General features: G+C 42.9%; 47 protein-coding genes, 2 pseudogenes and 1 riboswitch. Of the genes and pseudogenes, 43 read left to right on the top strand and 6 right to left on the bottom strand.

Going from position 1 to position 54,795, the window contains the following annotated elements:
* The first annotated feature begins 200 nt into the window (after positions 1 to 200).
* The 16 genes and pseudogenes from fliD (at position 201) to KH400_RS18915 (ending at position 19,724) form a co-directional block, all read left to right on the top strand.
* The gene (gene fliD, locus KH400_RS18990; RefSeq protein ID WP_217227402.1) at positions 201 to 1,997 is read left to right on the top strand and encodes a flagellar filament capping protein FliD; all 1,797 of its coding nucleotides are present in this window, start codon (positions 201 to 203) and stop codon (positions 1,995 to 1,997) included.
* 419 nt (positions 1,998 to 2,416) lie between these two features.
* Positions 2,417 to 2,806 (top strand): annotated as a pseudogene (fliS, locus tag KH400_RS24205) (flagellar export chaperone FliS); the annotation flags it as partial.
* A complete protein-coding gene (fliT, locus tag KH400_RS18980; protein ID WP_217227400.1) occupies positions 2,806 to 3,159 on the top strand; it encodes a flagellar protein FliT in 354 nt (117 codons plus the stop codon). The pseudogene fliS and the gene fliT, both read left to right, overlap by 1 nt.
* A gap of 116 nt (positions 3,160 to 3,275) precedes the next feature.
* Positions 3,276 to 3,363: riboswitch (cyclic di-GMP riboswitch) on the top strand.
* A gap of 56 nt (positions 3,364 to 3,419) precedes the next feature.
* Positions 3,420 to 3,731, top strand: coding sequence for a hypothetical protein (locus KH400_RS18975; protein WP_217227398.1), 312 nt, complete (start codon positions 3,420 to 3,422; stop codon positions 3,729 to 3,731).
* Positions 3,732 to 4,618: 887 nt separating this feature from the next.
* Positions 4,619 to 6,043, top strand: a complete 1,425-nt coding sequence (locus KH400_RS18970; protein ID WP_312889276.1) for an NAD-dependent succinate-semialdehyde dehydrogenase — start codon at positions 4,619 to 4,621, stop codon at positions 6,041 to 6,043.
* A gap of 185 nt (positions 6,044 to 6,228) precedes the next feature.
* Entirely contained in the window at positions 6,229 to 6,426 is a 198-nt protein-coding gene (locus tag KH400_RS18965) for a cold shock domain-containing protein (RefSeq protein WP_217227396.1), read from the top strand.
* A gap of 197 nt (positions 6,427 to 6,623) precedes the next feature.
* A complete protein-coding gene (gene hpf, locus KH400_RS18960; RefSeq protein ID WP_217227394.1) occupies positions 6,624 to 7,172 on the top strand; it encodes a ribosome hibernation-promoting factor, HPF/YfiA family in 549 nt (182 codons plus the stop codon).
* Positions 7,173 to 7,525: 353 nt separating this feature from the next.
* Entirely contained in the window at positions 7,526 to 10,042 is a 2,517-nt protein-coding gene (gene secA / locus KH400_RS18955) for a preprotein translocase subunit SecA (RefSeq protein WP_217227392.1), read from the top strand.
* A gap of 253 nt (positions 10,043 to 10,295) precedes the next feature.
* Positions 10,296 to 11,400, top strand: a protein-coding gene (gene prfB, locus KH400_RS18950) for a peptide chain release factor 2 (protein ID WP_217227390.1) whose coding sequence is annotated in 2 segments (ribosomal slippage) — positions 10,296 to 10,367 and positions 10,369 to 11,400 — 1,104 coding nt in all. Because the reading frame shifts where the segments join, the coding sequence is not laid out codon by codon here.
* Positions 11,401 to 11,647: 247 nt separating this feature from the next.
* On the top strand, positions 11,648 to 12,517 hold the full coding sequence (locus tag KH400_RS18945; protein WP_217227388.1) for a YitT family protein: 870 nt from the start codon (positions 11,648 to 11,650) through the stop codon (positions 12,515 to 12,517).
* Between the two features lie 66 nt (positions 12,518 to 12,583).
* Positions 12,584 to 12,976, top strand: a complete 393-nt coding sequence (locus KH400_RS18940; protein ID WP_217227386.1) for a c-type cytochrome — start codon at positions 12,584 to 12,586, stop codon at positions 12,974 to 12,976.
* A gap of 524 nt (positions 12,977 to 13,500) precedes the next feature.
* Positions 13,501 to 14,187, top strand: a complete 687-nt coding sequence (ftsE, locus tag KH400_RS18935; RefSeq protein WP_217227384.1) for a cell division ATP-binding protein FtsE — start codon at positions 13,501 to 13,503, stop codon at positions 14,185 to 14,187.
* The gene (gene ftsX / locus KH400_RS18930) at positions 14,177 to 15,070 is read left to right on the top strand and encodes a permease-like cell division protein FtsX (protein WP_217227382.1); all 894 of its coding nucleotides are present in this window, start codon (positions 14,177 to 14,179) and stop codon (positions 15,068 to 15,070) included. Before ftsE ends, ftsX begins: the two co-directional genes overlap by 11 nt.
* 47 nt (positions 15,071 to 15,117) lie before the next feature.
* Positions 15,118 to 16,374, top strand: coding sequence for a peptidoglycan DD-metalloendopeptidase family protein (locus KH400_RS18925; protein ID WP_217227379.1), 1,257 nt, complete (start codon positions 15,118 to 15,120; stop codon positions 16,372 to 16,374).
* A 167-nt stretch (positions 16,375 to 16,541) separates the two neighbouring features.
* Complete coding sequence (locus KH400_RS18920) at positions 16,542 to 18,026, top strand: S41 family peptidase (RefSeq protein ID WP_217227378.1); 1,485 nt, start codon at positions 16,542 to 16,544, stop codon at positions 18,024 to 18,026.
* 501 nt (positions 18,027 to 18,527) lie between these two features.
* On the top strand, positions 18,528 to 19,724 hold the full coding sequence (locus tag KH400_RS18915) for a PDZ domain-containing protein (protein ID WP_217227376.1): 1,197 nt from the start codon (positions 18,528 to 18,530) through the stop codon (positions 19,722 to 19,724).
* Positions 19,725 to 19,933: 209 nt separating this feature from the next.
* Here the strand turns inward: KH400_RS18915 and KH400_RS18910 are convergent.
* The 3 genes and pseudogenes from KH400_RS18910 to KH400_RS18900 all read right to left on the bottom strand — a co-directional run.
* Positions 19,934 to 20,350 (bottom strand): annotated as a pseudogene (locus KH400_RS18910) (universal stress protein); the annotation flags it as partial.
* Positions 20,351 to 20,431: 81 nt separating this feature from the next.
* Positions 20,432 to 20,845, bottom strand: a complete 414-nt coding sequence (locus KH400_RS18905) for a universal stress protein (protein WP_217227372.1) — start codon at positions 20,843 to 20,845, stop codon at positions 20,432 to 20,434.
* Positions 20,846 to 20,857: 12 nt separating this feature from the next.
* Entirely contained in the window at positions 20,858 to 22,306 is a 1,449-nt protein-coding gene (locus tag KH400_RS18900; RefSeq protein ID WP_217227370.1) for a SulP family inorganic anion transporter, read from the bottom strand.
* Positions 22,307 to 22,491: 185 nt separating this feature from the next.
* On the opposite strand from KH400_RS18900, the gene KH400_RS18895 reads away from it, so the two are divergent.
* From KH400_RS18895 to fdhD, 6 genes are all read left to right on the top strand, one after another.
* Positions 22,492 to 23,748 (top strand): L-lactate MFS transporter, encoded by a 1,257-nt coding sequence (locus KH400_RS18895; RefSeq protein ID WP_217227368.1) that lies wholly within the window; start codon positions 22,492 to 22,494, stop codon positions 23,746 to 23,748.
* Positions 23,749 to 23,839: 91 nt separating this feature from the next.
* Complete coding sequence (gene fdhF / locus KH400_RS18890; RefSeq protein WP_217227367.1) at positions 23,840 to 26,830, top strand: formate dehydrogenase subunit alpha; 2,991 nt, start codon at positions 23,840 to 23,842, stop codon at positions 26,828 to 26,830.
* Positions 26,805 to 27,296 (top strand): helical membrane plugin domain-containing protein, encoded by a 492-nt coding sequence (locus KH400_RS18885; protein WP_217227366.1) that lies wholly within the window; start codon positions 26,805 to 26,807, stop codon positions 27,294 to 27,296. The genes fdhF and KH400_RS18885 overlap by 26 nt, the downstream gene beginning before the upstream one ends.
* Positions 27,297 to 27,329: 33 nt before the next feature.
* A complete protein-coding gene (locus KH400_RS18880; RefSeq protein ID WP_217227365.1) occupies positions 27,330 to 27,569 on the top strand; it encodes a heavy-metal-associated domain-containing protein in 240 nt (79 codons plus the stop codon).
* Positions 27,570 to 27,581: 12 nt separating this feature from the next.
* The gene (locus tag KH400_RS25370; protein WP_281418750.1) at positions 27,582 to 27,716 is read left to right on the top strand and encodes a hypothetical protein; all 135 of its coding nucleotides are present in this window, start codon (positions 27,582 to 27,584) and stop codon (positions 27,714 to 27,716) included.
* A gap of 70 nt (positions 27,717 to 27,786) precedes the next feature.
* Positions 27,787 to 28,581: a formate dehydrogenase accessory sulfurtransferase FdhD gene (fdhD, locus tag KH400_RS18875; RefSeq protein WP_217227364.1), complete on the top strand. Its 795-nt coding sequence runs from the start codon at positions 27,787 to 27,789 to the stop codon at positions 28,579 to 28,581.
* Between the two features lie 182 nt (positions 28,582 to 28,763).
* Here fdhD and KH400_RS18870 read toward each other — a convergent pair whose 3' ends face one another.
* The gene (locus tag KH400_RS18870; RefSeq protein ID WP_217227363.1) at positions 28,764 to 29,201 is read right to left on the bottom strand and encodes a CBS domain-containing protein; all 438 of its coding nucleotides are present in this window, start codon (positions 29,199 to 29,201) and stop codon (positions 28,764 to 28,766) included.
* 431 nt (positions 29,202 to 29,632) lie between these two features.
* Here KH400_RS18870 and KH400_RS18865 point away from each other — a divergent pair, with 431 nt between their 5' ends.
* The gene (locus KH400_RS18865; RefSeq protein WP_217227362.1) at positions 29,633 to 31,090 is read left to right on the top strand and encodes a SulP family inorganic anion transporter; all 1,458 of its coding nucleotides are present in this window, start codon (positions 29,633 to 29,635) and stop codon (positions 31,088 to 31,090) included.
* A gap of 169 nt (positions 31,091 to 31,259) precedes the next feature.
* Complete coding sequence (locus KH400_RS18860) at positions 31,260 to 31,676, top strand: universal stress protein (RefSeq protein WP_312889270.1); 417 nt, start codon at positions 31,260 to 31,262, stop codon at positions 31,674 to 31,676.
* A gap of 80 nt (positions 31,677 to 31,756) precedes the next feature.
* Here KH400_RS18860 and KH400_RS18855 read toward each other — a convergent pair whose 3' ends face one another.
* Positions 31,757 to 32,368, bottom strand: a complete 612-nt coding sequence (locus KH400_RS18855) for a class I SAM-dependent methyltransferase (protein WP_217227361.1) — start codon at positions 32,366 to 32,368, stop codon at positions 31,757 to 31,759.
* Positions 32,369 to 32,653: 285 nt separating this feature from the next.
* Here KH400_RS18855 and KH400_RS18850 point away from each other — a divergent pair, with 285 nt between their 5' ends.
* From KH400_RS18850 to KH400_RS18825, 6 genes are all read left to right on the top strand, one after another.
* Complete coding sequence (locus KH400_RS18850; RefSeq protein WP_217227360.1) at positions 32,654 to 32,818, top strand: hypothetical protein; 165 nt, start codon at positions 32,654 to 32,656, stop codon at positions 32,816 to 32,818.
* A gap of 376 nt (positions 32,819 to 33,194) precedes the next feature.
* Positions 33,195 to 33,752 carry an HPP family protein gene (locus tag KH400_RS18845; RefSeq protein WP_217227359.1) on the top strand — a complete coding sequence of 186 codons (558 nt, stop codon included), beginning with the start codon at positions 33,195 to 33,197 and terminating at the stop codon, positions 33,750 to 33,752.
* 766 nt (positions 33,753 to 34,518) lie between these two features.
* The gene (locus KH400_RS18840) at positions 34,519 to 35,349 is read left to right on the top strand and encodes a formate/nitrite transporter family protein (protein ID WP_217227358.1); all 831 of its coding nucleotides are present in this window, start codon (positions 34,519 to 34,521) and stop codon (positions 35,347 to 35,349) included.
* Between the two features lie 28 nt (positions 35,350 to 35,377).
* Positions 35,378 to 37,804: a nitrite reductase large subunit NirB gene (gene nirB / locus KH400_RS18835; RefSeq protein WP_312889275.1), complete on the top strand. Its 2,427-nt coding sequence runs from the start codon at positions 35,378 to 35,380 to the stop codon at positions 37,802 to 37,804.
* 17 nt (positions 37,805 to 37,821) lie between these two features.
* Positions 37,822 to 38,145 carry a nitrite reductase small subunit NirD gene (gene nirD / locus KH400_RS18830; protein ID WP_246589856.1) on the top strand — a complete coding sequence of 108 codons (324 nt, stop codon included), beginning with the start codon at positions 37,822 to 37,824 and terminating at the stop codon, positions 38,143 to 38,145.
* A 111-nt stretch (positions 38,146 to 38,256) separates the two neighbouring features.
* A complete protein-coding gene (locus KH400_RS18825) occupies positions 38,257 to 39,366 on the top strand; it encodes a GerAB/ArcD/ProY family transporter (RefSeq protein WP_217227355.1) in 1,110 nt (369 codons plus the stop codon).
* Between the two features lie 12 nt (positions 39,367 to 39,378).
* Here KH400_RS18825 and KH400_RS18820 read toward each other — a convergent pair whose 3' ends face one another.
* The gene (locus tag KH400_RS18820) at positions 39,379 to 40,434 is read right to left on the bottom strand and encodes a hypothetical protein (RefSeq protein ID WP_217227352.1); all 1,056 of its coding nucleotides are present in this window, start codon (positions 40,432 to 40,434) and stop codon (positions 39,379 to 39,381) included.
* 493 nt (positions 40,435 to 40,927) lie between these two features.
* On the opposite strand from KH400_RS18820, the gene KH400_RS18815 reads away from it, so the two are divergent.
* The 13 genes from KH400_RS18815 to KH400_RS18755 all read left to right on the top strand — a co-directional run bounded on the left by KH400_RS18815 (position 40,928) and on the right by KH400_RS18755 (position 54,676).
* Positions 40,928 to 41,464: a nitroreductase family protein gene (locus KH400_RS18815; RefSeq protein WP_246589853.1), complete on the top strand. Its 537-nt coding sequence runs from the start codon at positions 40,928 to 40,930 to the stop codon at positions 41,462 to 41,464.
* A 15-nt stretch (positions 41,465 to 41,479) separates the two neighbouring features.
* Positions 41,480 to 41,620 (top strand): hypothetical protein, encoded by a 141-nt coding sequence (locus tag KH400_RS18810; protein ID WP_217227348.1) that lies wholly within the window; start codon positions 41,480 to 41,482, stop codon positions 41,618 to 41,620.
* A gap of 175 nt (positions 41,621 to 41,795) precedes the next feature.
* A complete protein-coding gene (locus KH400_RS18805; protein WP_217227346.1) occupies positions 41,796 to 42,020 on the top strand; it encodes a DUF2198 family protein in 225 nt (74 codons plus the stop codon).
* A 210-nt stretch (positions 42,021 to 42,230) separates the two neighbouring features.
* Positions 42,231 to 44,207, top strand: coding sequence for an excinuclease ABC subunit UvrB (gene uvrB, locus KH400_RS18800; RefSeq protein WP_217227344.1), 1,977 nt, complete (start codon positions 42,231 to 42,233; stop codon positions 44,205 to 44,207).
* A gap of 7 nt (positions 44,208 to 44,214) precedes the next feature.
* A complete protein-coding gene (gene uvrA, locus KH400_RS18795) occupies positions 44,215 to 47,094 on the top strand; it encodes an excinuclease ABC subunit UvrA (RefSeq protein WP_217227342.1) in 2,880 nt (959 codons plus the stop codon).
* A 12-nt stretch (positions 47,095 to 47,106) separates the two neighbouring features.
* Entirely contained in the window at positions 47,107 to 48,258 is a 1,152-nt protein-coding gene (locus KH400_RS18790) for a DUF4097 family beta strand repeat-containing protein (RefSeq protein WP_246589849.1), read from the top strand.
* Positions 48,259 to 48,286: 28 nt separating this feature from the next.
* Positions 48,287 to 48,484 carry a PspC domain-containing protein gene (locus tag KH400_RS18785; RefSeq protein ID WP_217227340.1) on the top strand — a complete coding sequence of 66 codons (198 nt, stop codon included), beginning with the start codon at positions 48,287 to 48,289 and terminating at the stop codon, positions 48,482 to 48,484.
* A 2-nt stretch (positions 48,485 to 48,486) separates the two neighbouring features.
* Entirely contained in the window at positions 48,487 to 48,843 is a 357-nt protein-coding gene (locus tag KH400_RS18780; RefSeq protein ID WP_217227338.1) for a phage holin family protein, read from the top strand.
* A 1,854-nt stretch (positions 48,844 to 50,697) separates the two neighbouring features.
* Positions 50,698 to 51,633, top strand: a complete 936-nt coding sequence (gene hprK, locus KH400_RS18775) for an HPr(Ser) kinase/phosphatase (RefSeq protein ID WP_217227336.1) — start codon at positions 50,698 to 50,700, stop codon at positions 51,631 to 51,633.
* 38 nt (positions 51,634 to 51,671) lie between these two features.
* Positions 51,672 to 52,529, top strand: coding sequence for a prolipoprotein diacylglyceryl transferase (gene lgt / locus KH400_RS18770; RefSeq protein ID WP_217227334.1), 858 nt, complete (start codon positions 51,672 to 51,674; stop codon positions 52,527 to 52,529).
* 29 nt (positions 52,530 to 52,558) lie between these two features.
* Positions 52,559 to 53,512: a nucleoside recognition domain-containing protein gene (locus KH400_RS18765; protein WP_217227332.1), complete on the top strand. Its 954-nt coding sequence runs from the start codon at positions 52,559 to 52,561 to the stop codon at positions 53,510 to 53,512.
* Entirely contained in the window at positions 53,502 to 54,149 is a 648-nt protein-coding gene (gene ppaX / locus KH400_RS18760; RefSeq protein WP_217227330.1) for a pyrophosphatase PpaX, read from the top strand. Before KH400_RS18765 ends, ppaX begins: the two co-directional genes overlap by 11 nt.
* The gene (locus KH400_RS18755; protein ID WP_217227328.1) at positions 54,146 to 54,676 is read left to right on the top strand and encodes an acyltransferase; all 531 of its coding nucleotides are present in this window, start codon (positions 54,146 to 54,148) and stop codon (positions 54,674 to 54,676) included. Before ppaX ends, KH400_RS18755 begins: the two co-directional genes overlap by 4 nt.
* Positions 54,677 to 54,795 lie beyond the last annotated feature (119 nt).

Below are 54,795 nucleotides of genomic sequence, written 5' to 3'. Positions count from 1 at the left end.
ATAGAATATAGAGCTAAAGCCGCTTAGGTCATTTTTATTATTTCCACTGTCTACTTGACAGGGGGCAGTTCAAAAGGAAAAAACAACCTTTTGTCCTAGCCTCATTTTTCTATTAAAAAAGTGATCACACCTGCCGATATATAGAATACATACAAAATTTAATCTGACAACAGTATATCGGAAAGGTAAGGTGGGGTGGCATGAGAATTGGAGGGCTTGCGACAGGAATGGATACGCAGCAAATCATTGATGATTTAATGCGCGCAGAGCGGATGCCATTAGATAAATTAACACAACAACGTCAAACGTTAGAGTGGAAACGTGATGACTATCGAGAAATGAATCGATTGTTGAAGAAATTTGATGATTTTATTTTTAATAACATGTTTATGAGAAGTACATTTATGCCAAAGACAGTTATGAGCTCAGATACTTCTAAAGTATCAGCTACAGCGACTGCTTCAGCGGGAGGTACATCTTATACGATTACTAGTGTAGATCGTTTGGCCACAAGTGCATCGAACATAAGTGAGGCAGCAATTTCTGCTGACGAAAATAATAAAATTGATCCGTCGAAAAGTATATGGAGTCAAAGAGATAAGTTTCAAAATCAGATCACTTGGCAACAAGATACTCAACAAGATGAAATTAATGTTTCTAGGGATGGAAATACTTTCCGTTTATCAAAAGGTGCGATTGATTCTACAACACTATCTACAAACGATGTTATTTCTGTGACAAAACCGGGTGTAGATGGAGAGCCTGGTGAGGTAGCAAATTACAACATAACCTATGATCGGGAAAATATTGGCGATAATGAGGTTTTTGTCAACATTGACACTGGAGAACTTATTTTTGGTGGCGATCCATTAGAGAAGGGAAGTACCATCGAAGCAAATTATGACTATAATTATCTTGAATTAGGAATCACTGACTTTGAGGGCGAGGTTGTAGACTTTACATTTGATGGGACACAATCGTTAAATCAGATGTTAAATCGTATTAATAACTCTTCTGCTGATGTAAGTGCTTTTTATGACGAACATAATGATAAAGTCGTTTTAAATCGTACAGAAGCCGGCGTAGGTGCTAGTATTGAATTTGTTGGTGAAAATAACTTCTTCAGAGATGTTCTAAATTTTGATGAAGTCAATGAAAATGAAGGTCAAAATGCTAAGTTTACAATTAATGGGCTGGAAACTGAACGCTCATCTAATACGTTTACAATTGATGGGGTAACATTTACGTTAAAGGATACGTTTGAAAATGGATCAGTAACCTTAAATGCAGTGAATGAAACGGATAAAGTGGTCGACTCGATCACAGAGTTTGTAAACCAATATAATGAGCTCATTCTTGCAATCAATGAAAAGACCCGTGAACCACGCCATCGGGATTATCATCCGTTATCTGAAGAAGAAAAACGTGCAATGTCCGATCGCGAAGTTGAGCTATGGGAAGAGAAGGCTCAAAGTGGGCTTTTACGTAACGATCCTCTGTTAAGAAATGGCTTGAATCAGTTTCGGATGGATGTTTACAACACGGTGAGTGGTGAAGGGATCAACGGAGATTTTAACCTTTTATCGAAGATTGGTATCTCCCCATCTAGTGATTACCGTCAAAATGGTATGTTAGAAATTGATGAAAATAAATTACGTTCAGCTCTTGAAGAAGATCCTGACTCGGTCTATCAACTGTTCATGGCAAATGGTAATGAAAATAGTGAAAAAGGAATTGCACGTCGCTTACGGTCTACCATTTCGAGTACAATTAGAAGCGTAGAGAGTCGAGCAGGGAATGATAGTCGAGGCAATCACCAGTTTACCATTGGACGTGAAATTAATTCAGTAGAAGACCGCATTTCCAACTTCGAGCGACGCTTACAACAAATCGAAGAGCGTTATTGGAATCAATTTACGGCGATGGAACGAGCGATGCAACGTGCCAATGCACAAGCGGATCAGCTGTTCTCGTTTATGGGGAACGGTATGTGGTAGGCTCGTTTCACACGAATGTTACATGTAACAATAAAAGTTTTCATTATAAGAGTCTGTTCAAAAAGGGGTGTTTTCCCCCCGTTTGAACAGACTTGAGGCAATGAGTGGAGCCATTGCAAACACTTTTTAAACAAGCTCTATAATAGATCGTAGAGGTCATTCGATAGATAAATCGTTTTATAGAAAGGGTGTCACAATTGGCAATGAATAATCCGTATGAGGCATATCGGAAGCAAATGAAACCCAATGCCCCAAAAAAAGATGGTGCCACAAGTCAGGCACAGCCGGTAGCAAGACCGCAGCAACCGACAGCAACACCACAAACGAGCGCAACATCGTCGCAACAAGCAACGCGCCCAGCAGCACAACAACAAACCCAAGTTGGGCAAACGGCAAGCACGACGAAGCAAGCAAATGCAAACCCATACGCAAGTTATCAGCAAAAAGCGATGAACACCGTTTCGCCTGGGGAGTTGACGTTGAAGCTTTATAATGGTTGTTTGAAGTTTATTCGCCAAGCGAAAACAGCGATCAACGAAAATGACATTGAAGCGCGTAACACGAATTTAACAAAAGCACAAAACATCATTCGTGAGTTGATGATTACGTTAAAAACCGATACAGAAGTCGCTCAAAATATGCTGCGGATGTATGACTTCATTTTAAATCAACTCGTTGAAGCGAATGTGAAAAATGACCTTGAGGCGCTTTCGCAGGCTGAAACTTTTGTTGAGCAATTCCGTGATACGTGGAAAGAAGTCATTAAAATCGATCGTCAAAACCGTCACGGTGCTGGGGAGCAAGCGTAGTGTCTGCCGTCAAGAAGCTCTACATCGTTTCCAAGCAATTTTATGATCACTTGCAGCAACCGTTCCCTGATGAAGAGGCGCGCGAGTCTTATATCGAAAAGGTCGATGACTTTCTCGATAAGCGTGAAGAGCTAATGAAGGAGTTACCTGGTGATTACACAGAAGCGGAGAAAAAGCTTGGGGCTGAAATTATCAAGTTGAATAAGCGCATTAATACGAGACTTGCGCAGCTGAAACAGCAAATTCAGACCGATATCAACGGATTGAAACAGAAAAAGAAAACCGGCATGAAATATGAAAATCCGTACGATGGACCGACCGCTGATGGTGTGTTTTTTGATAAAAAGAAATAGTAGAAGAGTAACTCGGGAAGGATAGGGAGGAGCTTATATCAGCCCCCCCTATCCTTTTTTTATTTTATAAGAATAGATATTTACTCATCCGACAACTTTCGATATAATTCTACAATAACCGAAAAAGGCAAACTTATTGAAAGGTAAGGACGCAAAGCTAAAGGAACTAAAGGCGAGTGAAGCCAATGTTAGCCAGCTGCCAAGCAGAAACGACAACTCCTTTAGTGAAAGTAAGATAGCAATAGAAGGAGTCGAGAGAATTGAACCAATCAGACTTAGAGTTAAAACATGCATTAGATAAATTTGAAACGTTAATTAACGATCTTCCAGATAATCGTACCTCAGTGCCAAAATTCAAAAATTTCGTCGTCTATTTTTTGCGGATTAAACCGAAAAAAGTGACACTACCTACCGCAGAATTAATGGCGGTTCTTAAGCATGAAAAGCCAACCGTGTTTTATTATATGAGAAGTGACTCAAGCCAACATATGATATTTAATCTCGTCACCCATATTGATATGAAGTATGAAACGGCAGTTGAACGCCTAGAAAATGTAAAACAACAATTATAGTCGGCAGATAAAATTGATAAACGTCCTACGATCAAATTCAATGATCGTAGGACGTTTATCGTAGTTAACCATGATTAATAGAAGCGGTTAGGGCGTAATGGAAATGGGGAAAGTATCCACGGGGAGCAAATGGAATCATAGCAGACAAACATTGACCCAATGTGGTCTATTTTTTTTACTTTTTTACAACAAAAAAACGACTCAGTTGTATTGGATTTGGCTAGTAGGTTCATTATGTAGTCATAAACAGGGAGTATCTGACCTATCTAAGTTTCGTCCGTTACAAATGAACCGCTTCAACAAGTTACAGGATTAGTCATTGTAGTTGCAGGAGGGATAAAACTCTTCTAACTTCTAATCGAACATGCAACTTGAATGTATACAGCGTTAGTAAAGGGGAGTATGTAAACATATGGAGGCTGTATACGGGGGATGTTCACATCTCTTTATCCGACAAGAAGCGTCAGGTTGTGAACTGTCTTTATTTTAAGTGAATCTTCAAAATAAATCAACTAATTTTTAGTAAAAAAGACACATAAAACAGAGAGGGTTAATAGTCCAAATTAACTACATAACTCAGTTAATAACGTTTTTTAAGTGTTAACTACTTTGGTGTTCAAGTGATACTCAATTTTGTAGTTTCATTGACACTATGAAGAGGAATTCGGGACGAGAGTCGGGAATAGTTTCTTATAGAGTCTGTTCAAAAAGGATGTTTTCTCGTTTGAACAGACATTGAAGCAATGAGCGGAATCGCTGCAGCTTTTTAAAAGCTTGTTAGGAGTGTTTTTCGCTAGCAAGCACGCAGCGAGTGTAGCCATTGAAAAACATTAATTGAACTTGATCTTATGGCTATCAATTTTTAAAAGAAGGGATGGAGGACATTGATTGATAAAAATATGTATTGCAATGGGGAATGGATTGGAGCGGATTTAGACCGTATCAAAGTAACGAACCCAGCGACTGGAGAGGTCATCGGATCTGTACCGAATGGTGGCAAAAGTGAAACAAAGCAAGCAATCGCAGCTGCCAATGAAGCATTTAAAGGTTGGTCGAAAAAAACGGCAAATGAACGGGCGAGTTACTTAAAGAAACTGTACGAGCTTGTCGTGAATCATAGCGATGAACTGGCGGAGTTGATTACAAAAGAGATGGGGAAGCCAAAACAAGAAGCTGCTGGGGAAGTCGGTTATGGGGCGTCATTTATTGAGTGGTATGCAGAAGAAGGAAAGCGCGTTTATGGGGAGACGATTCCAGCAAGTCATGACAATAAGCGCTTGCACGTCTGGAAACAGCCCGTCGGTGTCGTCGCGGCCATTACGCCATGGAACTTCCCAGCGGCGATGATTACGCGAAAAGTCGCACCAGCGCTTGCGGCAGGATGTACGGTTGTCTTAAAACCTGCAGAAGATACGCCGTTAACGGCACTTCGCATTGCAGAGCTAGTAGAGGAAGCTGGTTTCCCAAAAGGGGTCTTTAACATCGTCACCGGTGCCCCGGATGTGATTGGGACAGAGCTCATGGAAAATCCGATTGTCAAAAAGGTGACGTTTACGGGCTCGACCGAAGTGGGTAAGCTGTTAATGCGCCAAGCAGCTGATAATGTCAAGAAGCTATCACTTGAATTAGGCGGTCATGCGCCATTTATCATTTTAGATGATGCGGATGTTGATAAAGCGGTTCAAGGTGTTGTCGCTTCGAAATTCCGCAATGCTGGTCAGACGTGCGTTTGTGCCAATCGTATATACATTCAGCCGAAGATTTATGACGCGTTCATCGAGAAATTCAACCAGGAAGTCGATAAGCTCATCGTCGGTGATGGTAGCAATGACAACGTTCATATTGGTCCGCTTATTAACCAATCGGCTTACGAAAAGGTTGATCGCCATGTCCAAGATGCACTGAAGCAAGGAGCGAAACTTGTGACTGGTGGATCAGGTTTTGAGCAGGAAGGTGCTTATTTTTATAAACCAACCATTCTAAAAGATGTGAGAGATTCGATGCTGATTATGAACGAGGAAACGTTTGGCCCGGTTGCACCGATTCAACTGATTCAATCCGATGAGGAAGCGGTGCAATTAGCGAACCAAACACCATACGGTTTAGCGGCTTATGTATATAGTGAGGGACTGTCACGAGGAATGAAAGTCGTTGAAGCATTAGACTATGGCATCGTCGGCTGGAATGATGGATTACCTTCTGTCGCTCAAGCCCCGTTTGGCGGAATGAAAGAGAGTGGTTTGGAGCGTGAAGGTGGTCATCACGGAATTGAGCCATTCCTTGAGACGAAGTACGTGTCAATTGGTCTCTGAATACAAATTGTATAAAATTGGAAGAACGTTTCGGTGCGCTTGTTAAGGCAATGGTAACGCTACCAATAAAAAATTTGTCAAAAGATTGCCTTTAAAATGATTTGACGGAAGGATATGGATTTGCTATAGTAAAAGTGTGGAAATTCTTCCACAACGATTTTTATTTACGAAGGGAATGTGAAAGAATGCAAGGTAAAGTAAAATGGTTTAATGCAGAAAAAGGTTTTGGATTCATCGAGCGTGAAGACGGAGATGACGTATTTGTACACTTCTCAGCAATCAATGCTGAAGGGTTCAAATCACTTGACGAAGGTCAAGAAGTAGAATTTGAAATTGTTGAAGGTGCTCGTGGACCACAAGCAGCAAACGTAAACAAGCTTTAATTCACATTCCTAATTTGAAGGATTTGAATAATAGCGCACATACAACCACCTCACTCGTTGGGGTGGTTTTTTGCAGTGCGCAAAGACTGAAATCACGGGGCTGAATTCACAAATTGGACAATGTTTTATCTCTGTTTTAAAAGGGGTAAGGAGTGGGTATGTAGAATATATATATTATGAAAGGAGGAGTTTTGATTATGAACTATAACATTCGTGGTGAGAACTTAGACATAACTCCAGCTTTAAGAGGTTATGTAGAGAAAAAAGTGGGGAAGCTTGAGCGTTATTTTGATACAACACCAATAGCTGACGTACATGTAAATATGCAAGTGTTAAATAACCAGCAGGCGATTGAAGTAACGATCCCGTTACCGCAATTATTGCTACGTGCTGAGGAAATACATGCAGATATGTATGCTGCGATTGATCTTGTGGTTGAGAAGCTTGAGCGACAAATTCGTAAGCATAAAACAAAGGTAAATCGAAAATTCCGCCAAGAAGGCAGTCTAAAATATATGTTTAAAAATGACCTTGAACCAACAGAGGTACAAGAAGATGATGATGAAATTGAAGTGGTGCGTACGAAGCGTTTCAACTTAAAGCCAATGGATGCTGAGGAAGCAATCCTCCAAATGGACATGCTCGGGCACAACTTCTTCGTCTTCTCAAATGCTGAAAACGGTGATACAAGTGTCGTTTACCGCAGAAAAGATGGCAAGTACGGTTTAATCGAACCTGAAGCTTAAGATGTTGATTGAAGAGCACAGCGTACGCTGTGCTCTTTTTAATTAGAAAAATGCTCGTTTTAGACTATATCATTTTGGGAAAGACTAATTTTAGACATAGAATAAAGGTGAACAAGCGTGTGTATAAGATAGAAACAGCTATAGAAGGATTAACGAAAACATGAACGGGCGATCGCCTCGTTTTTTTTTTTTGCTCTTTTTTCGCTTATACATCACTCGACAGTATCGTTCGTAATCTGTCAATAAGCTTCCTTGTATCAGTTGTGGCAACCTGTTAAAATTAGGTTTAAGTGTAAATTTCATTACGTAAAGAACGGGTATAGCAAATGTAAACAAGAGAGGACGATAGATGAATGTTAGGATTATTGAAAAAAGTCATCGGTGATCCAAGTCAGCGTGATTTGAAAAAGATGCAAAAGAAAGTGGATCAAATTGAAGCGTTAAGCGACGAAATGAAGAAACTCTCTGATGATGGTTTACGGCAAAAAACAGAGGAGTTCAAAAAGCGTATTCAAGATGGTGAATCGTTGGATAACATTTTGCCTGAAGCGTATGCTGTCGTTCGCGAAGGCTCAACGCGTATCTTACAGATGACACCATATCCTGTGCAGCTGTTAGGTGCGATTGCGCTCCACCAAGGGAATATTTCGGAGATGAAGACAGGGGAAGGGAAAACATTAGTTGCAACAATGCCTGTCTATTTAAATGCGCTCACAGGAAAAGGTGTTCACGTCGTCACGGTCAATGACTACTTAGCCCGTCGTGATAGTGAGATGATGGGTGAGCTTTACACGTTTTTAGGCTTAACAGTTGGCCTAAATGAAAGCGGACTCTCTAAAGAAGAGAAGAAAGCAGCCTATGAAGCCGACATTACATATGGGACAAACAATGAGTTCGGCTTCGACTATTTGCGTGACAACATGGTTCTTTATAAAGAGCAAATGGTGCAACGTGAGCTTTACTTTGCGTTAGTCGATGAGGTTGACTCAATTTTAATTGATGAAGCGCGTACGCCGCTGATCATTTCTGGCTCGGTTGAACGCTCCACCCAGCTTTACTTACAAGCGAATGCGTTTGTACGCACGTTAAAAAATGAAGAGCATTATACGTATGATGAGAAAACGAAAAATGTGCAGTTAACAGAAGAAGGGGTTAATAAAGCGGAGCGTGGCTTTAACATTGAGAATCTATTCGATCAGCGCCACGTTCAGCTTATCCATCACATTAATCAGGCACTAAAAGCGCATGTGACGATGCACCGTGATACCGATTATGTCGTTGAAGATGGCGAAATCGTTATCGTTGACTCGTTTACGGGCCGCTTAATGAAAGGTCGTCGCTACAGTGATGGTCTTCACCAAGCGATTGAAGCGAAGGAAGGCTTACAAATTCAACGTGAGAGTATGACACTTGCGTCCATTACGTTCCAAAACTACTTCCGTAAGTATGAGACGTTGGCGGGGATGACGGGTACGGCAAAAACGGAGGAAGAAGAGTTTCGTAACATTTATGGCATGAACGTCATGTCGATTCCGACAAATAAACCAATTGCCCGTGAAGATCGTCCTGACTTGATTTACAAAACGATGAAGGCGAAGTTCAATGCCGTTGTTGATGAAATTGAGGAACTCCATAAAAAAGGACAACCTGTGCTTGTCGGTACGGTGAGTGTTGAAACATCTGAGTTGGTTTCCGGCTTGTTGAAAAAACGTCGCGTCCCACACCATGTATTAAATGCGAAAAACCATGAGAAAGAAGCGGAAATCATTGAAAATGCAGGTCAAAAAGGCGCGGTGACGATTGCAACAAACATGGCGGGCCGTGGTACGGATATCAAGCTCGGTGAAGGTGTGATTGAACTTGGTGGTTTGTTCGTCCTCGGGACCGAGCGCCATGAAAGTCGTCGTATCGATAACCAGCTTCGCGGTCGTGCCGGGCGTCAAGGTGACCCAGGTGTGTCTCAATTTTATTTATCAATGGAAGACGAGTTAATGCGTCGTTTCGGTTCCGATAACATGCGTTCGATGATGGAGAAACTTGGGATGGAAGAGGACCAACCGATCGAAAGTAAGCTTGTCACACGTGCAGTTGAAACGGCGCAAAAGCGAGTGGAAGGGAATAACTTTGATGCTCGTAAACAAGTCCTTCAATATGATGACGTTATGCGTGAGCAACGTGAGATTATTTATAAGCAACGTATGGAAGTGCTTGAGTCTGAAAATCTCCGTGAAATTGTCGAGAATATGATCAAGTCGGTGGTTGAGCGCAATGTTCATGCTCATACACCAGCAGAAGAAGTGCCAGAGGATTGGGATATCGCTGCGATTGTCAACTACATGAAAGGCACAGTCTTAAATGAAGGTGACCTGACGGAAAAAGACATTTGGGGTAAAGAACCAGAAGAGATCATTGAAGTCATCTGGGAAAAAATTAAAGCGAATTATGATCAAAAAGAGCAAGAGTTTACGCCTGAGCGCATGCGTGAATTTGAAAAAGTTATCATGCTTCGTTCGGTAGACCGCAAGTGGATGAACCATATTGATCAAATGGACCAACTTCGTCAAGGGATCCATCTACGTGCATACGGTCAAAACGATCCATTGCGTGAATACAAATTCGAAGGCTTTGAAATGTTTGAAGCGATGGTTGCCTCGATCGAGGAAGAAGTTGCGATGTACATTATGAAAGCACAAGTGGAAAGCAACCTCGAGCGTGAAAAAGTTGCTGAAGGAAAAGCCGTGCACGCCGGCTCAAACCAACAGCAAGAGAAAAAGAAAAAGCAACCCGTCAGAAAAGCAAGCACAATCAAACGCAACGACCCATGCCCATGCGGCAGCGGTAAAAAGCATAAGCAGTGCTGCGGAGCGTAAGAGGGGCAATTGTGAATTAAGTAGGTGCCTGGCACTAAAAAGCGGTGCCAGGCACCCAGGTGAATCCCCAAACGGTGTTAACCGTTTGCGTCGACATTAGGAGACGTAGTGGGAATGACGAAGAGGTTGTAAAGAGCCTGAAGTTCGCTCTTTTAAAACCTCGAAGTCATAGCCACGGCAAGGGTTGACCGACAGTTCTATACAAACATAAGTACCAATTAAATGTAATTGAAAACTAACCTGAGGTGAAAGTATGGACTTAGTAGAAGTGAAACAAGAACTTACAACAATGGCTAAACGATTAGCGGACTTTAGGGGGTCTCTTTGACCTCGAAGAAAAAGAGGAACGTATCGCTGAACTCGAAGAAAAGATGACAGACCCTGACTTTTGGAATGATCAAAACGGAGCTCAAAAAGTCATTAACGAATCAAATGCACTTAAAGAACAAGTAAATACATTTAAAAAGATCGAAGGACTCTATGACGATCTTGAAGTATCCTATGAACTCGTTAAAGAAGAAGGTGATGAAGATTTATATGCCGAATTAGAGGACGGCATTAAATCTCTTATCGACCAAACCAATGAATACGAATTACAACTGCTCCTCTCAGAGCCTTATGATAAAAACAATGCGATTCTAGAGCTTCACCCTGGTGCAGGTGGGACTGAATCACAAGACTGGGCGTCCATGCTCTTACGGATGTACACGCGCTGGGCAGAGAGCAAAGGTTTTAAGGTTGAGACGATGGACTACTTACCAGGCGATGAAGCTGGTGTGAAAAGTGTGACGCTCCTCATCAAAGGTCACAATGCCTATGGTTATTTGAAAGCAGAAAAAGGTGTTCACCGCCTTGTAAGAATTTCGCCGTTTGACTCATCAGGACGTCGTCACACATCATTTGTATCATGTGAAGTGATGCCAGAGCTTGACGATGATGTTGAAATCGATATTTCAACGGAAGATTTAAAAATTGATACGTATCGTGCTAGTGGAGCAGGTGGACAGCATGTCAATACGACAGACTCAGCTGTGCGTATCACACATATGCCGACAAACACGGTCGTGACATGTCAAAGTGAACGTTCGCAAATTAAAAACCGTGAACAAGCGATGAAAATGCTAAAAGCGAAGCTCTATCAGCTTAAAATTGAGGAGCAACAGCGCGAGCTTGCAGAGATTCGCGGTGAGCAGAAGGACATTGGTTGGGGGAGTCAAATTCGTTCGTATGTGTTCCACCCATATAGCATGGTAAAAGACCACCGTACAAACCATGAAGTTGGAAATACGAATGCAGTGATGGACGGTGAAATCGGCGGATTTATCGATTCCTACTTGCGCTCACAAATTGATAAGTAAATGATGATAGGGGTTGTCTCACTATAGAGTGGCTCACCTCGGCTTTTGTCTTGAGGGGACCGTTCCATGGCTTGGGAAGGCCTCTTCTTTTTTTTACAAATAATGGGGAGGGTAGAGAGCCATACTAATAGTAATGTTTTCTTCATTAAAGCGTTACCTGAATCGCGTTTACACCTTGTTGTGACGGTGCTATACTACGTTCAGATTTTTAAGTCATAATTTCCTAAAAAAGTGAGCGTGTTCGAACATGAAATCAGCAAGAAGAAATCAACCCGTGAACCCAGGCCTGCAAAAAGCGCTTGAGTATGTGTATATTCTTTTAGGTTCGGCGATCGTGGCGTTATCATTTAATTTATTTTTACTTCCGAACCGAATTGCCTCTGGTGGTGTCAGTGGTTTAAGTACGATCGTTTATGACGTTTTTGCCATTGAACCTGCTTATACACAGTGGGCTTTTAACATACCTTTGTTTATTTTGGGTATCCTACTATTAGGTGGTATGAAATACGGCGTGAAAACGCTGATTGGAACCCTGTTTCTGCCATATGTCGTCTTTTTAACGAGACACCTTGATCCAGCAACAACGGATCCATTACTTGCGGCTTTATTCGGTGGCATAGGTGTTGGAATGGGTCTAGGCATCGTCTTTCGTGCGAGTGCGTCGACTGGGGGGACAGATCTTGCGGCACAAATCATCAATAAGTACACCGGGATTTCACTAGGCGCATGCGTATTTATTATGGATGGGCTGATCGTATTAACGTCAGCGCTCGTCTTTAATTTAGAGCTCGCCTTATATGCACTCATTGCTCTGTTTGTTACAGGGAAAACGATTGATCTCGTTCAGGTGGGTGTCGGCTATGCAAAAGTTGCTTACATCATTTCTAACCATCAGGATGAGGTGCGCCAAGGGATTCTTCGCGATGTTGATCGTGGTGTAACGACGTTGTCTGCCTATGGTGGCTATACGAATGAAGAGCGAAAAGTGATCATGTGCGTGGTGAATCAAACGGAGGTCACAAAATTGAAACAAATTGTCAAAAGCATTGATCCACATGCATTTGTTGTTGTTACGAGCGCGACAGAAGTGCTCGGAGAGGGTTTCAAAAAAGAATAAATCGGTTATAATGGCAGAGTAGGGAAACACCTACAAATTTTGCTAAAAATTAGGGAGGTCAACCTGATGAAAAAGTTTTTAGTAGCAATTTTCGGTTCAGCACTTATTCTTGGTGCTTGTGGCGGGGCAGACGATCCAGTAGATGAAGCTCCAGCAGACGAAGAGGCTCCAGTTGAAGAGGAGGTTCCACAAGAAGATCCAGTAGATGATGGTGATGCAGATGCGGGTGCAGGTGAAGTGGTTTACGACGCAGCACGTGCTCAAGAAACATATGAACAAAACTGCTTAAGCTGTCATGGTGGCGAGTTTGATCAGATCGCTGGTGCGACACTGCAAGGTGGCGAGTTCGACCATATCGTTAGCGCGATTCAAGAAGGACAACCTGGAATGCCAGCAGGCCTAGTTGAAGGTGAAGAAGCAGAAAACCTTGCAGCTTGGTTAGCAGCAAACGCTGAATAATATCATATGAAATGACAAGAATACCTTCGAGTGTGAGGGTATTCTTTTTTTGATTATAAATGGTGAAGGGGCGGAGTGCACGAACCAGGAAGAGTAGTCAGAGATGTACGCTTACTCGCACCGCCTTGGGATAGAAGTTAGCGGGATAGGTCACTGAGGAGGAGAAGTTGTTTCAGAGAAGGGAGCGGAGTAGGTCCATGAACGCCCGGATGAAGGACAAAATGGTGCAGGATCAAGTGTGAGATGTCCTTCATAAGCCGGGATCATTACAAAGCAAGTCGCCCTCACGCTCGCACGATGTCAAACTGCTCCTTCCTTGAAATCAAAATGTAATAATTTTGACAAGTAACAATATAGGCTAATGATGTTATAATGGGTAAGGCGTGATCAAGCGACAAAGGTTGCTATAAAGTATGATGGTTTTACATCATTTTACAATGATCTAGTCCGTCTATGTGAGCGATTGAGCGGGGCTAGGCCGTATGATGTTTTTTTAATGTTGGATATGCAGGAAGTGATAGAACATGATAGATATGAAGGAAGTAAGAAAGACCTATCCGAATGGTGTGAAAGCCCTTAATGGCATTGACATCACCATTGGAAAAGGCGAATTTGTTTATGTTGTAGGTCCAAGTGGTGCCGGGAAATCGACATTTATTAAAATGATGTATCGTGAAGAACGCCCAACACAAGGATCGATTTCGATTGCTGGGACAAACCTAGCGAATTTAAAAGAAAAGCAAATACCACTATTACGCCGTAAGATCGGTGTTGTTTTCCAAGACTTTAAACTGTTACCGAAACTAACAGTCTATGAAAATGTCGCTTTTGCGCTTGAGGTAATTGAGGAGAACCCAGCCACCATTAAAAATAAGGTGATGAAGGTTCTTGATATTGTAAAATTGAAAAACAAAGCGAGGTTCTTACCTGACGAGCTATCAGGTGGGGAGCAGCAACGGGTTTCGGTAGCAAGAGCGATTGTCAATAATCCGAGTGTCTTGATTGCCGATGAGCCGACAGGGAACCTTGATCCAGATACTTCTTGGGAAATTATGGACTTGCTTGAGGAGATTAACAATCGTGGGACGACGATTGTGATGGCGACACATAACAAGGATATTGTTAATACGATTCGTAAGCGTGTGATTGCGATTGATAGTGGACGAATTGTTCGTGACGAAGTAAGGGGGAACTACGGGTATGAAATTTAGAACCTTAGGTCGCCACGGAAAAGAAGGGTTGAAGAACCTAGGGCGCAATGGCTGGATGACGTTTGCGTCGATCAGTGCCGTAACGATCATGCTGTTTGTCGTCGGCGTATTTCTACTATTGATTTTAAATATGAACAACATTGCAACCACAATTGAGGATGATGTTGAAATTCGTGTTTATATCGATTTAACAGCAACGTCGGAACAACAAGATGAGCTTTATCAAGAGATAGAGAAGATTGAACATGTTGATAGCATTGTCTATTTAGATAAAGATGAAGGCCTCGATGATTTAATTGAGAGTTTAGGAGAGCAACGGGAAGCGTTTGAGTCATTGCGTGAGGAGAACCCATTAAATGATACATTCATTGTTCGAGCTGATACGCCGCAATTGACTGAACAAGTCGCTGAACAAATGCAAGACTTACCTTACATTGATCGGATTGATTACGGCAAAGGGGTTGTCGAGCGTCTGTTTGCGGTCACAGATTTAGTGCGTACCGTCGGGCTCGTGCTCGTTGTCGGTCTAATGTTTACGGCGATGTTTTTAATCGCCAATACGATTAAGTTAACGATTGTCGCACGTAAAAGTGAAATTCAGATTATGAAGCTCGTTGGAGCGACAAATGGTTTTATTCGTTGGCCGTTTTTCATTGAAGGCTTACTTTTAGGTGTGTTTGGAGCACTCATTCCAATTATCGTATTGTTTATTGGTTATACACAGATTTACGAGCGTTTTGGTGAGCAGTTACAATTAGTATTTTTTGAATTGTTGCCCGTTTATCCGTACGGGTTTCAAGTCGCTGCAATTTTACTAGCGATTGGTGCTTTTGTCGGTGTTTGGGGAAGTGTCATGTCTGTACGCAAGTTCTTAAAAGTATAAGTTTCATAGTTTAATGGATTGTGGAAGAGCAAGGGGGAAGTTTGTGGATGAAGCGTAAAGCAGGTATCGTGTTTCTAGCCTTTGGCTTAGGAGTTAGCGGTTTGTTTACAGGTGTAGGTGGGGACAGGTCATTTGCGAATAGTTCCTTAGAAGAGCGGCTAGAAGGTGTCCAAAGTGAACGGTCGCAAAAGCAACAAGAAGCGGAGCAAACGGAGGCTGAAATTCAAAAGCTTGAAGAAGAGATGAGAGAGCTTGAAGAAGAGATTCGTGAAATTGATGAACAAATGACACAAACGAATCAAAACATCCGTGAAAAAAAAGAAGAGATTGAGGAAGTTCGTGAGCGAATTGAAGAGCTGCGTGAACAAATTGCCATTTTAGAAGAGCGTATTGCTGAGCGTGATACACTTTTAAAAGATCGGGTGCGTTCGATGTATCAAACAGGTGGTTCCGTGAACTATTTAGAAGTGTTGCTCGGGGCACAAAGCTTCGGTGATTTTCTTGACCGAATTGGTGCATTAACGACGATCGCCACGCAAGATCGCAACATTCTAGAGGCTCACATTGAAGATCAGAATTTGCTTGAGGAAACGAAAGAGCAAGTCGAAGAAGAGCTTGCGACGTTAGAAGGTCACCTCATTCAATTAGAGGAATTAATGGATGATTTAGAAGGTCAGCTCCAGCAAAAAGATCGAGTGATGGAGCGATTGCAAAAGGAAGAAGATGACTTACATGGTCACCTAGGTGAGTTAGAGGATGCCGAAAGTGTCCTGGCTCAACAAGAGCAAGCGATTCAACAAGAGTTAGAGGCTTATCGTGAGCGTCAACGTCAGCAAGAGCGAGCGCGTCAAAACAACACCAATAATAGTAGTTCGGCTAACCAAGTCATCGGCAATGGAACGCTTGCTCGACCGGCAGAAGGTAGGAATTCTTCTAACTTTGGTTGGCGTGTACACCCAGTCCATGGTGGCCAAAGGCTTCACCGCGGCATGGATATTGCCAATTCAACTGGGACACCGATTTATGCATCTGAATCTGGAACGGTGATTACGTCGCGTTACATGAGTGGCTATGGAAATACAGTGATGATCTCTCATAACATTGATGGACAAGTATTGACGACTCTATATGCACACTTAGATTCTTTGACTGTATCATCTGGAGATCGCGTGGGGCGTGGTGATCAAATTGGACGAATGGGGCAAACAGGAACAGCAACAGGGCCACACCTCCATTTTGAAGTTCATGAAGGCCCTTGGAATGGCGATGCAAATGCTGTTGATCCCCGGAACTATCTAGACTAACAATCGATTCATACCTTTAGGCAAAACTAGTATTCGTATGGTACAGTTTTAGCAGATAGAAACAAACATATTCCGTACAAGCTTCTCATATACTAAAACATGAGCTGTAAGGCATTGCATCTTTTTGGATGTAGTGCCTTTTCCTGCAAAAAAATGGGGTGGATAAAATGAATGAAAGAGGTAAGTTACTAGCGCTCGCTGTTATCGTCTCACTGCTCATTGGTGCGGGCGGAATGTACGCTGGTATGAGTGTGTTTACTGATCAACCAGATGATGCTGTTGCTGAAGGCTCTGCCCCTCTATTCCCCGCACCAGGTGAGGGAGTTGAGCTAAGTGAAGAAGCACTCGTTAAGTTTGGAAAAGCGTATCAATTGATTAATGAGCGGTATGTTGAAGCAGTTGATGAAGAAATGCTGTTAGAAGGTGCGATTGAGGGTATGCTTGGCACCTTAGAAGACCCATATTCAGTCTATATGGACAGAGAAACGGCTCAACAATTTATGGAATCATTAGACTCTCATTTTGAAGGAATTGGTGCTGAAGTTAGTATGACAAATGGCAATGTAACGATTGTTGCCCCATTCCGTGATTCACCTGCAGAAAAAGCGGGATTGCAACCGAATGATCAAATCCTAGAAATCGATGGTGAAAGCATTGAAGGACTGTCATTATACGAAGCAGTATTGCAAATCCGTGGTGAAAAAGGAAGTATCGTTAATTTAACGATTGATCGTCAGGGTGTCAATGATCCGATTCAGATTGACGTTGAGCGTGATGAAATTCCTTATGAAACGGTCTACACCGATCTGATTGAACATCAAGGTCAGAAAGTTGGTGTGATTGAGATAACGTCATTCTCTGAAGATACGTCAAAAGATTTTGCCGCTGGTTTGAACCAACTGGAGGAACAAGGCATTGATGGGTTGATTATCGATGTGCGCGGAAATCCGGGTGGTTACTTGAATAGTGTTGATGAGATTGGTAATCTTGTGATTCCAAATAATGAACCGATTGTTCAAATTCAAGATCGCAGCGGTGAACGAGTTCGCTATCTTTCTTCATTAGAAGAAGCGAAGCCTTACCCGATTATTGGTGTGATCGATCGTGGTAGTGCGTCTGCATCGGAAATTTTAGCTGGCGCTCTAAAAGAGGCTGGCGGTTATGACCTTGTTGGCGAAACAACGTTTGGAAAAGGGACGGTACAACAAGCGATTCAGTTAGGTGATGGCAGTGAAATTAAATTGTCATTATTTAAATGGCTGACATCAGCAGGGAACTCGATCAATGAAGTTGGTGTTGATCCAACGATTGAAGTTGAGCAACCAGCATATTTCTACTTATCACCTCTTCATGTCGAGGATGATGAAATGCTGGAGTATGATATGATTAATCAGCAAATTGCCAATGCGCAAGAGATGCTAAAAGGTCTTGGATTAGAGCCGGGACGGACAGACGGCTATTTTAGTTCACAAACCGAAGCTGCGGTAAAAGCTTTCCAAGAGACGCAAGGTCTTGAGGTGACTGGTAAAATTGGTGCTGAAACGGCATCAGCTCTTCATCAGCAAATTCTTGAAGAAGTCCGCGATGAGGCGAATGATCGCCAGTTAAATACAGCGATAGAGTTACTACTACAGCAAATCTCTAATGATTAGTCACTGACCACGCAAGAACGAAGTCAAAAAGCAGGAACAAATCCTTGAATTGTCGAAGTACATTCATAGTTTAGGACTAGGCTATGAATGTGCTTTTTTTGTTGTGGTCAAGGTAGCCTTCGGGAGCATCCGGCGATTCTAGGGAGTCGTGGACAGAGCGGCCCTTATTTGTGACAAAATCATCGTTTTTAGGAAGTGACCGGACAGATGGTTCGTTATTTAGCACAAATCTAGAGGAAACAGTCGGGTTTTGGATGAATAGAGGACTCACGGTCCGCATTGGTCGAAATGGCTGCGATATCAACCAAATAAGGTATTGAGGGTCCGCTTTGTACGTCTAGACTGCAAGTTTGTGCCCGCTCGATCCTTGATATAAGGTATAATTGAGTGGTGAAAATCTTAGAAAGTCTCTTCAAACGGAGGAAACACCGCTTTTGAAAAGGCTCTAAAAGTACATTTTCGATTTGATACAGTAGTTTTCAGGAAGTTGAGGGGGAGCAAATGGTAAGTACAATAGCAGTTGATTTGCTAATCGGGGTTGGACAGTTTTTGATCCATCCACTCGTATACATAAGTGTTGTGATCATGTTTTTAATTGGGTATCGCCGGGTGAAGCGTGAGCGGTATGACTTCCATACGCGTGTCTATGATGTCGTTGATGATATCATACAACCATTATTGCCAGGAGTACTTGTCGGTTTAGTGCTATCGGCTGTTACATTGGCGTTAGGGCTTGTCGTTCCGTTTGAATGGATTGTTCTTGTTGCTCTTATTCATATTGGGATTAGTTTAACATGTCAAGTTCGCTGGTTATCGCCGGCATATACCATTGGAACGTCATTAATCATTTTAATGCTCTTACCGTTCATCCATACGGATCAGGCAACAATAAGTCAATGGGTTATCGCGCTTGAAGAGGTTTCGCTCATTCACGTCGGTATTCTTCTTGGTGTCCTGTTACTTGCCGAAGGGGTACTGATATGGAAATATGGTGCCAAGCAAACATCACCACGCCTTGTCCTCAGCAGAAGAGGAAGGTATATCGGGGCTCATGATGCGAAGCGGTTGTGGCTCGTTCCTTGTTTATTGCTTGTCCCTGGTGGGGCGATTCCGTTCCTTTCTTGGTGGCCGATGATTCCGATTGGTGGGGCTGAGTCGACAGTTAGCTTGATGTTTGTTCCGTTTTTGGTTGGTTTTCAACAGTGGGTGAGTGCTACATTACCACAAGAGATGATGAACTTTGTTGGTAAGCGTGTGTTTGCGCTCGGGCTTGTCATCTGTGCGTTTGCCGCTGTGGCGATGTATGTGCCTGTATTCGTACCGTTGCTTGTTGTTGCTGCGATTTGTGGGCGTGAAGCCTTGTGGGTGTTCCATCGCATTCGTGCCGATGAGAAGACGAGTATGTTCTCGGAGCGTGAGCAAGGGATTGTTATTCTCGGTGTGATTCCAGGGACGACTGCGGAAAAAATGAAGCTGAAGGTCGGCGAAGTGATTACGAAAGTGAATGGAATCCCTGTCAAAACCGATCTTGAGTTTTATGAAGGCCTCCAAAAAAATTCAGCCTTTTGTAAGTTAGAAGTGAAAGATCATGCCGGTGAAATTCGCTATGCACAAGCGGCTCTCTATGAGGGAGGCCATCACCAAATTGGCGTGCTGTTTGTCAAGGAGGATTACCCACTGCAAGATTCAGTTGTATAGGAAAAACGAAATCAGTCATGAAGGTTCATGGCTGATTTTTTTCTGATATATGATAAAGAGTAAAAAGTGGACAGTTGTGCCGAAATCGTACTGCCTTCACCTAACTTTAGCCTCATACACATAGATTATGACGAACGGTCACGTAAGGCGTTGATCGTAACAACACCTTTGTTAGCGCTTACATTTTTAATGTTACTAACATATTTACCTTTGATAATCATCACCGGACAATTGACGCGTTTAGCGACTTTATGGCTCACGCTGCCAAGCACAAGTTGCTGCAGTTTGTTCTTACCACGACTGCCGACAATCATCAGGTCATAATTACCTTCATTTGCATGCTTGACGAGTGTTGGTCCAGGGGTGCCATGGAGAAAATGTGTGCGGTAACGAACACCTGCTTTTTCCATTAGTTTTTCAGTTGCAGTTACTTTTTTCTGACGACCTTGCCAGGCATCGATGGCGTTCCAATGTTCTAATACATCTGATTTTGCTTTTGCATGATCAACAACATAGACAATATCGATCGTTGCCTCACGGTTTAATGTCGCAATTTCAATCGCTTTAGTGGCAGCATTCACAGCATATGTGGAGCCGTCTGTCGCTAATAAAAGATTTTTGAACATGGTATACACCTCCAGGCATGATGTAAGGCTTTTCTTTCTATTATTTTATTCGCGATTAACAATACTATGCCCTTCCAACTTTTATTTAATAATCATCACAGCGCAGTTGGCACGTTTGGCCACTTTATGACTAACGCTACCGAGCACTAATTCCTGGAGGCGATTGAGGCCACGGCTACCTAAGAGAACGAGGTCGAAATCATTGTCGTTGGCATGTTTGACAATCGTTGGCCCCGGCTCACCTTGTAAAAATTCAACGCGATAATCGATGTCTGCTTCCTTAATTTTATCTTCTGTCGTTTTAATTTTTTCTTTACGCTTTTCTTGAGCGCCAAGTGTATTCCAGTTGTCGAGCACTTCCGATTTTGAGTTTTCGACGACATAAACGATATAGATGGTCGCATTTCGATTTGATTTGGCGACTTCGATGGCTTTGTCGGTTGCACGAATGGCGTGATCGGAGCCATCTGTGGCCAGTAAAATTTTGTTAAACATCTGCCTCCCCCTTTAATGACTACCTAGTTTGTGGCGAAGTTTTTCGACGAGAAGTGTACTCGCTTCATTCAGGCCTGTAATCGTAACCTCAGTTCCATTTTCCTCAAACTTTCCTATAATCTTTTCCATCGCTGCAACGGCAGAGTCATCCCAAATATGGGCGTATGTTAAATTTAGTTCGACTTCATTCAAGTCTTCTTTAAAATCAAAGCCCTCGATTGATTCTGTAACCGAAGCAAAAAATAATTGTCCTTTGATAAAATAAGTTCTCTTTCCTTTTTTGTCATCGAGTTTACTTTCTATACCCACTTTTGAAATTTTTGAAACGAAGAAGACGGCACTTAAGAGAATTCCGGCAAGTACCCCTTTTGAAAGGTCATGTGTCACGACAACGACAACGACAGTGACAACCATAACAATCGCGTCAGTAGCAGGTACGATAAATAATGTTTTTAACGAATTCCAATCAAACGTACTAATCGAGACCATTACCATCACACCTGCTAAAGCGGCCATTGGAATTTGGACGACAATATGGCCAAGGAGGATGATGAGTAGAATCAGCACGACACCGGCAATGAGAGTAGACAATCGACCGCGGCCGCCTGATTTGACATTAATGACAGATTGTCCAATCATCGCACAGCCGGCCATCCCGCCAAAGCACCCGGCAACGATATTGGCAATCCCTTGCCCGCGGCTTTCCCTATTTTTGTTTGAACCTGTATCCGTCATATCATCAACAATCGCCGCTGTAAGTAACGATTCAAGTATACCGACAACCGTTAACGCGAGTGCATATGGGAAAATAATCGCCATCGTTTCATAGGTAAATGGTACTTGTGGTAGCAAAAAGACCGGTAACGTTTGTGTTAACGAACCCATATCACCGACCGTAAATACGTTCAAACCAGAAAACATTGTAAATGCTGTCACCGCGATGATGGCAACAAGTGTTGAAGGAATTGCATTTGTAATATATGGAAATAGGTAAATGATCGCTAGCGTTACAGCAGCAAGCACTAATACAACCCCACCTTGACCGGTTAAATGTGGGATTTGTGATGTGAAAATCAAAATCGCTAATGCGTTAACGAACCCGACCATGACGGAACGGGGGATAAATTTCATAAAGCGTGCTAGTTTTAAAATACCGAAAACAATTTGTAAAACTCCTGTTAAGATAGTTGCTGCCAGCAAATATTCTAGACCGTGTTGCGCGACAAGGTCGATCATTAATAGTGCCATTGCGCCAGTGGCAGCAGAGATCATCCCGGGTCTGCCACCAACAAAAGCGATGACGATAGGGATTAAAAAGGAGCTATATAAGCCGACCATTGGATCGACTCCAGCAATAATTGAGAAGGCGATCGCTTCTGGGATTAAGGCGAGGGCGACAACAATCCCAGCTAGAATATCACCTTTTATATTACCGAACCATTCTGTTTTAACTGTATTCATATTGATCACCCTTGAATTACGTAGTTGTTTTTCTATTTTCTGAACGTATTCGAATTTTTATGGCATGAAATTTCTCCAAGTTAGGTTAGAAGAGCAAAGGCTATTACTGGGATATTTTACATGACCAGCTTTTATAAAATATGGTTACTACTATTTACGAGAATACATTTGAAAGGAGAAGATCAATGAAACAAAAAAACCGGTGGTTAATAGCTCTATCTGCGATTTTTATACATTTATCGATTGGGTCGGTGTATGCCTATAGTGTCTTTCAAACACCAATGGTGGAAGAATTGGGGTGGACAGGGGCTAATGTGACCGTAGCCTTTACGATAGCGATCTTTTTCCTCGGGACATCGGCTGCTTTTTTTGGAAGGTTTGTTGAAAAACGAGGGCCACGTGTGTCTGCGTTTGTCGCAGCTGTTTTGTTTAGTGGAGGGTTAATTGGAACAGGTCTTTCAATAAGTGCTGGCTCTTTATATGGATTCTACTTAACGTACGGGGTCATCGGTGGTTTTGGTCTTGGAATCGGTTATATTGCACCTGTATCAACGCTCGTTAAGTGGTTTCCGGACCGTCGTGGGTTAGCAACGGGAATGGCCGTATTTGGTTTTGGTGCAGGTTCATTAATTGCCAGTCCTGTTGCTGCGTCATTAATTGAAATGATGGGGTTAACCATGACCTTCTATCTACTTGGAGGCGTTTATTTTATCTTAATGGCTTTAGGTGCATCTTATATTGCGAGACCACCAGAAGACTGGATGCCTGCCTCTCAAAAAGAGCAAACAGATGAAGGGAAATTGGTCAAAAAAGAGGACCTCTCACAGCTGACAGCTAACGAAGCGATTAAGACCAAACGATTTTGGCTGTTATGGTGGATGATGTTTATCAATATTTCTGCAGGGATTATGTTGATTGCTGTCGCATCGCCTATGGCCCAAGAAACGGTTGGAATGTCGACGATGGCTGCAGCGACAGTAGTTGGTGTGATGGGGCTTTTCAACGGTGGGGGCCGTATTGCGTGGGCATCATTTTCTGATTACATCGGACGTGAAAATGTTTACCTATTATTCTTTATTGTTCAGGTTGTTGCCTTTTTAATTTTACCAATGGTGACGAATGCGATCATCTTTCAAATTTTAATGTACCTGATTGTATCGATGTATGGTGGCGGGTTTGCTTCGCTACCGGCATTTATCGGTGATATGTTTGGAACGAAGCAATTAGGTGCGATTCATGGATATTTATTGACGTCATGGGCGGTTGCCGGTGTCGTTGGACCAACAATTGTTTCTACGATTCGAGAAACGATGGGCAATTATGATTCTGCATTTTATATTTTTGCTGTGCTATTGGCGACGGCATTAGGTGCGGCTTATCTAACCAAGAGAGATATTAATGGGATCCGACAAGAAAAATTAAAATTGGCAAACCAAAGTTAGAGCGGGTTCCGTTCTAACTTTGTGGTATGAAATGAAACAAAAGGGAAAAACTTGATAATAGAAAAATAAAGTAGAGATGGCAGGTGATAAGATGAACGAGCAACGTTTTTCAATCCATATTAATGGAAAAGAGCACCAAGCAAAACCGGGGCAATCCATTTTTGAAGTGGCAAAGCAAGGAGACCTCTATGTTCCAGGTATTTGTTCCTCACAGCCTGATCTTGGGTTTGGTACGATACAAACGTGTGATACGTGCTTTGTTGAGGTGAATGGCGAACTCCAGCGTTCCTGTTCTACAGAAGCTGAACCAGGGATGACGATTCTTACATTATCTGACCGTGCGAAAGAGGCACAAAGAGAAGGGATGCAACGAATTTTAAAAAATCACGAGCTGTATTGTACGGTTTGTGATAATAACAATGGGAACTGTGTTGTACATAATACGGCGGAGTATTTGGAGATCGAACACCAAAAATATGAATTTAAACCGAAGCCGTACCCAGCAGATAATTCACATCCGATGTATCGTTATGAACCAGATCAATGTATTCTATGTGGGCTTTGTGTTGAGGCCTGCCAAGACTTACAAGTGAGTGAAGTGTTAAGTATTGATTGGAAACGTGAACAACCACGGGTGATTTGGGATGATGATGTACCGATAAATGAGTCGTCTTGTGTTTCTTGCGGTCATTGTGTATCTGTTTGTCCTTGTAATGCCTTAATGGAAAAATCAATGCTAGGGGAAGCAGGGTATATGACCGGGATGCCAAAAGACGTGCTTGAACCGATGATCGACCTAACAAAAGAAGTTGAACCTGGCTATAAAGAAATATTCACCATTTCTAATGTTGAAGCAACAATGCGTGAAGACCGAATTGATAAAACTAAAACGGTTTGCACATATTGCGGTGTTGGCTGTAGCTTTGAAGTTTGGACGAAAGATCGTGACATTTTAAAAATCCAACCACAGCCAGATGCTCCTGTTAACGGGATCTCTACGTGTGTCAAAGGAAAATGGGGCTGGGATTTTGTCAATAGTGAAGAACGCCTAACGAAGCCGTTAATTCGAAAAGGAGATACGTTTGTTGAAGCGACGTGGGATGAAGCACTAACACTTGTGGCTTCAAAACTGCAGGAAACAAAAGATACGTATGGTCCTGACTCACTAGGGTTCATCTCCTCCTCAAAATGTTCAAATGAGGAAAATTATTTGTTTCAAAAACTATCTAGACAAGTGATGCAAACCAATAATGTTGATAACTGCTCGCGTTACTGTCAATCACCGGCATCAGCGGGGTTAATGCGCACAGTTGGTATTGGTGGCGACTCTGGCACCATTGATGATCTATCGAGTGCTGATTTAGTGTTTATCATTGGTGCAAATCCAGCTGAATCACATCCAGTTCTTTCTACTCGTATTAAACGTGCTCATAAATTACGCGGCCAAAAATTAATTGTTGCGGATTTACGTAGACATGAACTAGCAGAGATGGCTGATCTGTTCTTACATCCACAGCCATCCACCGATATTATTTGGATTCAAGCTGTTACGAAATATATTATTGATCAAGGCTGGGCCGATACAGATTTTATTAATGACCGGGTAAATGGCTATGACGAATTCGTTGAATCACTTGAGGAATACACACTTGATTATGCGGAGCAAGAAACTGGGTTAAGTAAGGATCGGCTCATTGAACTTGCCACGATGATTCATGAAGCTGACACAATGTGTATTGGCTGGGCAATGGGTGTGACCCAGCATATTGGTGGAACAGAAACAAGTACAGCCATTTCTAACTTACTATTAGTAACAGGAAACTACGGTAAGCCGGGAACGGGCGCATACCCATTACGTGGACATAACAATGTTCAAGGTGCGTGTGATTTTGGAACGATGCCAGCATGGCTTCCAGGGTATGAACCAGTTGAAAATGATGAAGTAAGAGGGAAATACGAGCAAGCGTGGGGCACGACTTTACCGAAAAAGCCAGGCTTAAACAATCACCAAATTGTTGAAGCGATTCATGATGGAAAGGTAAAAGGGATGTATTTGTTCGGTGAAGATATGGGCCTCGTTGACGCAAACATTAATCATGTTCATGCTGCATTTGAAAAGCTCGATTTCTTCGTTGTCCAAGATATCTTTTTCTCGAAGACATGCGAGTTTGCCGATGTGATCTTACCAGCGGCACCAAGTTTAGAAAAAGAAGGGACATTTACAAATACGGAGCGACGCATCCAGCGCTTCTATCAAGTGTTAGAGCTGCTTGGTGACAGTAAGCCGGATTGGGAAATCTTCCAACTAGTAGCTAACCGTCTAGGGGCGAATTGGAACTATGCTAGCCCGAAGGAAGTCATGGACGAGGTGGCAAGCATTACAAGTATCTTTGCTGGTGTTAGTTATGATCGACTAGAAAATTGGGAGAGTCAATTATGGCCAGTGAAGAAAGATGGAACAAGCACACCACTTTTATATGAAGATAAGTTTGCATTTAACGACGGTAAAGCAAAGCTATTCCCGGTTCAGTGGCGTCAACCATTTGTTCCTGGAGACGAATATGACCTTCACCTTAACAATGGCCGATTATTGGAGCACTTCCATGAAGGAAATATGACGTATCAATCAGAGGCAATCACTCATAAAGTGCCGGGGCCATGGCTAGAAATATCACCTGAACTTGCGAAAGAGCGTGAGATCGATACAGGCGCCTTAGTTCGCTTAACGTCACCTTATGGCGAAGTGGAAATTCGTGTATTAGTAACGGATCGGGTCAAAGGCAAAGAATTATACTTACCAATGAATTCACGGGAAGAGTTATCAGCTGTGAATGCATTGACAAGTAGCTATCACGATAAGATTACGCACACGCCGGCGTACAAAGAAATGAGTGTGAAGATGGAGGTTCTTGAGGTAGAAGGAGATTCGCCATTACCGCGGCAAAATTACCGGTTCGGTAATCGTCAACCACAGCTTGGGGTAAAGGTAGAAGAAAAATGGGACCGCGATGATTACACTCCGATATCTGAACTGATTGAAAGTGAGGGGGGCGACTATGGCAAAACAGATCACGCAAATTGAAAAACAGACACCATCTGAAGTAGAAGAACGTGCAGAGGCGATTAAGAAGCTTGTTGATATGACAGCAGACAACCATGAATCTTTAATGACCTTCATGGAAATTATCGAGGAACTTCATGAAGCAGGCATTCTCGATATGGTAAAAGGGTTACTACGGACGCGAGATAAGGTTGGTGCCTTGGCTGTCGAGCAAATGAATCAACCGACGATGCATCGCGTGATTCGGAATGGAACGAGCGCGTTTCAATTTTTAGGACGAATGGATCCGGATCAACTTGAGCAGATGCTAAACGGTGTATCTCAAGGGCTAGACAAGACGGCAGACCGTACTGGTAGACAGGAGCCTATCGGTCTATGGGGTATGGTAAAACAAATGCGAGATCCAGATGTTAATGCTTCAATGACAACACTACTCGGATTCTTACAGGGAATGGGCCAAGAGTTTAACAAAAAAACAGCTCAATAAAATGTAGGCACTGACTTGAAAAGGAGGGGTAGATTGGAAACGCGGAAAATTTCAATCGTTAATTTGGCAAGCCAAGAAGACGCGGAGAAGGTTAAGCAAGTACTTCGAGATGTATGGGGCATTCGAGGTGTTGACATCAACGTTGATAAACGTGAAGCGATTGTGTCCTTTGACGCAAAGGCGGCTTCGTTCATTGATTTTCAGCAAGCTATAGCTGATTGTGGATACCAGCTTGAAAATCCAGAAGGTGATATCAAACAAGATGAATTCTAGGAGGGGGTCCTATTGCGACGAATTTGCGAAGTTTGTGGTCGAACCGATGAGGCAATGGAAGAGAAGTTAGAGCATGATCTGCTTGATGTTTGCGAAAACTGTACTGGCGAGCTAACGTCGTATTTCAATGAATTATCTGAAAGCTAATCCTTTAAATCAAACTTGGGGGAACGAAAGGTTCTTCTAAGTTTGGTTTTTTATTGTAAGGGGCGAAACAATGGATAAACCAATTATAATTAAACGACCTGTATATACATATGACCGGGGAACATTTATTTCGAAATCTGAGAAGGTTGTCACTGAATATCCATTAACGATTCAAATCCATGGTGAAGAGTTTGCAACGGTCGTTTGTACCCCAAAAGAGTTGGAAGAGATGGTTGTTGGCTTTTTAGCCTCGGAAGGGATTATTCGTATGTACGATAAAGATGTGAAATCACTGTCCATTGATGAGGGACGTGGGATGGCGTATGTTACGTTGAATCATAAGCCAGATGTGAGCTTACACTTACATTCAAAACGATTTATTGGTTCCTGTTGTGGGAATAGCCGACAATCTTTTTACTTTCATCATGATGTACGAACGGCGAAAACGTCTCTTTCTACGATCACCGTTTCTGCTGAAAGTTGTTTTCAGTTAATGGAAAGTTTGCAACAACATAGTGATGTTTTCAAGGAAACGGGTGGCGTTCATAGCGCGGCCATTTGCAATTCATCTACCTTATTAGTGATGAGAAGTGATATTGGTCGTCATAATGCCCTTGATAAGCTCTACGGCTATTGTTTAATGAATAAAATATCAGTCAGGGATAAAATTTTAGTTTTTAGTGGGAGAATCTCATCTGAGGTTTTACTAAAAGCAGCAAAGATTGGTATTGGTATCGTGTTATCAAAATCAGCACCAACAAACCTTGCTCTTGAAATGGCTGAGGAGTTAAATATGACAACTGTTGGCTTTATTCGTGGAACGAGAATGAATATTTACACACATCCGGAACGAATTGTTGTGTGAGTAATAAAGGCAAGCAAATCAAAAAAAGGCATGGAAGGGGCTTTAATCGTTACAATTTTAAAAGTCCTATGATGAGTAGTTTCTCATCATAGGACTGATAGTGAGGTCTATAACAGGTTTACCTAATCAACTTCTTTGGGTGTCTTTTTAACATGACAAAAGGAATAAATCACTTTTTGTTATTAAGAAAGTTGATCAGGTCTAGATGGTGTTGAAATGTTGGAAAGTGCTTGTTCTGCTTCATTTTGATAAATGTTTTGGACAGCTAGGTCACCAAGTGCAACCATACCGACAACACCGTTGTTGTCAACAACAGGAAGACGACGTACTTGGTTTTGTGCCATCATTTGTGCTGCTTGATGAACATCCATTGTCGGAGAACCTGCTGTTACGCCTGCAGTCATGCACTGAGATACAGGTGTGTTTGCTGCACTCCCTTGTGCTGTTGAACGGAGCGTGATGTCACGGTCAGTGATGATCCCACGTAATTGACCGTTTTCAACAACAGGAATGGAACCAATGTTATATTGGCTCATTAAAGCCGCTGCTTCTTGCACCGATTGTTGCGGTGAAACAGAAACAACATTTTTAGACATAATTTCATTTAAAGTTTGTGCCATTTGGCATACCTCCTTTACAAAAGCTAGTATGTGTTAAACGACATGAAAACATGTATGTGATTAAAAAGCTAAGTTGTTCTAGAATAGTGGTAATTTCCTACATAACCATCCCTTTCACATAATGTAAACTGAATTTTCTGAATTTATCATTATGAACTTTTTGTGAAAAGAACAATATGTAGGAGAAAAAAAGAGAAAATCAAAGAAAAACCATAATGACGTACGCTTACATCGCATTTTTCAAAACCTGTATCCTGTGATATAGTTCACTTTGTTGAAAACGGACCCTGACTTTCGTGAGAGTCGAAAGTCACTAATTTACTAAAAGTGATTGTTCAAGAAGGTGGATAAACAGACCCGAGTAGTTTGACGATGTTTTCACCAAACTTTTTGAACATCTCTTAAAAAATTGAATAGAAAGAGGTGCTGTCTTGAATTTAGAAGCAATTAAGCAAGAATGGTTTGGCAACGTGAAGGGAGACATTCTTGCCGGCATGGTTGTTGCGCTAGCACTTATTCCTGAAGCAATCGCATTCTCTATCATTGCCGGTGTAGACCCGATGGTAGGATTATATGCATCGTTCTGTATAGCGGTTGTGATCGCCTTTGTCGGTGGTCGCCCAGGGATGATTTCTGCGGCAACAGGTGCAATGGCATTATTAATGATTACGTTAGTTGCTGAACATGGCTTGGAGTATTTATTGGCTGCGACGATTTTGACAGGTATTTTGCAAATCATTTTCGGGGTATGTAAACTTGCGCGTTTTATGAAGTTTGTTCCTCGATCGGTGATGGTAGGGTTTGTTAATGCGCTCGCGATTCTTATTTTTACGTCGCAATTACAACATTTTGTTGGTGAGACGTGGATCATGTACTCGTTAGTAGCGCTGACATTAGCAATTATTTACATTTTACCTCGGTTCACAACAGCGGTACCATCTGCGCTAGTAGCGATTGTTGTCGTTACAGCAATAGCGGTTATCGCTAATGTTGGCGTGCGTACCGTTGGTGATATGGGAGAATTAACTCAAACATTACCGGTGTTTGCGTTACCGAATATCCCGCTAAACCTTGAGACTCTAATGATTATTTTCCCTTATTCATTGGCACTAGCGATTGTTGGTATCCTTGAGTCGTTATTAACAGCGTCAATTGTTGATGATATGACGGACACAGACAGTGATAAAAACAAAGAAAGTCGTGGTCAAGGGATTGCTAATATCGTAACGGGTTTCTTTGGTGGTATGGCAGGTTGTGCGATGATCGGACAATCTGTGATCAACGTCAAATCTGGCGGTAGAGGACGACTTTCTGCGCTTGTTGCTGGTGTCTTCTTGATGTTCTTAATTGTCGTTCTCGGTGGGCTTGTTGTGCAGATTCCAATGGCCGCACTTGCCGGAGTCATGATTATGGTTTCGATCGGTACATTTGACTGGAATTCATTACGTACACTGCACAAAGTACCACGTACCGATGCGGCAGTTATGGTCGTTACTGTCGGTACAGTCGTTGTGACACATGACTTATCTAAAGGGGTTTTAGCTGGGGTTGTCTTAAGTGCCATCTTCTTTGCAGCGAAGATCTCGAAGGTTCATGTGACAACAATGATGGCTGAAGGTGGAACGAAAAAGGTTTACCGCGTTCGCGGACAGATTTTCTTCGCATCAGTGACTGACTTTATGGCTTCATTTGATTTTAAAGACGATGTTAAAGAAGTTGAAATCGACTTATCAGAAGCGCACTTATGGGATGACTCAGCTGTTGGTGCGATTGACAAGATTAAAATGAAGTATGATCAAAATGACACGAAAGTAACGATGATTGGTTTAAATAATGAAAGTTCGAAGTTAATGGATGAAATGGGAGGCACAACAGCCTCTGGTCACTAATGTTTAAAAATTGACACGTTGTCACATACAACGTGTCAATTTTTTATTATAGTCAGTTCAAAAAAGGAGCTCCCTGTTTGAATTGACTTGAAGCAATGAACGCAGCGAGTGGAGCCATTGCAAAAAATGCTCTATAATGGGAATGTAGGATTCGAGAGGGGGAATCGTTGTGAAAAACTTACTATTAGCTGCAGATGGCTCAGAGCACTCGATTCGAGCAGCGCAAAAAGCGGTTGAACTAGCGAAATTGAGTGGGGATGCAAAAATCACCATCGTTTATGCGATTGATGGGGCAACGTCTAAAGCGGATGTATTGCATAACACCGATAAACTGATCATCGAGAAAAAGCGTAAAGAGAAGCTTCAAGAGGTTGAAGATACCGTAAAACAAGCAGGTATTGAGGTTGAGCTAAAAATGCTTCAAGGAGAGCCAGGGCCAACGATCGTTGACTTTGCAAACGAGCATGATTTTGAGTATGTCATCATCGGTAGCCGTGGGTTAAATAAGCTCCAAAGTATGGTACTTGGAAGCGTAAGCCACAAGGTTGCTAAGCGTGTACAAGCACCTGTGATGATTGTGAAATAAGATTTCTAACAAGGATTGTCTTCAATCATTAGATGAGGACAATCCTTTTATATGCTCATGAGAGTCGTGCCGGTAGATCATTACTTCTTACAAACAGCGACACCGATTGGGTAGCGAACGCCAGGTCTAGGAGGCTCAAAGGTGACGTAACGTTGGTAATAAAATTCGACCTCGCTAAAGTCTGTAAATAACTCTTTAAATTCGTCTTCGGTTAACTGATGATAATGATAAGGCTCGGAGCTTGGGACGCCTCGTCCTCTTCCAAATGGTGTCGAGAGGACGAGTGTTCCGCCTTTATTTAACAACTGGTACATGTTTTTGACAAATAGCTGGTCATCGCTGACGTGCTCAATCGTTTCGAAGCTTAAAATCGTATCAAATGTTCCGATCTTTTCAGGGAGATCAGGATCGAGCGCATTCCCTTGTTTAAAGTGCACGCGTGGGTGGTAGTAGTTCTTTTTCGCATAGTCAAGTGTGTCTGGGTCAAGTTCAACGCCAATCACTTCATCCACTTCAGTATTGCGTGTTTTGGCGATCATGACACTTCCGTAGCCTGTACCAGAAGCGATATCTAAGACCCTTCCGTTCGCATACGGTGTGGAAAAGTAATAGCGGGCTAGGTGTTCAAGTAACATTCCATTTGTCGGTTTCATTTCTTTTGGAATAATACGTTCACCAGTATCTTTTAACAATTGTTATCACCGCTTTTATGTAGGTTAGTTTTTGATATCATAAGGCACATTTGCCATTATCTCTATTATAATTGATATTGATGGTAAGTAAACGATTGGTATAGGAAAATTTGCTATGGTATAGTAAAAGAGAATGTTCAAAAAGGGGGGTTCTTCCTTTTTTTGAACAGACTTATAGCAATGAGCAAAGCCGCTACAGGTTGTAAGCCTCTAGGAGCGGTTTACTCCAGTAGGCCAGTCGGATCAGTCCCTATGTTTAATTTAAAATGGAAAGGGAGTATTCGCTTGAGTAAGTTACAATACTTGAATGATTCTGAGTTAGAAAAGGTTCGTGAGTTGAAGGTTCGGATCAACCGCTCAGGGTCTTATGATGAAGCGAAAAAGTACTTTACTGAAATTACATTGATTATTGAGCGGGCAAGAGTTAGGGAAGCGGTGAAGAAAGATTAGACCCGAGCCTCTTCCGTGATGAACAGAGAATATGATAGAGAAAGCTTAGTTCAAGAGCGAACTGAGTTTTTTTGCGGTGGTGAACCGTAACGTTTTAGGGAAGAGGGCCCTTTAGAGAGTGTCAGAAACGATTTAAAGGAAAATAACTTATTCGGATGCTGGGACAAAAGGTTGGTTTTTATCTTTTGTTCCACCTCTTTTTTTCTTTTTTAGAGGATTTTATTAAAAACCACCAAGAATAATCGGTTTAGTTTAAAAAAGTTCATCTAATTGTCAAAAAACTCTTTTAAGTGTGACCAATTTCACTTACAATAGATTTTGTGGAAGAAATTGTTACAAAGTTGTTGAAAATAGAAATGTAAGGGGAGCGGAGTTAATGTTAGGTAAAAGTTTTAATAAAGACGATAGTCAGCCGGTACATACATTAGACAGCTCTTATTTTGAAAAAATGCGTGGCAATCAAAAGAGTGAGTCGAGGATTGCGTTAACGGATAACATTATTGCAACGACAGGTGGTTTGATTGCGATCATTGTGTTAAGTTTTATTGCAATTCCGTTGGGTTATCCGATGGTGCTTGGTCCGATGGGGGCGAGTGCGTTACTTGTGTTTGTTGCGTATGCTGGACCGTTTTCGCAGCCGCGTCATATTTTTGGTGGGCATTTGTTGTCAACGTTGACGGCGCTTGCGGTTTGGGATTTGTTTGGTCGGACGCATATTACGATTGGGATTACGCTTGCTCTTGTGTTATTTTTAATGATTTTTGCTAAAGTGTTGCATCCGCCTGCGGCTGCAAGTGCGATTGTTGCGATTAATACTGAGGTTGGTTGGGGCTTTTTAGTGACGACGATGATTTGTGCGCTTGTGTTAATTGCGATTTCAGTGGTTTATAATAACTTTTTTAAAGATCGGCAATATCCGAAGCAGTGGATCTAGGGGTAATAGATATATGAATAAAGTGAAGTCAGCATTTCGGTGCTGGCTTTTTCTTTTGTAAAAGAATCTTCCTATCTCGAATATGGGGAATGATTTTATCCGCTTGATCCTGAGCGTGTAGTCAATTCTGATCGCTTACGAAAGCCAAAAAGCAGGCTTTCGACGTTCTCGTCATTGTCTCCACTATGTCGGCTAACGCCGCCGCAAACGGTTAGCACCGTTTGGGGGCTTGCTAGTGGAAATACCATTATTCATTAGTAATAAAATTAATTGGGTTTACCGGAAAATGTGACTCTTGAGGACATTATGAGGGAGCTTTATGTAAGATCAAAAATTGATAAATGTATTCAAGAATTAAACGCTGGAAAAGCTATTTCTCATGATGAAGTTAAGGAGAAATTAGATATTGGTAGGAATTTTAAAGATATAAACCAATAAACATCATGGCTATGGACTAATGGCTGTGGTGTTATTTTTTTGTTGGAATAGAGACTAAACAGGATGAAGGTGACCCAACAATCGACTTCAGTAACTATAGGTTTGCCCCTGATGACCACAAAATACAAGCCCGCAGGAACAACTGCTTTGAATTGTTGTTTTTGTGGGCTTTTATTGTGACTGAAAAACCATGTTAGAAAAGATGACACAAAAGAAGAAATATTCAGTTTTCTGCTTTAAGATAAGAATCGTGATAGAGAAATTAACGCATTAAACAACATAGAGAAACCAAATGAGAACAATCAAATCATTTATAAGGGTGGGTTACATGTTTACAGAAACGCTGGAAGCACTCAACAAGATGGCTCTAACAAAGAAGAAGTTACTTGAGGCTAGTATTTTTAAGTACGTTCTTGCCGCTTGTTTGGCGGGAGCTTATGTCGGGCTAGGGATTGTGTTGATTTTTTCAGTGGGAGCACCGCTTGCTGACATCTCATCACCAATCACATCGCTTTTGATGGGCGTATCCTTTGCGGTTGCACTTATCCTCGTCATTTTTGCGGGGGCGGAGCTTTTTACTGGTAATAACATGGTTTATACCGTGAGTACGCTCTCGGGGGTGACAACCTGGCGAGATACAATCGTCAATTGGTTCTGGTGTTACCTCGGAAATTTGATCGGGGCAGCGGCTTTAGTTTTACTTATTTTCGGGTCTGGGATTTTTTCAGGCATTGGTGGCAGTCATTTGTTAATGACAACGGCTGAAACGAAAATGAGTGCCGGAACGCTAGAGTTATTCATTCGTGGAATTTTATGTAACTGGCTCGTTTGTCTCGCGATTTGGACCGGGTTGAGGACAAAAAATGATGCCGCTAAATTGATTTTAATCTTTTGGATGTTATTTGCCTTTATTGCTTCAGGTTACGAGCATAGCATTGCCAACATGACTGTACTTGGGTTAGCCCTTGTGCACCCAGGGCCAGAGACGATTACGATTGCAGGATTCTTTCATAACTTAATTCCGGTCACGCTCGGAAATATTGTTGGAGGTGGACTTTTTGTAGGGGGGGTATATTGGCTGATTCAACCACAAAAACGTGAGCAAGAACAAGCAAAAAAAGATGTTGTCGTTTCGCAAATCAATGCTTCTGCTAAATAAGGTTAATTTTTAAAAGGGAGAGGATTTAATCATGAGAGAGAAACTAGTACTTATCGGGAATGGAATGGCTGGCATTCGAACGCTTGAAGAGATTATGAAAATAGATAAAGATCGTTTTGAAATTACCGTGTTTGGTGAGGAACCGTATCCGAATTACAACCGAATTATGTTATCGAAAGTGTTGCAAGGGGATACGAGCGTCGATGATATCGTTTTAAATGATTACGTTTGGTATGCAGAAAATCAAATTGAATTACATACCGGTGATCCAGTTGTCAAAGTCGATACGAAAAAGCAGGTTGTTTATAGCGAGAATGGGATTAAGCGTCCGTATGATAAGTTGATCTTTGCGACAGGTTCAAATCCATTTATGCTGCCACTACCAGGGGCAGACAAAGAAGGTGTGATCGCCTTCCGGAACATTAAAGATACGGAAACGATGATTGAGGCAGCAAAATCATACAAAAAGGCAGCTGTGATCGGTGGGGGGTTACTCGGACTTGAAGCTGCGCGTGGCCTCTTGAACTTAAATATGGAGGTTGATGTCATTCATATCTCTGACTATTTAATGGAACGTCAGCTTGATGCGCAATCTGGTAAGATGCTTCGTCAAGAGCTTGAGTCACAAGGAATGAATTTTTTATTAGAAAAGAATACAGACAGCATTGTCGGTAATAAACGAGTCGAGGGTCTTCGTTTCAAAGACGGCACGAGTATTGATGCCGATCTTGTCGTGATGGCGGTTGGGATTAAGCCGAACATTGATCTAGCTAAAAAGAGTGGGCTAAAAGCAGAACGTGCGATTCTCGTTGATGATTATATGCAAACGAGTGCGAAAAACGTCTATGCCGTTGGTGAATGTGCCGAACACCGTGGGATCGCGTACGGCCTTGTTGCACCACTCTATGAACAAGGAAAAGTGTTAGCGGAGCACATCTGCGCAGAAGAACCATCAACAGTTCCAGGTTATCAAGGCTCTGTCGTCTATACACAGTTAAAAGTTTCAGGTGTGGATGTGTTCTCAGCTGGTAAGTTTGTCGACGGCGAAAACACGAAAGCGATCCGTGTTCATGATGAGTTTGAAGGTGTTTATAAAAAGGTTGTTGTGGAAGGTGACAAAGTGGTCGGGGCGATTCTCTTCGGTGATACGTCTGATTCACCGCGACTGTTACAAATGATGAGAGATGGTCAAGACGTTTCAGAGATGGATAAAGTGGCGATCCTTCCATCAGAAGCGGAGGGTGGTTCAAAAGAAAGTCCAGTCGTTGCGATGGCTGATAGTGAAATCATCTGTGGATGTAATGGTGTCTCTAAAGGTGCGATTTGTTCAGCGATTACCGATCAAGGCTTATCGACGGTTGAAGAAGTGAAGCAGTGCACAAATGCCTCGCGTTCATGTGGCGGCTGTAAACCATTAGTCGCTGATCTACTAGAGCTGACAACAGGGGCAGAAGTAGCAAATGCGAAAGAGCCAATGTGTGGCTGTACCGATCACTCTCATGAAGAAGTGGTTGAGCAAATTCGTGAGCTCGGTCTATCGCACCGACGCGAAGTGATGAATGTCCTTGGTTGGGAATCAGATGAAGGCTGCTCGAAATGTCGGCCGGCGATTAACTATTACTTGAAAATGGTGGATCCAATTAACAATGAAGATGATCACACGTCACGATTTGTGAATGAACGTCTGCATGCCAACATCAACCATAATGGTACGTTTACCGTTGTACCGAGAATGTATGGCGGGGTCACAAACGCAGATCAATTACGTAAGATTGCTGATGTTGCCGAAAAATATGAGGTCCCACTTTTAAAAGTCACCGGTGGTCAGCGTATTGACTTGTTCGGTGTTGAGAAGGAAGATTTGCCGAATGTATGGGAAGATCTTGGAATGAGATCAGGTTCTGCCTATGCAAAAGCGTTACGTACGGTGAAAACATGTGTTGGTGAACAGTTCTGTCGCTTTGGCACACAAGATTCAATCGGTTTAGGGATTGAGCTTGAGAAAAAATTTGAATACATTAACACCCCTCATAAAGTAAAAATGGCTGTATCCGCTTGTCCGCGAAATTGTGCGGAATCAGGCATCAAAGACTTCGGTGTTGTCGGTGTTGACGGTGGCTGGGAGCTTTATGTCGGCGGTAATGGTGGGGTCGACCTCCGCGGTGGTGACCTGTTCGTTAAAGTTGAAACGAAGGAAGAGATCATTGATACGATCAGTGCCTTTATGCAGTACTACAGAGAGAATGCTCGTTACCTTGAGCGTACGTCACATTTCATTGAACGCGTCGGCTTAGATCATATGAAGAAAGTGATTTTGGAAGATGAACAAGGGCGTAAAGCGTTAATCGAACGGATGGAGGTCGCGTTATCCACAGGGAAAGACCCGTGGAAAGAGATTGTGGATAGTGAAGAGAAGAAAAAGGAATTGTTTGAAAAGAAATCGGTTGAAGTATAAAAAGGGGGATGATGAGCTTGGGTAAAGTCGGAAGTGCAAAAAGAATAGAGGTTGCAAAGGTAGAAGATTTAGCGGTTGGGGTCGGTAAGCGGGTAGAACTTCAGGATGAGAAGATCGCGCTGTTCCGCCTAAACGATGATCGCGTGCATGCCGTGCAGAATAGTTGTCCACATAAGCAGGGGCCATTGTCTGAGGGGATCGTCAGTGGTGATCACGTCTTTTGCCCGCTCCACGACTGGAAAATTGATGTGACAGATGGAATGGTGCAAGCACCCGATGAAGGCTGCGTGAAACGCTATGACGTTGAAGTGGAGAATGGTACCGTGTATATCGTGAAGTAAGAGGGTAGGGTGCCAGGCACCATGTAATGGTGCCTGGCACCTTTGTATTTAAAAGTGGTGATATTGGGAACATTAGGTAGTATGATCCTTAAAATGGTAGGAGAGTATTGAATGAGGACTCAAGACCAATATGAAATCACCGCTTTCGAAATGACGATTTCCGTCATTTCACTTATTTTTGGTGTCGGGATTTTATTTCAGCCGTCAAGCTTAGCTAATGCGCTCGAGACTCCTGATGGGTGGATGTCACTCATTGTAACAGGGGTAATCTCGATGGGACTGGTATCGATTTATAGTCGATTGCAAAAATCGTTCCCGGGCAAAAGTTTATTTCAATACATTGAAAGTGGCATAACCGCAAAGATCGGTGTAACCTTCGTCGGAGCTGCCTTTATTATCTATTTTATTCTTGTTATGGCTTTTCAAGGCCGTATTTTTGCTGTTGCCATACAGATGTTTTTATTATACAAAACGCCAACAGAAGTGATTGTAGCTGTTTTATTACTTATGATTACTTACGCTGAAACGAAGGGATTGCAAGGGATTGTCCACCTTAACTTATTATTTACCCCGATTATCTTAGTTGTGTTAACGGTCGTCCTGTTTTCAAGTGTGGGGCTAGGCGATTTAGATGTAAACCTTCCGATTATGAGAGAGGGATTCACCCCGATTTTACTAGGGATTATGCCAAGTTTTTATACCTTGATTGGGTTTTTGTTGATTTTTTTCTTTATGGGGAAAATGAAGGCATCGACTATTAAAGCGACTCCAATCAATATTGCATTGGCAGTTGTCGTCTTGATTCAAGCTTTTTTTGTGATCTTCGTTCAATCTACCTTAGGGTTTGAATCCACAAAAACACTCGTTTTTCCGGCGATAGGATTAGTTAAGGAAATTGAAATTCCTGGCCAATTCTTTGAGCGGACCGAGTCACTATTTTTAACAATATGGGTCATAAGTGTGTTTACTTCCATGGCGATGAACCTTTGGATGACACTTTATCTTTTGCGTAGCTACTATTTCAAAAGAAAAAGATCAAGGTGGCTTACGCCTGCAGTTATTTTTATAACATATATTGTAACCTTTTTGCCTGTAACCGTTGAAGATACGTTTCAGTTAGGGGAATGGAGTGGCATCGTAGGTGTTGTAGCTGTCAGTCTAGCCTTTATATTTGCATTCATCACGTATAGGGGTGCCAGGCACCATAACCGTGGTGCCTGACACCCCTATTTCTTATATCGTCCACTTGTCATTTACGAGGGCAACGACTTTCCATATGCCGTTTTGGTCTTGTTCTAAAACAATATTTAAGCTAGCCCAATCCATGCCAGCGTATTCCTCTGAGCCTTCGAGATGGTATTCAACAACTGATGCTTGTGGATAAACTTCTTTAATATTGTTGATCATGTTACCGCGCTGGTGCTCTTCATCAATGAGAATATCGTCAGCTTGTTGAAAGTCCCGTTCATAAAGGATATCATCCACATATTGGCTTGCCGTCATTTCAATCGGCTCCCCACTGCCATCAAAATATCCCCACAGATAGAGAGTGTCATCACTTCCCAAGGTAGCGATATTTTCTTGTTCGAATACTAGGGCATCTTCATTGACATAAACATAAGGTGAGAACAACAGCCCTTTATCAAGGTCAACATGGTTGGCTAATGTTTCAAAGTCGCGGGCTGCGATTGTATCAACGACGACCTCTGCCGTTTCTTCGACTGTGAGCGGTTCGCTTAATTCGGTTGATTCAATGTCATAGACTTTCCAGCTGTTATTCTCCCATCTCGCATGAAACGCCATTTCAACATGGCCAATGAGTTCGCTTTGGTGTTCTTGAATGATTCGATAATGACCATCGTTGACTTGCTCAATTGTAAATTCCTCTTCAGGGTCGAGCCAAATCGGGCTTTCGGTTGCGACAATGTACAAGTCGCTATCGTCTTCGCGAATATACGAATCGGCTAACTGTTCAGCTAGTTCAAGAGACATCACTTCACTGAAATAAGAGATAACCTCTTCGCGAGAATCAAAACTTGCAAGTAAACCACTGGAGTCCGCATCATCTAACAAGCCTTCAAAGGTTTGCTTGTATCGTTGCATGACCTCAATTGCAGTTGGTTCATCAAATGCTGTAGGTTCATCTGTTTCTGGCTCTTGTTCTTCTGGGGTTGGTTCTGGTTCGAAGTTGTCTTCATCTCCATCCGTTGATCCAACAAAAGTCATGGTAACAAGTCCAATCACGATGAGAACGATGAGGCTTGCTAGGATTGTGATTAACTTTTTCATTCGTGTCATACTCCTTTCCGATTAACGATAACATTTAGTCCTTTTACAGTTTCCGTCTTTCTTCTTCTTATACAATAGACGGTTATTACCTTTAAACGTGACAGTTAAACTGAAAAAAATGTGGTGCCAAAAATGTGGTGCCTGGCACCTATAAGGTGAGGCACCACATAAGGTGAGAGTGGCGGAGTCGCTCGACCCTTGCCGTGGAAGCAATGGATGTGTGCTTATGCAAGCCGAGACCAGGTTTGCCCCGCACTCATCCATTGTTCCACTACGTCGACTATCGTCGCCCCAAACAGCTTGGCTGTTTGGGGTCTCGCTATCTGGAGGTTCGTTCTTTCTTTTAACTCTAACTGGTGCCTGGCACCACATGCTGGGTGCCAGGCACCTATGAGCGGTTCAACTAACCACGGGTAGCACCTTGTCATCTATGGTAATATTTGGTTGAATGGAAGTGGGAGATTACTAGTTTATAACTAAAATGAAATGGGGAATGATGATGGATTTTAAAGAAGTCATTAACTCGAGACGTGAAGTTACTCAATTCCTTGACAAGCGAATTCCAAAACAAACGATCGATGAGATCCTCCAAGTCGGCTTACTGGTTCCAACAGGCAATCATTTACGCTCACGAGAATTTATCGTCGTTCAGGAGCAAAGCAAATTAACTCATCTTGCAAAAACAACGCCATTTATGCCGTGGTTAGAGGATGCGAAGCTTGGAATTGTCATTACTGGGCGGCCGGATGTTAGTAAGTATTGGCTTCAAGATGCCTCGATTGCTAGCGGACACCTTTGGTTAGCGGCAGTTAATGCTGGGCTCGGTTGTGCCTTTGGTGCCGTCTTAAATACGACCGATGACGTAGAATCAAATGAACGTGAGACGTATGTCAGAAAAGCACTATCAATTCCTGATGACCGGCGTGTGCTTGCGATTTTAGGAATCGGTTATGAGGCCGAACCTCCAAGTGCAAAACAGCCGCATGAGTGGGATGAGATCATTCACTACGAAACCTTTTCAACGAATTAATAGAGGAGTGGTCGTATGAAGGAGGCCGTCGGGTCTTGTGTTAACTGTGGGAAAACCGTTTTTTGTGAAAATGGGTTTTTAGCCGGGGCTGTTGCTGATGACAAACGCCTCTACTGCTTTTCGTGTCTAGAAGAAGAGAGTGATGACCAAGATTAACATACATGGGTTGTGTCTGTTTCTCCTGCGTTCAGAAAACGATCACAAGGGTGTCTTGCCCCCTTTTTAAAAAGCAGGCAAGAATGTCGAAACTTTTCTTGCATTCTGCTACACTAAAGAAAAAACTAGCTTATCGGAGTATGTCAGTTAGACAGGAAGGAGACTGGCAGTTAGAATGATAGATCTTTTGTTAGCACTCTTGCTTCCTTTTTTACTAATGGTTGCGGTAACACGAGTCACGTTCAGTGTCTATGGGGCGCTGATTGTAACTGCAATGGTGATGTTATTTGCGTTTGATCTTTATCAAAAAAGCATCATCGTTATCATCATTAGCATCATTTCGCTTGTGGGTGGCTGGTTTGCTGCACGGAAGCTGTTAAAAAAGAAGCCGGGGATGTAAGGAGGCGTCATGAACACCCTCTTTCAGTGCCCTTTGTTCTTAGGATGAGTCACCCTGTTGATTCATCTTTTTGTGTTTCTTGAGGAAAATCAGGAATGTATGTTCGTTTTTGTGATTGAAAAGGTTGGCTTTGTGGTATAATGGCAACAGAGGAATGATACGGAAAATCCATATTCGCCAATGATTGGATATAAAGGAGGGGTTTCGGTCGTGAGTCAGACGTTTGAACTTGTTTCGGCTTATGAACCACAAGGTGATCAGCCGCGAGCGATTGAACAATTGGTTGAAGGGATTGGAGCGAAGAAAACACACCAAACGTTACTAGGAGCAACGGGTACAGGGAAGACATTTACCGTCTCAAATGTGATCAAGGAAGTCAATAAACCGACATTAGTGATCGCTCATAATAAGACGCTCGCTGGACAATTGTACAGTGAGTTTAAAGAATTTTTTCCAAACAATGCGGTTGAATACTTTGTCAGTTACTATGACTATTATCAGCCAGAAGCGTACATACCGCAATCGGATACGTTTATTGAAAAGGATGCAAGTATCAATGATGAAATTGATAAGTTGCGCCACTCGGCAACAAGTGCATTATTTGAGCGTAATGACGTGATTATTGTTGCCAGTGTGTCGTGCATTTACGGTTTAGGTTCGCCGGAAGAGTATCGTGATCTTGTGCTCTCCTTGCGTATCGGCATGGAGCGCGAGCGCAATGATTTGCTACGTGAGCTCGTTGATATTCAATATGATCGTAATGATATCAATTTTACGCGTGGGACGTTTCGCGTGCGCGGTGATGTTGTTGAAATTTTCCCAGCATCACGCGATGAACACTGCATCCGTGTGGAATTTTTCGGTGATGAAATTGATCGAATTACTGAAGTAGATGCACTGACGGGCGAAGTATTAGGAGAGCGCAATCATGTCGCGATCTTCCCAGCATCCCACTTCGTCACGCGTGAGGAAAAAATGAAAAAAGCGATCAAGTCGATTGAGGCAGAGCTTGAAGAGCGACTAAAAGAACTAAATGATGCGGGTAAGCTTCTTGAGGCACAACGACTTGAGCAGCGCACGCGCTATGACATTGAAATGATGCAGGAGATGGGTTTTTGCTCAGGGATCGAAAACTATTCCCGCCATTTAACGCTTCGTGAGGCAGGGGCGACACCATATACACTCCTCGATTTCTTCCCAGACGATTTTCTGCTTGTTGTTGATGAGTCGCATGTAACGCTCCCGCAAGTACGCGGCATGTACAATGGTGACCAAGCTCGTAAGCAAGTGCTTGTCGATCATGGCTTCCGCTTGCCATCCGCAAAAGACAACCGTCCACTTCAATTTGAGGAGTTTGAAAAGCACATTAATCAAGCGATCTACGTGTCAGCAACGCCTGGGCCATATGAGCTTGAGAAAACGCCGAAAATGGTCGAACAAATTATTCGTCCAACCGGATTGCTTGATCCGACGATTGACGTGCGTCCAATTGAAGGACAAATTGATGATTTAATTGGCGAAATTAATGAGCGTGTGGAGCGTAATGAACGCGTGCTTGTGACCACATTAACGAAAAAGATGTCTGAGGACTTGACCGATTATTTAAAAGAGCTTGGGGTCAAAGTCAGTTATTTGCATTCAGAAGTGAAGACGCTTGAGCGGATTGAGATTGTCCGCCAACTACGGCTTGGGACGTTTGATGTACTTGTTGGGATTAACTTGCTACGAGAAGGGCTCGATATTCCGGAAGTTTCACTTGTTGCGATTTTAGATGCGGATAAGGAAGGGTTCTTACGTGCGGAGCGCTCGCTCATTCAGACGATGGGTCGTGCTGCCCGAAATGCCAATGGCCACGTCATTATGTATGCTGACAAGGTGACAAAATCGATGGATATTGCGATCAAAGAAACGACAAGACGTCGTGAGATCCAAACGGCTTATAACGAAGAGCACGGAATTACTCCGAAAACGATCGAGAAGAAAGTGCCTGAGTTGATCCAAGCGACACAGGTCGCTGAAGAAGACGGCGATTATAAGGTGCCAGCCGTAACGAAGATGGACAAGAAGGAACGCGAAGTTGTCATCGAGAATCTTGAAAAAGAAATGAAGGAAGCGGCGAAGGACTTAAACTTTGAACGCGCAGCTGAGTTGCGTGACTTATTATTAGAGTTAAAAGCGGAAGGATGACCGATAGATGTCTTTAGAAAATATCGTAGTACAAGGGGCTCGTTCGCACAATTTAAAAAATGTCGATGTGACGATTCCTCGTGATCAGCTCGTGGTAATTACTGGTTTGTCAGGCTCGGGCAAATCGTCACTTGCATTTGATACGATTTATGCGGAAGGGCAACGTCGCTATGTTGAGTCGCTGTCAGCGTATGCACGACAATTTTTAGGACAAATGGATAAGCCAGATGTTGATGCGATTGAAGGGTTATCACCAGCGATTTCGATCGATCAAAAAACGACGAGCCGAAACCCGCGCTCAACCGTCGGTACAGTAACAGAAATCTATGATTACCTCCGTTTGTTGTTTGCACGTATCGGCCGACCGACATGTCCGAAGCATAACATCGAAATTTCGTCACAAACGATTCAGCAAATGGTTGATCGTCTGCTTGAGTATCCGGAGCGAACGAAGATGCAAATTTTAGCGCCCGTCATCTCTGGGCGTAAAGGTGAGCATGTGAAAGTGCTTGAAGATATTAAGAAGCAAGGCTTTGTCCGCGTACGCGTAGATGGTGAGATGCGTGAAGTGTCCGAAGAGATTGAGTTAGAAAAAAATAAAAAGCATAACATTGAAGTGGTTGTTGACCGTGTTGTTATTAAAGAGGGTGTTCATACGCGCCTTGCCGATTCATTAGAAACGGCGCTGAATTTATCCGGTGGCCGTGTCATCGTTGATGTGATTGGTGATGAAGAACTTCTCTTTAGTCAACACCACGCTTGTCCGCAATGTGGTTTTTCAATCGGTGAGCTTGAGCCACGAATGTTTTCGTTTAACAGTCCATTTGGGGCTTGTCAAAAGTGTGATGGTCTGGGAACAAAGCTTGAGGTTGACATCGACCTCGTCATTCCGGACCGCACGAAGACGTTGCGAGAGCATGCGATTGCAGCCTGGGAGCCGACGAAATCGCAATATTACCCGCAACTATTAGCATCGGTTTGTGAACACTTTAATATCGATATGGACACTCCGGTCGAAAACATTCCTGAGCATCAGCTTGACCATATTTTGTATGGCGCCCCGACGGAATTGATTTATTTTCGTTATGAAAATGAATTTGGTCAAGTTCGTGAAAATAAAATTATCTTTGAAGGTGTTGTTAATAATATTGCTAGACGGTATCGCGAAACAGGTTCCGATTACATTCGTGAGCAAATGGAGTCGTATATGACCGAAAAGCCATGCCCAACGTGTAAAGGTAACCGGCTAAAAAAAGAAAGCTTGGCGGTACTCATTAATGGGAAACATATTGGTGATACGACAAAGTTTTCGGTAAAAGATGCGAAACGCTTTTTTGAATCGTTAATGCTGACAGATAAAGAAGTGGAAATTGCTCGGCTGATCTTAAAAGAAATTGAAGACCGCCTCGGTTTTCTCATGAATGTCGGTCTCGATTATTTAACGTTAAGCCGCTCAGCCGGAACACTCTCTGGAGGTGAAGCACAGCGGATTCGTTTAGCGACTCAAATTGGGTCGTCGTTAATGGGGGTTGTCTACATTTTAGATGAGCCTTCAATTGGGTTGCATCAGCGTGATAACGACCGCTTGATTAAGACACTTGAACATATGCGTGATTTAGGAAATACGCTGCTTGTTGTGGAACATGATGAAGATACGATGCTAGCCGCTGATTACTTAATCGATATTGGACCAGGTGCAGGGATTCATGGCGGTCAGATTACCGCGCAAGGAACACCAGCTGAAATTGAAGCTGATGACAACTCACTAACAGGTCAATATTTATCAGGGAAAAAGTTTATCCCGATTCCTTCTGAGCGCCGCGAGCTAACCGATCGCAAACTGCAAATAAAGGGAGCCAAAGAAAATAACCTACATTCGGTGAATGTTGATATCCCTCTTGGCGTCTTTTGTGCGGTTACCGGTGTGTCTGGTTCAGGGAAAAGTACCTTGATTAACGATATTTTATATCGAAGTCTTGCAAGTAAGATTTATCGCAGTAAAGAAAAACCAGGTCAACATAAAGAGATCAAAGGGATTGACCTGATTGATAAAGTCATCGATATTGATCAGTCAGCGATTGGGCGCACACCGCGTTCTAATCCAGCGACGTATACAGGTGTGTTTGATGACATCCGTGATGTGTTTGCGATGACGAATGAAGCGAAGGTCCGTGGCTATAAAAAAGGGCGTTTTAGCTTTAATGTTAAAGGTGGCCGTTGTGAAGCGTGCCGTGGGGATGGAATTATAAAAATTGAAATGCACTTTTTGCCGGATGTTTATGTGCCGTGCGAAGTGTGTGAAGGGAAACGCTATAATCGCGAGACACTTGAGATCACGTATAAAGGCAAGACAATTTCAGACGTGCTTGAGATGACAGTTGAAGAAGGCTTGGAATTTTTTGCGAACATCCCGAAAATCAAGCGGAAAATTCAAACGCTATTTGATGTCGGATTAGGCTATATTACGCTTGGGCAGCCGGCAACAACGCTGTCAGGTGGTGAAGCGCAACGCGTGAAGCTAGCGGCTCAGCTTCATAAACGCTCGACTGGGAAGACACTCTATATTTTAGATGAGCCAACAACAGGGCTTCATGTCGATGATATTGCTCGTTTATTAGATGTTCTGCAGCGCCTTGTTGATAACGGTGATACTGTACTTGTGATTGAACATAACCTAGATGTGATCAAAACAGTTGACCATATTATCGATTTAGGTCCTGAGGGTGGCGATAAGGGTGGTAGGATTGTTGCCACAGGGACACCTGAAGCGGTCGCAGATGTAGAGGGTTCCTATACGGGACAGTATTTAAAGCCAATATTAACGCGTGATCGCGAACGGATGGAGGAAAAAATCCGCCAGCAAGAAACAGTATCGGAAACTTCGTAGCAAGACCGCTAAATGTTTACTCTAGCAAAGGGGGAGATCACCATCGAAGAGCGGAAAATGATTTTAAAAATGATTGAGGACGGAAAGATCACAGCAGACGAAGGCTTGAAATTGCTTGAAGCCCTGCAAAAGGATGACAACAAAGATGAGCCAAAGGCAGAGGTGGAAGAAGAGAAAGCGACTGAATCAACAGATACTCAAGTATCAAAGGTTGTTGACTGGGAAAAAGGAAATGACTATAAAAAGACCTACAAACAACCGTCAGGGACAACGAAATTTACCGATTTTATAGAAAGTGCAATCCAAAAAATTAAGGAGTTTGATCTAGACTTTAATTTTGGTTCACATATAGAGGTTGACCATATTTTTCAGCATCAAAACTTTTCGCAAGCACATATCGATGTCTCCCTAGAAAATGGCTCCTTAAATGTCGTCCCTTGGTCTTCCCCTGATGTTCGGATCGAATGCAAAGCGAAGGTGTACAGAGTCAAGGATGTCGAGGAGGCGCGTCAAGTCTTTTTGCGTGAGACAACGTTTGAACCCGGTGAAGAGAAGCTCCGTTTTGCGACGAAGGTAAAATCGATTAAAGTTAATGCTGTCATGTACATTCCAGAGCAACAGTATCAAAACATTAAGCTTTATACGTTTAATGGCCAAATTGACGGGGAAAAGATCACGAGTGAAGCTTTTGATGTAAAAACAGTCAATGGCAGTATTTCAATCGAGCGAGCTGAAGTAACAAAGATGTATGCGGAAACCGTTCATGGACCGATTTCACTGACGGGCAGTCGTGTAGAACGCTGTGAGGCAAAAACGATGAATGGTGCGGTTGATCTTGAAGGTAAAATGATCAATACCGATGTTGAAACCGTTAATGGTACGATTACGTATGAATTAACAAACACCGACAAACCGTGCTACTTGGATGTAAAGGCAACAACAGGAAGTATTCGTTTAACGTTACCGGATAACCTAAAAACAGAAGGGAAGTTAAAAACCAATGTTGGTGGCTTCTCCTGTGAGCTTCCAAACCTAGAAGTCATTGAAGAAAAGAAAGAATTTGCACAAAAGATCATGTCATTTGTATCAAATAAAGAGGCTGAAACGAAGATGACAATTACTGCTGATACGAAAACAGGATCGATTTCACTGAGGACGCAATAAATGAATTCAGAAAAGGAGGCTGTACGTAATGAAACGGTTATACCGCACGCAAGATGATCGCAAATTAGCCGGCGTTTGTGGGGGCATTGCTCGTTATTTTAATATGGACCCTACGATTTTGCGGATCATTATCATTGTTTTAGCGTTAGTCACGGGCTTTTTCCCGTTTGTGATTGGCTACATTGCGGCGATTTTTATCGTGCCGAATGAAGAGGATGTCGTGTAACAATGGGCTGGTTGCTGCATGTTGGGGTTTACACGGTTGTGCTAATGGTTGTGGCTGGATATGTTCCGGCCTTTCATTTGTCTGGATTTGGAGCGGCGCTTGTTGCTAGTTTGTTATTGTCGGTGATTAATTTGTTTATTAAGCCGATTTTGGTGATTTTAACGTTGCCGGTGACGTTTTTTTCGTTAGGTTTGTTTTTGTTTGTGATTAATGCGTTGTTATTGATGTTGACGGCTTGGATTATGGGTGATGCGTTTGTGATTGATAGTTTTTGGTGGGCGTTGCTTGCTTCTGTGGTTATTGCAATTTTAAATTTATTAATTCAGTCGTTTATTATTAATCCGATGCGGAAAAGGTGAGGCTTCTTTCAGGTGTGAGAGAAGCTTTTTTCTTGTTGCAGGGAATTATGGGCTTAATCGATAGTAGAAAGTTGTTACCTATGGATGAGTGGAGTCGCTCGATCCCGGTCGGTTAGTCAATTTTGAGCTCTTATGAAAGCCAAGATCAGGCTTTCAACGTGCTCTGCATTGTCTCCCCTACGCCGACTGCCGTCGTCGCAAACGGTTAACACCGTTTGGGATCTCGCTAGCTGGGGGTGCTACTCAGTCTTTTGGTGGGGATTTACGAATGTTGGGTAAGTTGGTGATGTGGTGAGTGCCCGCTTGTGGGTCTTGCGAGTTCCTTTTAGAAGGTTCGGGGAAAAGTGCAAGGCGTATGATGAGTGGAGTCGCTCGACCCTGGCCGGGTAGTCAATTTCGTTCGCTTTTGCAAGCCGAGAGCAGGCTTGCGTCGCTCACTGCATTGCCTTCCCTACGCCGACTGTCGTCGTCGCAAACGGTTAGCACCGTTTGGGATCTCGCTGGCTGGGGGTGCTGCTCAGTCTTTGGGGGAGTATTTACGAATGTTGGATAGGTTGGTGACGTTTGTGAGTGCCCGCTTGTGGATTGTGGGGGTTCCTTTAAGTGCGCTTTGGGTTACTCAGGGAAGGTTTGATGGTACAAGGCGTATGGTTAGTGGAGTCGCTCGACCTTGGCCGGGTAGTCAATTTCGTTCGCTTTGCAAGCCAAGAGCAGGCTTGCGTCGCTCTCTGCATTGCCTTCCCTACGCCGACTGTCGTCGTCGCGAACAGTTGCCACCGTTCGAGGTCTCGCTTGCTGGGGGTTCTGCTCAGTCTTTTGGTGGGGATTTACGAATGGTGTGTGTGTTAATAATGGAGTGGATGCCCGCTTGGGGAGTGTGTTAGTTCCTTTAAGTTCACTATGGATGATTCGAGGAAGGTATGTTGATGCTCTTTGTCTGGTGAGTGTGGTCGCTCGACCTTGGTCGGGTAGTCAATTTCGTTCGCTTTTGCAAGCCAAGGTCGGGCTTGCGTCGCTCACTGCATTGCCTTCCCTACGCCGACTGTCGTCGTCGCGAACGGTTACACCGTTTGGATCTCGCTAGCTGGGGGTGCTGCTCAGTCTTTGGGGGAGTATTTACGAATGTTGGATAGGTTGGTGACGTTTGTGAGTGCCCGCTTGTGGATTGTGGGGGTTCCTTTAAGTGCGCTTTGGGTTACTCAGGGAAGGTTTGATGGTACAAGGCGTATGGTTAGTGGAGTCGCTCGACCTTGGCGGGTAGTCAATTTCGTTCGCTTTTGCAAGCCGAGGGCGGGCTTGCGTCGCTCACTGCATTGCCTTCCCTACGCCGACTGCCGTCGTCGCAAACGGTTAGCACCGTTTGGGGTCTCGCTAGCTGGGGGGGATTGAGTAGGATGATGCTGTGCTGCCAAGTGGACTGAGGATCCGCTATTTGGCTGAAAAAGATAATAAAATGAGGGGGAGCGGACTTTGGGTACGCTATTCTCATAAAATCATCGGAAAAAGATGTTGAAAGAGGTGAATAGCGGAATGAGTGTCCGAATGAAGAGCTCCAACGTTCGTTTTAGGTGAAATAAGGGATCGAGAGTCCGCTGATGAGAGGAAGTGGACTGAGAATCCGCTATATAGCTGATCCACAACGAACGCCGATTCACTAGTTCGCCTTTGAACCCTGCCCTTGCTCCTTCGAAAAAGGTCATCAAGAAGCGGTTGTCGCGTTAGTGTGATAAATCATGGTAAAATGGAAAAAGTGTTAAGAGGTAGTGAATGTACATACTGCTTTTTGAAATTGGTTTAAACGTCCGGGGAAAGTTCGTGACGCTGATATGATATGATGATAATGGAGGTTTTCAGATGGCGAAAGTCAATGCAAATGATTTACTTGAAAAGTTTGAACTTGAACTTCTAAGTGGGGAGGAGGGCATTTATCGGCCGATCACCACGATTGATATATCTAGGCCCGGGATTGAGATGGCTGGATTTTTTACATATTATCCAGCGAAACGATTGCAGCTGTTAGGGCGTACGGAGTTGTCATTTTTTCAACAGTTGACGGATCATGATAAAGTCGAGCGCATGAAAAAGCTTTGTACATATGATACTCCCGGAATTATTATTTCACGTGGACTGGAGGCACCGAAGGAATTACTCGATGCTTCGGATGAATTTGGTGTGCCGATCCTACGTTCATCATTAACGACAACACGATTGAGTAGTCGCTTGACGACATTTCTTGAAAGTAAACTCGCTCCAACGACAGCGATGCATGGCGTACTCGTTGATATTTACGGGATCGGTGTGCTGCTGACAGGGGCTAGTGGCGTTGGTAAAAGTGAAACGGCATTAGACTTAGTTCGCCGTGGTCATCGTCTCGTCGCTGATGATTCGGTTGAGATTCGCCAAGAGCATGAGAACACGCTGATTGGGCGTGCACCAGAATTGATTCAGCATTTGCTCGAAATTCGTGGACTAGGCATTATCAATGTGATGACTCTGTTTGGGGCGGGAGCGATTCGTCCGTTTAAACGGCTAGCACTCGTCATAAGCCTTGAATTGTGGGATCAGAATAAAGCCTACGATCGTCTCGGGCTAGAAGAGAATACCGTGAAAATTATTGATACAGACGTACCGAAGCTAACGATTCCAGTTCGTCCTGGACGTAACTTAGCGGTTATCGTTGAAGTGGCAGCGATGAACTTCCGCTTGAAGAGGCTTGGGATGAATGCCGCACAGCAATTCTCTGATCGACTGACAGATGTGATTGAAGAAGGAGATCGTGAAGAGTACTGATAAGCGTTTGTGCAAGAAAAGAAAAGGGAGGATAACAGATGGAGGGAATTCAACCATTAAGTCCAATTGCGTTTGAACTTGGACCGTTAACCGTTCATTGGTATGGACTTATTATCGCATTTGGGGCTTTTTTAGGGTATTTGTTAGCGACGCGAGAGTCTGTCAAACGTGGGTTACCGAAGGATACGTTTGCCGATTTATTGATTTGGGCATTGCCGATTGCGATCTTATCGGCGCGACTGTATTACGTCATTTTTCGCTGGGATTATTACGCTGCCCATCCTGAAAAGATTTTAGCGATTTGGGAAGGTGGCCTTGCGATCCATGGTGGTGTCATCGGTGGTGTGATTACGGCCTATATCTTTGCGAAACGGCGAAATATTTCTATTTGGAAGTTGCTTGATATTACGGCACCGAGTTTGTTGCTTGGTCAAGCGATCGGGCGTTGGGGGAACTTCATGAACCAAGAGGCTCATGGGGGGCCAGTGACGCGTGAATTTTTAGAAGGATTGATGTTGCCTGAGTTTATCATTAATCAAATGTACATTGATGGCGTCTACTATCATCCGACGTTTTTATATGAATCGATATGGAATATCCTTGGTGTGATTTTGTTGCTGTATTTACGACGCGTCAACTTACGACAAGGGGAAATTTTCTTAAGCTATTTAATTTGGTACTCCGTTGGGCGTTTCTTTATCGAAGGGCTACGTACGGATAGTTTAATGATTGCTGATCTCTTACGAACGGCGCAGGTGATGTCACTTGTCTTGATTATTGGTGCAATTATACTTTGGTTCTATCGCCGCCAGACAGGGCAAGCAGATAAGCGTTATTTAGACGATGAACCAAAAAAGACAAAGAAAAAGAATACAAATAAAAAGAAAAAGAAGTAGGAGAAATTAGCTAGAAAGCGGGGGACGATATGAATACGCTCAAGCGCGGTTTTCTCGTCGGCTTGCAAACGACGTGGACGCTCGGGAAAATTATCTTTCCAATTACGTTGATTGTGACGATTTTGGGCTATACGCCTGTCCTTGATTGGCTGGCACGAATGCTCACACCATTCATGGGTGTGATTGGACTGTCGGGAGAGGCGGCGATTCCGCTTGTGCTCGGAAACGTCCTCAATTTATATGCGGCGATCGGTGCGATTCTAACACTCGATTTAACCGTCAAAGAAGTGTTTATTTTAGCGGTGATGCTGTCGTTTTCTCACAATCTATTCGTAGAGTCAGCAGTTGCTGCTAAAGTCGGGGTTCGAATCTCAGTTGTACTTGCGGTTCGAATTGGGCTTGCCATCATTTCCGCATTATTGATCAATTGGTTCTGGCAAGGTGGAGGAGAGCAAGCACAATATGGTCTCGTCTCAACTGGTGGTCAGGCAGAAGTCAGTGGTTGGTTGGCGATTGCTTGGCAAGGGATTGAAAGTGCGGCATTGGGAATTTTGCAAATGGGCTTGATCGTGATTCCGATCATGATGTTCATCCAAATCGCAAAAGACCTTGGCTGGTTAGCGACCTTCTCACGCTGGATGTCGCCGTTTACGCGGTTACTTGGGATTCGAGAAAACACCTCCACAACGCTTGCTTCTGGGCTGGTGTTTGGATTAGCATTCGGAGCGGGTGTGATGATTCAAGCGGCAAAAGAAGATGGTGTTAAGAAAAAAGATCTGTACTTAGTGTTCATCTTTCTCGTTGCCTGCCATGCTGTTATTGAAGATACACTTATTTTTATTCCGTTAGGGATTCCGGTGTTGCCACTTTTACTGATTCGACTAATTACCGCAATTTTATTAACGATGCTGATAGCTTATATCTGGAACCGAGTTGAAACACGTACAGAAGTAGACAGAAAGGAAGCGACTTATGAAAATTGATACATTGCTTTTTGACTTAGATGGAACGATCATTAATACGAACGAATTGATTATCTCTTCTTTTTTACACACGTTAGATCATTATTACCCTGGTGAATATACGCGTGAAAAAGTCATTAACTTTATTGGACCGCCTTTATACGATAGCTTTAAGGAAGTCGACCCTGAACGTTTCGAGGAGATGGTTGCGATGTATCGTAAGCATAACCTCGCTAATCATGATGAGCTTGTTCAAGAGTATGAAGGTGTCTATGAAACGATTGAAGAACTTTCAAAGCGTGGCTATAAACTAGCGGTTGTCACGACGAAAAAAAGCAAGACTGCTCATATGGGCTTAAAGCTAACTGGTCTTGATAAATTTTTTGATGTTGTGATTACGATTGATGATGTCGAAAACGTAAAGCCAGATCCAGAGCCACTTGATAAAGCAATGAAACTGCTTGGCTCATCAGCGGAGACGACGATCATGGTTGGCGATAGCCAATATGACGTGCTTGGCGGTAAAAATGCGAACACGAAAACAGCAGGTGTCGCATGGACGATTAAAGGTGCTGATTACCTGAAGTCACTTGATCCGGATTATATGCTTGAGCATATGAGCGATCTCCTTGAGATTGTTGGAGAGGGCGATCAGTGAGAAAAACAAAGCGGCACCCTGTGACAGAGGCAAATTCGCTGTGGCAGATTTACAAAACCGTCCCGTTTTTTAAAGTGGTTAAAAATTTTATTGTGATCCAACTTGCCCGTTATACACCATTCATCCCAGTGAAAAACTGGTTGTATCGGACGTTTTTACGAATGAAGGTTGGCGAGCAAACGGCGGTTGCTCTTATGGTCATGATGGATGTGATGTTCCCAGAAAAAATTTCAATCGGCCGAAATACGATTATTGGCTACAATACGACGATCTTAGCTCATGAGTATTTAATTAAGGAGTATCGGTTGGGTGAAGTCAAAATTGGTGATGAAGTAATGATCGGTGCGAATACGACGATTTTACCTGGGGTGACAATTGGTGACGGAGCGATCGTGTCAGCCGGGACGCTCGTTCATAAAGATGTTCCCGCCGGCAGCTTTGTTGGTGGAAATCCAATGAAAGTGATTTATACGAAAGAAGAAATGGCTGCACGTGAAGAAGCGCAGCAGGATTTGTTAGCGGAATAAAATCGATTTCTAAATAAAGAGATCGGGACAAAACGAGTTAAATCGAGGCTGGGACAAAATGAACTGCCCCCTGTCAAGTAGACAGTGGAAATAATAAAAATGACCTAAGCGGCTTTAGC

This window comes from Desertibacillus haloalkaliphilus, from assembly GCF_019039105.1.
GTDB classification, from domain to species: Bacteria; Bacillota; Bacilli; order Bacillales; family KJ1-10-99; genus Desertibacillus; species Desertibacillus haloalkaliphilus.
Note: the sequence above shows the minus strand (reverse complement) of the source record. Positions and strands in the feature narration are given on the sequence as shown.

Bases quoted from the DNA above. Each gene is read 5' to 3' on its own strand.
- KH400_RS18895 (WP_217227368.1), top strand. From the start codon at position 22,492: ATGAAACAAAAAAACCGGTGGTTAATAGCTCTATCTGCGATTTTTATA.
- KH400_RS18785 (WP_217227340.1), top strand. From the start codon at position 48,287: ATGAAACGGTTATACCGCACGCAAGATGATCGCAAATTAGCCGGCGTT.
- KH400_RS18810 (WP_217227348.1), top strand. From the start codon at position 41,480: ATGAAGGAGGCCGTCGGGTCTTGTGTTAACTGTGGGAAAACCGTTTTT.
- KH400_RS18790 (WP_246589849.1), top strand. From the start codon at position 47,107: ATGTTTACTCTAGCAAAGGGGGAGATCACCATCGAAGAGCGGAAAATG.
- uvrA (WP_217227342.1), top strand. From the start codon at position 44,215: ATGTCTTTAGAAAATATCGTAGTACAAGGGGCTCGTTCGCACAATTTA.
- fliD (WP_217227402.1), top strand. From the start codon at position 201: ATGAGAATTGGAGGGCTTGCGACAGGAATGGATACGCAGCAAATCATT.
- KH400_RS18920 (WP_217227378.1), top strand. From the start codon at position 16,542: ATGAATGAAAGAGGTAAGTTACTAGCGCTCGCTGTTATCGTCTCACTG.
- KH400_RS18945 (WP_217227388.1), top strand. From the start codon at position 11,648: ATGAAATCAGCAAGAAGAAATCAACCCGTGAACCCAGGCCTGCAAAAA.
- ftsX (WP_217227382.1), top strand. From the start codon at position 14,177: ATGAAATTTAGAACCTTAGGTCGCCACGGAAAAGAAGGGTTGAAGAAC.
- KH400_RS18840 (WP_217227358.1), top strand. From the start codon at position 34,519: ATGTTTACAGAAACGCTGGAAGCACTCAACAAGATGGCTCTAACAAAG.
- hprK (WP_217227336.1), top strand. From the start codon at position 50,698: ATGGCGAAAGTCAATGCAAATGATTTACTTGAAAAGTTTGAACTTGAA.
- fdhD (WP_217227364.1), top strand. From the start codon at position 27,787: ATGGATAAACCAATTATAATTAAACGACCTGTATATACATATGACCGG.
- KH400_RS18965 (WP_217227396.1), top strand. From the start codon at position 6,229: ATGCAAGGTAAAGTAAAATGGTTTAATGCAGAAAAAGGTTTTGGATTC.
- KH400_RS18780 (WP_217227338.1), top strand. From the start codon at position 48,487: ATGGGCTGGTTGCTGCATGTTGGGGTTTACACGGTTGTGCTAATGGTT.
- lgt (WP_217227334.1), top strand. From the start codon at position 51,672: ATGGAGGGAATTCAACCATTAAGTCCAATTGCGTTTGAACTTGGACCG.
- ftsE (WP_217227384.1), top strand. From the start codon at position 13,501: ATGATAGATATGAAGGAAGTAAGAAAGACCTATCCGAATGGTGTGAAA.
- hpf (WP_217227394.1), top strand. From the start codon at position 6,624: ATGAACTATAACATTCGTGGTGAGAACTTAGACATAACTCCAGCTTTA.
- KH400_RS18925 (WP_217227379.1), top strand. From the start codon at position 15,118: ATGAAGCGTAAAGCAGGTATCGTGTTTCTAGCCTTTGGCTTAGGAGTT.
- KH400_RS18885 (WP_217227366.1), top strand. From the start codon at position 26,805: ATGGCAAAACAGATCACGCAAATTGAAAAACAGACACCATCTGAAGTA.
- secA (WP_217227392.1), top strand. From the start codon at position 7,526: ATGTTAGGATTATTGAAAAAAGTCATCGGTGATCCAAGTCAGCGTGAT.
- KH400_RS18905 (WP_217227372.1), bottom strand. From the start codon at position 20,845: ATGTTTAACAAAATTTTACTGGCCACAGATGGCTCCGATCACGCCATT.
- KH400_RS18805 (WP_217227346.1), top strand. From the start codon at position 41,796: ATGATAGATCTTTTGTTAGCACTCTTGCTTCCTTTTTTACTAATGGTT.
- KH400_RS18765 (WP_217227332.1), top strand. From the start codon at position 52,559: ATGAATACGCTCAAGCGCGGTTTTCTCGTCGGCTTGCAAACGACGTGG.
- KH400_RS18870 (WP_217227363.1), bottom strand. From the start codon at position 29,201: ATGGCACAAACTTTAAATGAAATTATGTCTAAAAATGTTGTTTCTGTT.
- fdhF (WP_217227367.1), top strand. From the start codon at position 23,840: ATGAACGAGCAACGTTTTTCAATCCATATTAATGGAAAAGAGCACCAA.
- KH400_RS18845 (WP_217227359.1), top strand. From the start codon at position 33,195: ATGTTAGGTAAAAGTTTTAATAAAGACGATAGTCAGCCGGTACATACA.
- KH400_RS18815 (WP_246589853.1), top strand. From the start codon at position 40,928: ATGATGATGGATTTTAAAGAAGTCATTAACTCGAGACGTGAAGTTACT.
- KH400_RS18820 (WP_217227352.1), bottom strand. From the start codon at position 40,434: ATGAAAAAGTTAATCACAATCCTAGCAAGCCTCATCGTTCTCATCGTG.
- KH400_RS18940 (WP_217227386.1), top strand. From the start codon at position 12,584: ATGAAAAAGTTTTTAGTAGCAATTTTCGGTTCAGCACTTATTCTTGGT.
- ppaX (WP_217227330.1), top strand. From the start codon at position 53,502: ATGAAAATTGATACATTGCTTTTTGACTTAGATGGAACGATCATTAAT.
- KH400_RS18915 (WP_217227376.1), top strand. From the start codon at position 18,528: ATGGTAAGTACAATAGCAGTTGATTTGCTAATCGGGGTTGGACAGTTT.
- KH400_RS18825 (WP_217227355.1), top strand. From the start codon at position 38,257: ATGAGGACTCAAGACCAATATGAAATCACCGCTTTCGAAATGACGATT.
- KH400_RS18900 (WP_217227370.1), bottom strand. From the start codon at position 22,306: ATGAATACAGTTAAAACAGAATGGTTCGGTAATATAAAAGGTGATATT.